At 39.9% G+C, this 57,671-nt stretch carries 51 protein-coding genes (1 of these 51 running past the window's edge); 19 read left to right on the top strand and 32 right to left on the bottom strand.

The genetic code is table 11. The features are described from left to right. Positions 1 to 399: IS3 family transposase (locus MED217_RS19210; RefSeq protein ID WP_009780031.1), on the top strand; the 399-nt coding region annotated here is incomplete at its 5' end. Here MED217_RS19210 and MED217_RS08175 read toward each other — a convergent pair. Genes MED217_RS08175 through MED217_RS08190 form a run of 4 tightly spaced genes read right to left on the bottom strand, consistent with a single transcriptional unit; the run spans position 381 to position 5,556 of the window. Beyond that, the gene (locus MED217_RS08175; protein WP_009780032.1) at positions 381 to 1,547 is read right to left on the bottom strand and encodes a DndE family protein; all 1,167 of its coding nucleotides are present in this window, start codon (positions 1,545 to 1,547) and stop codon (positions 381 to 383) included. The two genes, MED217_RS19210 and MED217_RS08175, sit on opposite strands and share 19 nt — an antisense overlap. Continuing rightward, a complete protein-coding gene (gene dndD / locus MED217_RS08180; RefSeq protein ID WP_009780033.1) occupies positions 1,537 to 3,639 on the bottom strand; it encodes a DNA sulfur modification protein DndD in 2,103 nt (700 codons plus the stop codon). Before dndD ends, MED217_RS08175 begins: the two co-directional genes overlap by 11 nt. Further along, positions 3,636 to 3,818 (bottom strand): DNA modification system-associated small protein, encoded by a 183-nt coding sequence (locus MED217_RS08185; RefSeq protein ID WP_009780034.1) that lies wholly within the window; start codon positions 3,816 to 3,818, stop codon positions 3,636 to 3,638. The genes dndD and MED217_RS08185 overlap by 4 nt, the downstream gene beginning before the upstream one ends. Next, positions 3,799 to 5,556 (bottom strand): helicase associated domain-containing protein, encoded by a 1,758-nt coding sequence (locus MED217_RS08190; protein WP_083777998.1) that lies wholly within the window; start codon positions 5,554 to 5,556, stop codon positions 3,799 to 3,801. Before MED217_RS08190 ends, MED217_RS08185 begins: the two co-directional genes overlap by 20 nt. Before the next feature lie 75 nt (positions 5,557 to 5,631). On the opposite strand from MED217_RS08190, the gene MED217_RS08200 reads away from it, so the two are divergent. Then, a protein-coding gene (locus MED217_RS08200) for an IS3-like element ISLbl2 family transposase (protein ID WP_088124382.1) occupies positions 5,632 to 6,761 on the top strand; the annotation gives its coding sequence in 2 pieces (ribosomal slippage) (positions 5,632 to 5,893 and positions 5,893 to 6,761; 1,131 coding nt in all). Between the two features lie 21 nt (positions 6,762 to 6,782). Here the strand turns inward: MED217_RS08200 and MED217_RS08205 are convergent. From MED217_RS08205 to MED217_RS08210, 3 genes are all read right to left on the bottom strand, one after another. After that, a complete protein-coding gene (locus MED217_RS08205; RefSeq protein WP_009780037.1) occupies positions 6,783 to 7,244 on the bottom strand; it encodes a hypothetical protein in 462 nt (153 codons plus the stop codon). A 2,022-nt stretch (positions 7,245 to 9,266) separates the two neighbouring features. Continuing rightward, positions 9,267 to 9,509 (bottom strand): hypothetical protein, encoded by a 243-nt coding sequence (locus MED217_RS19215; protein WP_154648923.1) that lies wholly within the window; start codon positions 9,507 to 9,509, stop codon positions 9,267 to 9,269. A 35-nt stretch (positions 9,510 to 9,544) separates the two neighbouring features. Then, positions 9,545 to 10,693 (bottom strand): metallophosphoesterase, encoded by a 1,149-nt coding sequence (locus tag MED217_RS08210; RefSeq protein WP_009780038.1) that lies wholly within the window; start codon positions 10,691 to 10,693, stop codon positions 9,545 to 9,547. A 750-nt stretch (positions 10,694 to 11,443) separates the two neighbouring features. On the opposite strand from MED217_RS08210, the gene MED217_RS08215 reads away from it, so the two are divergent. From MED217_RS08215 to MED217_RS08225, 3 genes are read left to right on the top strand one after another with little or no spacing between them, the layout of a single operon-like run. Then, positions 11,444 to 12,247: a 2Fe-2S iron-sulfur cluster-binding protein gene (locus tag MED217_RS08215; protein ID WP_009780039.1), complete on the top strand. Its 804-nt coding sequence runs from the start codon at positions 11,444 to 11,446 to the stop codon at positions 12,245 to 12,247. An 8-nt stretch (positions 12,248 to 12,255) separates the two neighbouring features. Then, positions 12,256 to 13,248, top strand: coding sequence for an FAD binding domain-containing protein (locus tag MED217_RS08220; protein WP_009780040.1), 993 nt, complete (start codon positions 12,256 to 12,258; stop codon positions 13,246 to 13,248). Positions 13,249 to 13,263: 15 nt separating this feature from the next. Continuing rightward, positions 13,264 to 15,408 (top strand): xanthine dehydrogenase family protein molybdopterin-binding subunit, encoded by a 2,145-nt coding sequence (locus tag MED217_RS08225; RefSeq protein ID WP_009780041.1) that lies wholly within the window; start codon positions 13,264 to 13,266, stop codon positions 15,406 to 15,408. A gap of 236 nt (positions 15,409 to 15,644) precedes the next feature. Here the strand turns inward: MED217_RS08225 and MED217_RS08230 are convergent, their stop codons facing one another. Then, on the bottom strand, positions 15,645 to 16,676 hold the full coding sequence (locus tag MED217_RS08230; RefSeq protein WP_009780042.1) for an XdhC family protein: 1,032 nt from the start codon (positions 16,674 to 16,676) through the stop codon (positions 15,645 to 15,647). A 238-nt stretch (positions 16,677 to 16,914) separates the two neighbouring features. Here MED217_RS08230 and MED217_RS08235 point away from each other — a divergent pair, with 238 nt between their 5' ends. The 3 genes from MED217_RS08235 (at position 16,915) to MED217_RS08245 (ending at position 21,078) form a co-directional block, all read left to right on the top strand. Further along, positions 16,915 to 18,756 (top strand): glycoside hydrolase family 15 protein, encoded by a 1,842-nt coding sequence (locus tag MED217_RS08235; protein WP_009780043.1) that lies wholly within the window; start codon positions 16,915 to 16,917, stop codon positions 18,754 to 18,756. Between the two features lie 62 nt (positions 18,757 to 18,818). Then, on the top strand, positions 18,819 to 19,940 hold the full coding sequence (locus tag MED217_RS08240) for a formylglycine-generating enzyme family protein (protein ID WP_009780044.1): 1,122 nt from the start codon (positions 18,819 to 18,821) through the stop codon (positions 19,938 to 19,940). An 88-nt stretch (positions 19,941 to 20,028) separates the two neighbouring features. Then, positions 20,029 to 21,078 (top strand): glycoside hydrolase family 43 protein, encoded by a 1,050-nt coding sequence (locus MED217_RS08245; RefSeq protein ID WP_009780045.1) that lies wholly within the window; start codon positions 20,029 to 20,031, stop codon positions 21,076 to 21,078. A gap of 220 nt (positions 21,079 to 21,298) precedes the next feature. Here MED217_RS08245 and MED217_RS08250 read toward each other — a convergent pair whose 3' ends face one another. The 3 genes from MED217_RS08250 to MED217_RS08260 all read right to left on the bottom strand — a co-directional run bounded on the left by MED217_RS08250 (position 21,299) and on the right by MED217_RS08260 (position 26,215). Further along, positions 21,299 to 23,821: a M14 family zinc carboxypeptidase gene (locus MED217_RS08250; protein ID WP_009780046.1), complete on the bottom strand. Its 2,523-nt coding sequence runs from the start codon at positions 23,819 to 23,821 to the stop codon at positions 21,299 to 21,301. A 194-nt stretch (positions 23,822 to 24,015) separates the two neighbouring features. Further along, positions 24,016 to 24,390 (bottom strand): PUR family DNA/RNA-binding protein, encoded by a 375-nt coding sequence (locus MED217_RS08255; protein WP_009780047.1) that lies wholly within the window; start codon positions 24,388 to 24,390, stop codon positions 24,016 to 24,018. 67 nt (positions 24,391 to 24,457) lie between these two features. Beyond that, complete coding sequence (locus MED217_RS08260) at positions 24,458 to 26,215, bottom strand: ABC transporter ATP-binding protein (RefSeq protein ID WP_040533371.1); 1,758 nt, start codon at positions 26,213 to 26,215, stop codon at positions 24,458 to 24,460. A gap of 238 nt (positions 26,216 to 26,453) precedes the next feature. Here MED217_RS08260 and nusB point away from each other — a divergent pair, with 238 nt between their 5' ends. The 3 genes from nusB (at position 26,454) to yajC (ending at position 28,264) form a co-directional block, all read left to right on the top strand. After that, the gene (nusB, locus tag MED217_RS08265; protein ID WP_154648924.1) at positions 26,454 to 27,401 is read left to right on the top strand and encodes a transcription antitermination factor NusB; all 948 of its coding nucleotides are present in this window, start codon (positions 26,454 to 26,456) and stop codon (positions 27,399 to 27,401) included. A 94-nt stretch (positions 27,402 to 27,495) separates the two neighbouring features. Then, on the top strand, positions 27,496 to 27,960 hold the full coding sequence (locus tag MED217_RS08270) for a DUF1573 domain-containing protein (RefSeq protein ID WP_009780050.1): 465 nt from the start codon (positions 27,496 to 27,498) through the stop codon (positions 27,958 to 27,960). A 10-nt stretch (positions 27,961 to 27,970) separates the two neighbouring features. Continuing rightward, the gene (gene yajC, locus MED217_RS08275; RefSeq protein WP_009780051.1) at positions 27,971 to 28,264 is read left to right on the top strand and encodes a preprotein translocase subunit YajC; all 294 of its coding nucleotides are present in this window, start codon (positions 27,971 to 27,973) and stop codon (positions 28,262 to 28,264) included. A 158-nt stretch (positions 28,265 to 28,422) separates the two neighbouring features. On the opposite strand, the gene MED217_RS08280 is transcribed toward yajC, so the two are convergent. The 5 genes from MED217_RS08280 to MED217_RS08300 form a co-directional block, all read right to left on the bottom strand. Continuing rightward, the gene (locus MED217_RS08280) at positions 28,423 to 29,262 is read right to left on the bottom strand and encodes a ferritin-like domain-containing protein (RefSeq protein WP_009780052.1); all 840 of its coding nucleotides are present in this window, start codon (positions 29,260 to 29,262) and stop codon (positions 28,423 to 28,425) included. A 26-nt stretch (positions 29,263 to 29,288) separates the two neighbouring features. Further along, entirely contained in the window at positions 29,289 to 30,017 is a 729-nt protein-coding gene (locus MED217_RS08285) for a ferritin-like domain-containing protein (protein ID WP_009780053.1), read from the bottom strand. A 316-nt stretch (positions 30,018 to 30,333) separates the two neighbouring features. Next, positions 30,334 to 30,945: a M15 family metallopeptidase gene (locus MED217_RS08290; protein ID WP_009780054.1), complete on the bottom strand. Its 612-nt coding sequence runs from the start codon at positions 30,943 to 30,945 to the stop codon at positions 30,334 to 30,336. 12 nt (positions 30,946 to 30,957) lie between these two features. Then, the gene (locus tag MED217_RS08295) at positions 30,958 to 31,239 is read right to left on the bottom strand and encodes a DUF3817 domain-containing protein (RefSeq protein WP_009780055.1); all 282 of its coding nucleotides are present in this window, start codon (positions 31,237 to 31,239) and stop codon (positions 30,958 to 30,960) included. Beyond that, positions 31,240 to 31,995: a YqaA family protein gene (locus MED217_RS08300; protein ID WP_009780056.1), complete on the bottom strand. Its 756-nt coding sequence runs from the start codon at positions 31,993 to 31,995 to the stop codon at positions 31,240 to 31,242. Here MED217_RS08300 and MED217_RS08305 point away from each other — a divergent pair, their 5' ends adjacent. After that, the gene (locus MED217_RS08305) at positions 31,996 to 32,715 is read left to right on the top strand and encodes an SDR family oxidoreductase (protein ID WP_009780057.1); all 720 of its coding nucleotides are present in this window, start codon (positions 31,996 to 31,998) and stop codon (positions 32,713 to 32,715) included. Between the two features lie 74 nt (positions 32,716 to 32,789). Here MED217_RS08305 and MED217_RS08310 read toward each other — a convergent pair whose 3' ends face one another. After that, positions 32,790 to 33,170 carry a hypothetical protein gene (locus MED217_RS08310; RefSeq protein ID WP_009780058.1) on the bottom strand — a complete coding sequence of 127 codons (381 nt, stop codon included), beginning with the start codon at positions 33,168 to 33,170 and terminating at the stop codon, positions 32,790 to 32,792. 253 nt (positions 33,171 to 33,423) lie between these two features. Between MED217_RS08310 and MED217_RS08315 the strand changes: the two genes are divergently transcribed. From MED217_RS08315 to MED217_RS08335, 5 genes are all read left to right on the top strand, one after another. Then, positions 33,424 to 34,953: a DEAD/DEAH box helicase gene (locus MED217_RS08315; RefSeq protein ID WP_009780059.1), complete on the top strand. Its 1,530-nt coding sequence runs from the start codon at positions 33,424 to 33,426 to the stop codon at positions 34,951 to 34,953. A gap of 10 nt (positions 34,954 to 34,963) precedes the next feature. Further along, complete coding sequence (locus tag MED217_RS08320) at positions 34,964 to 35,680, top strand: DUF2490 domain-containing protein (RefSeq protein WP_040532677.1); 717 nt, start codon at positions 34,964 to 34,966, stop codon at positions 35,678 to 35,680. A 24-nt stretch (positions 35,681 to 35,704) separates the two neighbouring features. Continuing rightward, positions 35,705 to 36,022 (top strand): hypothetical protein, encoded by a 318-nt coding sequence (locus tag MED217_RS08325; protein WP_009780061.1) that lies wholly within the window; start codon positions 35,705 to 35,707, stop codon positions 36,020 to 36,022. A 139-nt stretch (positions 36,023 to 36,161) separates the two neighbouring features. Next, entirely contained in the window at positions 36,162 to 38,570 is a 2,409-nt protein-coding gene (locus MED217_RS08330; RefSeq protein ID WP_009780062.1) for a TonB-dependent receptor, read from the top strand. Positions 38,571 to 38,586: 16 nt separating this feature from the next. Next, entirely contained in the window at positions 38,587 to 39,174 is a 588-nt protein-coding gene (locus MED217_RS08335; protein ID WP_009780063.1) for a hypothetical protein, read from the top strand. Between the two features lie 184 nt (positions 39,175 to 39,358). Here the strand turns inward: MED217_RS08335 and MED217_RS08340 are convergent, their stop codons facing one another. The 3 genes from MED217_RS08340 to MED217_RS08350 all read right to left on the bottom strand — a co-directional run bounded on the left by MED217_RS08340 (position 39,359) and on the right by MED217_RS08350 (position 45,165). Continuing rightward, positions 39,359 to 40,225, bottom strand: a complete 867-nt coding sequence (locus tag MED217_RS08340; protein WP_009780064.1) for a sigma-70 family RNA polymerase sigma factor — start codon at positions 40,223 to 40,225, stop codon at positions 39,359 to 39,361. Between the two features lie 132 nt (positions 40,226 to 40,357). Then, positions 40,358 to 42,859: a transglycosylase domain-containing protein gene (locus MED217_RS08345; RefSeq protein ID WP_009780065.1), complete on the bottom strand. Its 2,502-nt coding sequence runs from the start codon at positions 42,857 to 42,859 to the stop codon at positions 40,358 to 40,360. A 476-nt stretch (positions 42,860 to 43,335) separates the two neighbouring features. After that, on the bottom strand, positions 43,336 to 45,165 hold the full coding sequence (locus MED217_RS08350) for an SLC13 family permease (protein WP_009780066.1): 1,830 nt from the start codon (positions 45,163 to 45,165) through the stop codon (positions 43,336 to 43,338). 180 nt (positions 45,166 to 45,345) lie between these two features. On the opposite strand from MED217_RS08350, the gene MED217_RS08355 reads away from it, so the two are divergent. Both MED217_RS08355 and MED217_RS08360 read left to right on the top strand, forming a co-directional pair. Further along, positions 45,346 to 45,927 (top strand): Crp/Fnr family transcriptional regulator, encoded by a 582-nt coding sequence (locus MED217_RS08355; protein ID WP_009780067.1) that lies wholly within the window; start codon positions 45,346 to 45,348, stop codon positions 45,925 to 45,927. Positions 45,928 to 46,038: 111 nt separating this feature from the next. Continuing rightward, positions 46,039 to 46,782: an SDR family oxidoreductase gene (locus MED217_RS08360; RefSeq protein ID WP_009780068.1), complete on the top strand. Its 744-nt coding sequence runs from the start codon at positions 46,039 to 46,041 to the stop codon at positions 46,780 to 46,782. A gap of 96 nt (positions 46,783 to 46,878) precedes the next feature. Here MED217_RS08360 and MED217_RS08365 read toward each other — a convergent pair whose 3' ends face one another. The 12 genes from MED217_RS08365 to MED217_RS08420 all read right to left on the bottom strand — a co-directional run. Then, positions 46,879 to 47,253 (bottom strand): hypothetical protein, encoded by a 375-nt coding sequence (locus MED217_RS08365; RefSeq protein ID WP_009780069.1) that lies wholly within the window; start codon positions 47,251 to 47,253, stop codon positions 46,879 to 46,881. After that, positions 47,237 to 47,701, bottom strand: coding sequence for a hypothetical protein (locus tag MED217_RS08370; RefSeq protein ID WP_009780070.1), 465 nt, complete (start codon positions 47,699 to 47,701; stop codon positions 47,237 to 47,239). Before MED217_RS08370 ends, MED217_RS08365 begins: the two co-directional genes overlap by 17 nt. Positions 47,702 to 47,833: 132 nt before the next feature. Further along, positions 47,834 to 48,673, bottom strand: a complete 840-nt coding sequence (locus tag MED217_RS08375) for an OmpA/MotB family protein (protein ID WP_009780071.1) — start codon at positions 48,671 to 48,673, stop codon at positions 47,834 to 47,836. 164 nt (positions 48,674 to 48,837) lie between these two features. Next, positions 48,838 to 49,290 (bottom strand): FKBP-type peptidyl-prolyl cis-trans isomerase, encoded by a 453-nt coding sequence (locus tag MED217_RS08380; protein WP_009780072.1) that lies wholly within the window; start codon positions 49,288 to 49,290, stop codon positions 48,838 to 48,840. Between the two features lie 131 nt (positions 49,291 to 49,421). Then, the gene (gene lepB, locus MED217_RS08385; protein WP_009780073.1) at positions 49,422 to 50,993 is read right to left on the bottom strand and encodes a signal peptidase I; all 1,572 of its coding nucleotides are present in this window, start codon (positions 50,991 to 50,993) and stop codon (positions 49,422 to 49,424) included. Positions 50,994 to 51,045: 52 nt separating this feature from the next. After that, entirely contained in the window at positions 51,046 to 51,747 is a 702-nt protein-coding gene (gene dapB, locus MED217_RS08390; protein ID WP_009780074.1) for a 4-hydroxy-tetrahydrodipicolinate reductase, read from the bottom strand. Positions 51,748 to 51,750: 3 nt separating this feature from the next. After that, positions 51,751 to 52,344: a DUF5683 domain-containing protein gene (locus tag MED217_RS08395; protein WP_009780075.1), complete on the bottom strand. Its 594-nt coding sequence runs from the start codon at positions 52,342 to 52,344 to the stop codon at positions 51,751 to 51,753. Beyond that, on the bottom strand, positions 52,334 to 53,239 hold the full coding sequence (locus MED217_RS08400; RefSeq protein WP_009780076.1) for a ParB/RepB/Spo0J family partition protein: 906 nt from the start codon (positions 53,237 to 53,239) through the stop codon (positions 52,334 to 52,336). Before MED217_RS08400 ends, MED217_RS08395 begins: the two co-directional genes overlap by 11 nt. Before the next feature lie 2 nt (positions 53,240 to 53,241). Then, positions 53,242 to 54,009: a ParA family protein gene (locus MED217_RS08405; protein ID WP_009780077.1), complete on the bottom strand. Its 768-nt coding sequence runs from the start codon at positions 54,007 to 54,009 to the stop codon at positions 53,242 to 53,244. A gap of 139 nt (positions 54,010 to 54,148) precedes the next feature. Further along, complete coding sequence (locus MED217_RS08410) at positions 54,149 to 55,030, bottom strand: SDR family oxidoreductase (RefSeq protein ID WP_009780078.1); 882 nt, start codon at positions 55,028 to 55,030, stop codon at positions 54,149 to 54,151. Positions 55,031 to 55,051: 21 nt separating this feature from the next. Beyond that, positions 55,052 to 57,136 carry a methylmalonyl-CoA mutase gene (scpA, locus tag MED217_RS08415; protein ID WP_009780079.1) on the bottom strand — a complete coding sequence of 695 codons (2,085 nt, stop codon included), beginning with the start codon at positions 57,134 to 57,136 and terminating at the stop codon, positions 55,052 to 55,054. Continuing rightward, positions 57,129 to 57,671, bottom strand: partial view of a methylmalonyl-CoA mutase subunit beta gene (locus MED217_RS08420; protein ID WP_009780080.1) — the 3' end only. It continues 819 nt past the right edge of the window; 543 of the gene's 1,362 nt are visible here — the last part of the coding sequence; the start codon falls outside the window, past its right edge — the gene reads right to left on this strand; its stop codon occupies positions 57,129 to 57,131. Before MED217_RS08420 ends, scpA begins: the two co-directional genes overlap by 8 nt.

The raw sequence follows: 57,671 nt of genomic DNA on the forward strand, positions 1-57,671 counted from the left end.
AGTGATACCCTAAATACTGAGGATACTGTTATAAAAGCTTGGCAGATGGCTATTAAAAATACCACACTAACACAACCTTTGATATTCCATTCAGACCAAGGTATCCAATATGCCAGCCAAAGATTTACTAATCTACTTAAAAGCTATAATGACCTGGTAAAACAATCGATGAGTAGAAAAGGTAATTGCTGGGACAATGCCGTAGCTGAATCCTTTTTTAAATCTCTGAAAGTAGAATGGGTATATTGGCATAAATACAAGCTTAAATCACAGGCAGAGTTATCTATCTTTCAGTGGATAGAAACCTGGTACAATACCAGAAGAAGACATTCCTACTTAGGAAACAGAACTATTAAAGAATTTGAAATAGATATGTATAATCAAAAACTAGCAGCATAGTCACTCAACTTAAAGTCCAGTTTTTTGTTGCAAGTCCAGTCAGATAACGCAGGTGGAAGATTAAGATATAAACTTTTATCTAGAATGTTTGGATTATTGGGGTTACAATTAAATATGTTTGTGGACAGATCACGAATGATTGAATATAATGTGTCTTGCCGAATATTGTTTTCCTCATAGTAATTTTCCAATCCCTCAAATAATTCTAAAATAGTAGGATATCCACCATTTTTACTGTCTAATAAATCATTTATTAAAGTAATTAAAATATTCTCTTGACTAACGCCCATTCTAGGAACGAAAGTAGATATTGTATCAACAAAAGCCCTTATGCTAAAAGGTCTCTGTCTTTCGTCAAGATTTATAGATAAAAATGGATTAAATTCAATACCGCCATCATTTACGATATCAACAAACTCACATCTTGTAGCATCCAGAAAAGGTTTTAATTGCTCTGGGTTTCCTTCACCTTTGTAATCGAAAAAGATAAACTTCAGATCATTATTAGTGTTTTTAGAAATTTGATATAATATATCTTTCACTAATTGCGTTTTTCCAGAACCTGCCATCCCAGCAATTGCAATATTTCTATTGTCAAACTCTCTTAAATCATTAATTTTTATAACAACATTATCACCTTCTACTGTTTGGCCTAATTCAAAAGTTAAAAGGTCTTTAAACTCTTTAATATCAATATTTTTTGTAGAAATATTTGTTTTAACAACGTTTTTCCTTAAATCCAATCCACTTTTAACAACTTTTAGAAGTATATCAATGTGGTCACCCTTAGATATGTCAGCTTTCTCAATTTTACTATTCCAAATTTCTAAACCGTGATTTAAGTGAAGTTTAAACAGTTTAATAAATTCATCATCAAATGTGTTTCTGCTATAATGTTGGTCAAGAATAGATTTAAAAATTATTGTATTTGAACCATTTCCTATAACAGTGCCAAAAATTGCTTTATCATCTCTAAATTCTTTACCATCGGAGCTTGGAATAATGTCATTTTCAATGTCAAATATTTTACCTGATAGTAAACTATTCGAAAATGCAATACGAGGAACTATTCCGTCATTTTTAAAATTGTATAAGGTTTTAAGCTTATATAATAATTCGTCATTTTCTTTGCTTATTTTAATTCTCATAACCTTGGAAATAGCCTGTTTTTAAATTTGTATTTGCCCCATCATTAAATAGTAAATAGGATTTAGAAATATTTGCTGAAATGTCTTTATATCGTTTAGGTGTAATCTCACTATTTGTAGAGAATAATACAACTTGTTCAGATAGAGCTGGATAATATTTTTTAGTAATATTATCTCTATGTTCTTCATCAAGCCTTCCAAGAGGCGTATCGATAAATATTGGTAAACTTTGTATTGATTCTTTCAAGATTGCTTTTATTAAGCAAGAAATATAAATTTGTTTTTCTCCAGAAGATAAACTCTCTTTTCTAATTTCATTATCGTCTTGGTCTAAAAGGGTTATTTTCATTCCTTGGCCAGATGCTAAAATGGTAACTTTTACATCTTCAATAAATTTGCTGCTATTTTCTTCGCTACCAAGTTTGTGCATTAATATTTTTAGCTCGCTTAAAATTGTTTTTTCAAGACTGTCTTTGTGTTTGTTTTTCTGTTCTTCGAGAAATAAATTTAAAATGTCAATGTACTTCTGACTTTCTTTAATTTTAATTTTGTTTTGGGCATTAACATCAACCTTTTTAACTAATACAGACAATTGTTGATTCAATCTTATTATGTCACCTTTAAGTTTGTTTATTTGCTGATTATTCTCTCCAATTTTTCTGTTATTCTCTGTGATATTATAATCTGCTGTTTCTTTTTTTGATGAATAGTCTAAAATCAACTCATCTTCCAAATCAGCATCAACCTTGCTTAAAGTTTTGTTTAATTCTGAAAGTTTGATTCTTGTTTTGTTGAATTCTTCAATTGTAGTTTCGAATAAGTCTTTTGATTGAGAACTTACAAGATTAATTGCATCATAGATTAAGCTTTTTTCAGAATTGTTTAAATCGTGTTCAAATTCTAAATCTTTGTAATCTCCATTAGAGGTAAACAATTCTGAACCTAAATTTTTGGCCTTATCGTAATAGAAAAGCTTGTCCTTGAATGACATAGTAGAATTTTCAGGTTCAGGTGGTTTATTAAAAAGTAGCTCTATAAAATTTTCAATTTTTTCAGAATTTTCTATTGAAGAATTTTGAGATATTGAGTTTTCCTCTTGAATTTCAAGATGTTCGCTTACTTCTTCAAGTTTTCCTGTCAAAATAGCTAACGGAATTATTTCGCTTAATTCATTGAATTTTTCAGATAGTTCAAATTCCTTTGCTGTAAGCTTTTCTATTTCAGATAAAATTGATTCTCTGTCAAATGTCGAATTCCCTTGTTTACTGTGTTGCGATATGAGGTTATCGTATTGTCTTATGGTTTTCTTTAAATCATCAATCTCTTTAAGATTTTCAGCATTTTCTTCTTCAAGCTTTTCAATATCTATTTCAGAGAGTTCAATTGCTTTTTCTTTATCAACTATTTGTTCTTGTAAGTTTTTTGTCGCTCCTTCTTTCTTCAATGTATTAATGTAAAACTCTATATCCTCAATTAGAGTGTCATATGTATCAAGACCTAATATTTTACCTAATGCATCATTTATAAAACTACCTTCTTCCTTAATAGATAAATTTGCAATTTCAGAGATTTTTTCTGCATCAAAAAACACAAATTTTGCAGCATCGATTGGGATTATATAATCATTGATGACATTAATCTTATCAGCTTCATCATCAAAGATTTCCATATTTGAATTAGTATCTGAAATAGAAAGTGTTTCGTTCATACTAGTAACATTAAATGTTCTGGTTATGATAACACTATCAGAGTTTGAATTTAGTTTATTCAATTCTGGTAATTCTATTTCTGAAACTTCTATACTAACTGAAAATGTATCCTTATTTTCTTTTTTTGCTGTCCAATTTATAGACTGTTGCATAAAAGATGAATAGTTTTTTTCTTTTTGAATTTCCTTTTTAAAGTTATCATCAATTTGAGAAATTTTCTCGCCATAAAGACACCAAACTATGGATAATAAGAGGTTTGTTTTACCATAACCATTTCTACCTCCAATAACTACAATATTTCGGTCGGTATCAGTTGTTAAATCAATATTTACAGCATTGTAATATTGTCTAAAATTGTTGATTTTTATATTTGAGAACTTCATTTTATCGCTTTTTCAATAACATCATTAATTTTTTGCTGATGGTAATTATTTCTTTTCAGCAACTTCTTTGTTTTAACTGAATCCAATAAAGTTTCAATAGATTCAAAACTGACTTCTTTATCATTACAAATCTCTTTGAGTCTTTGGTTTTGCAATAGTTTAGTTTCTTTTATTTTCATATTTTATATTTTGAAGAAGTTTAGCAACTTCAATAAATTTATTTTCTTCTTTGCTGCCAAGTTCATTTTTATCAAATAGCTTTCTCTGTTTGTAAAAGAATTGATATAAATTTTCTTCACCATCTTTATTTGCTGAAGGCAGTCGACGATTATTTGAAACAAATGAGATTAATTCTTGATATTTCTCATTTGAGTTCAATCTTCGTCTACCGTTTACGCTTGGGTATTTTACTAATAAACTGTTTAGTTTTTCTAGTTTGTTTTTAGCAAGTTTTCCCTTGTTTTGCTTACTTTTTTGAACACAAAGCCAACGGTATAGTTTTATTTCCTTTTGAGGCACTCCATTTGAAAATGGTAGCCTTTTTTCTGTTAAGACGAAATTTTGAAGCATTTCAAACCTTTCTTCCCAAGTTTTTTTGTCGGTTTTCTGGACTTCCGATATTTTCTTAAAGTCAGATTCATATTTTTTTGTTGTTAATCCTATATGCGAACCTTTAAAAAAGATGTACAATCCAGATTCATCAAGTTTCAAATTTTGAAGTATGCTATATTGATTTGATTTTGGACGATATTTTAAAACATGTTCTGTTATGTCTGAAATATGTTTCGGTACAGAATATTGCATTAAATATTCTTCAGCAATATCTCGTATTGTACCTCCTTTGAAATTGTCCAATTCACTTTCCCATTTTTTCAAACCAAATACACTTTTTCTACCAATTGGCACAAAACCATTTTTACGTTTCATTGAAACTCTGATTTTTACTTCTTCTGTGTCATAGTTAGGATGCAGTTCTATTACCTTTTCAAAAATCTCTTTAACCTTTGAAGGTTTTCCTAAATGTTCAAGTGCTTCAAAAGCATATTCGTGTGCTTGTCGAGTAGTGTTTCTTTTGAAATTTATGTTTTCTTCTAAATCAAGATAAATTTCAAATTCTTCATTAATTATTTTCTCACAGATTGGGAACAACAACTCTAGAAAATCAATATAGTTGTTCAATAGAAACTTTGATAAATAGCTTTTGAAATTAAAGGAATAAGATTCTTCAATTCTATCGCTTAACCTCTTTGAAATATCATTAGTAAAAGAAGTGAAATCAAATTCCAAGGATAATTCTTTTTTTATTAAATAGAAGTTATTCCAATTGTGTCTGTTGCGTGAATTAAAATATTTTGGTTGTAATACATCTTCATAATTCCCTACTAAAGAAAAACTATCTTTTAAATATGCGGAAAGTATGAAAGTGATAAATTCTCTAGAAAAATTTGTGTTATTTGATTGGTTGATTTTATTTAAAATATCTGTGTCTATTTCAATATACATTGATTCAACATCTATGCTATATTTTTGAAATAAATCGTCATTGAAATTAGAAATAAAGAGTAATTTATTAAATAAACTTTCTAAACCTATTTTCCTTATCTGTCTCACTCTTTCTCTTGAAAGATCAACTTGTTCAGCTATCTCATCAAGCGTAAGTTCTTTTTGATTATTGAATAACTTCAACGCCCGCTTAACAATTACTGTTTGAGTTTCATCAAAAAATGCGTTTTGATTAAAGAGAAAGTCTGTAAGTTGAAAAATTGATTCTGACTCTAATATTTCTCTAGGAACTAATGGAATGTCGAAAGTTCGTTGTATTAAAAATCTATTTTTTAATGCAATTAAATAGTTCTCATCTCTTGTCTGGCTTACCTCAAGTATGACTTTTTTGATTGTACTAATATAATCGCTAATTTCTTTAGTAGACCTTGTAAGCTTCCCTTCAAACCGAACTGTTTAGAAGTGTAATAATTCTTAATTTTAAACAGTATGAGACGAAGCAAATTCACACCTACACAGATTGCAAAAATTTTAAAGGAGTTCGACAACGGTAAGAGTGTTGAAGAAATTAGCCGCGAATACGGTGTCAGTACCTCTACCTTTTATAAATGGCGTTCTAAATACGCTGGTATGAGCAGCAAAGAACTTAAGCGTATTAAGGAGCTCGAAGCTGAAAACGCCCGTCTAAAGCAGATGTATGCCTCTTTAGCACTAGACCACCAAATGGCAAAAGAGATTATTGAAAAAAAGCTCTAAAGCCCTGCCGTAAACGCACCATAGCTAAAGAACTTATCCGCTACGGCATCAGTAGGGCGTGCCGAGTGCTTAATATGAGTAAAAGTGTTTACTATTATAAGCCATTACCCAAGGATGATACTCCTATAGAGAAGGCTCTTAGAGACAAAGCAGAAGAACATTCAGAAGAGGGTTTCTGGAAAGCCTACTGGCGTATCCGTAACGAAGGAAAGCCTTGGAATCATAAGCGGGTACACAGGGTGTATGTATCTTTAGGGCTTCCTTTAAGAAGAAAAGCAAAGAAGCGCCTGCCCGCGCGTATACAGGAGCCTTTGGAGATTCCTGAAGAATTGAATGATACTTGGAGTATTGATTTCGTAAGCGATGTCCTAGAAAACAAGAGACGTTTTAGATCTTTTAACGTAATAGACGATTTTAATCGAGAGGCACTACATATTGAAGTAGACTTTTCATTGACTAGTAATCGGGTAGTCTGGGTACTCAATCACCTAATCAACCGACGGGGCAAGCCAAACAGGATCAGGATGGACAATGGTCCTGAATTCATAGCAAACCTAACTGCTGAATGGAGTAAAATGCATGAAATTGAATTTAAATACATACAACCAGGCAAACCTACTCAAAATGCTTTTGTAGAACGCTTTAATGGCTCCTATCGCAGAGGTGTCCTAGATAAATATATCTTTGAAAACATTGATCAGGTAAGGGAACAAACTCAAATATGGATGGAAGATTACAATAAATATCGTCCCCATGACTCACTGGGCAAAATAGCACCAGTGCAATACGCAAAACTCCATTCTCTTGGGGCTAGCCCCAAGAGAATGAAAAACAATAATTTTAAACCAGTTTTGGAAGATTAAGCAGTTCTAGTCTGGGGAAGCTTACAACCTTTCTCCAACATTTTTGATTTTATCAATTTCAAATGACCTTAAAATCAATATTCGGTTTGCAAAATTTTTTATTTTCAGGTCACCTCCAAGAAAAGATTTAATGGCATTTTTACTCCTAACTTTTAAACCTTCTGTATTTACAATAATGTAACTATTTATTACATTTCTTTGAACCCGGGTGAGATCAGCAATTATTTCTTTGAAACTATCGTTTTTTGCTTCTGAATTATCTTTATTTAAATTTTCCTGTTCTGGTGACTCACTCAGATATCTAACACAAATACCTATAAGCTCCATATTAGACTTTCTTCCACAATTTTGCAGTTTTTCAAATGATCTATTTTTTAAATAGTAATCTTTAATCTCACTTATTGTGTTTAAATCATTCGATTTACAGACATTATAGGTTCTAACGCTTATTTTTTTATTATTGTGGATTTCGTCAATAGTCATTACCTTGAAAATCAATTTTTTAATGTAATATCTTAAATGTTATTAATATAGATTTACTTTTACCAGCTGTTTCAAATAATACATGCTTTGGCTAAAAACAGTCCTTGTGATTTTTCAGTTTTAGCTTTTCTTTATAGAAAAAAAATTAGGCTTTTTTGGGAGGGTTCAGCTAGATTAACATTAATATATTCACTAAAATACACTATTACCCGGTTATACTTCAGGATATTAGTGCTTTTTATTAGTTTCAACAATATCGGCATAAATCTCCAACCTTATTTACGGGATTCTGTAAATCCTATAAAAGGCGCATTCTTCGGGTCAGGGTGCAGTGTGGGTCGTATTTGGTTCGGTAAACTCCCATTTTTTAAGAACAGGGTGCTTTAAGACTCCCAACCTGCCGCTTGTCGATGCGAGGCATACCCGAAGGAGACCCGAACAAGACCCGAACGAGACCCCTACCAAACCCCCGGAAATTTCGAATTTATGTGTAATGGTGTGCGAACTTGTGCAGGAGTGTGCAACACCGTGCAAGCCTATGCAGGGTAATTTGGATTTTTGTAAGGGGTTTCGGGTTAAAGGTTGTGAAGGGGGGAGGTTTTATAAGATTGCGTTGATTTCCTAGTGTTGAATGGAGTGGTATTAGGTTTTATTCATGTTCTGTTCATTTTCTTTACTCGCGTGATCCTTATTTCACGGGAGCTCGTGAATCTCCTAACGTCGATTTGCCTCGTTTAAAGAAAACGAACCAAAAGAAACGACGCCTTTTGGATAGGTATTTTTTGCTATCGCAAAAACCGCAAGCGCATCCCTAAATTTCTTCCAAGGCTTCAGAAATTCTTAACGGGATGCCCTTGCTATACTGACCAAAAGGGAACTAAACCCTTCGGGTATGGATATTTATTACAGAAAACCGAAAACCACAAACCGCAAACAGCAAACTGAAGACTGCTACTGCCGACATAATCCAGAGCTTCCTGCAGCTATTCTGAACCAAGGGAATTTTGGATTCGTGTAACCCGTCGGGTATGAAAATGCTCAGTCATCTCGACGTTAGGAGAGATCACACAACAAGCTAACTCCCTTCTCTCCCGAAGTTTCGGGAGGAGAAGGGCTGGGGATGAGGGCTTTTGATGAAGGGCGCACCAGATGCGATTTCTCGACTGCGCTCGAAATGACAAATGCGCTCAAAAACTGCTTTTTCATGTAACCCTTCGGGTATGGATATTTATTACAGAAAACGGTAAACTGAAGACTGAAAACTGCTACTGCCGACTTTATCCAGAGCTTCTCGCAGCTATTCTGAAACAAGGGAATTTTGAATTCGTGTAACCCTTCGGGTATGAAAATGCTCAGTCATCTCGACGTTAGGAGAGATCACACAACAAGCTAGCTCCCTTCTCTTCCGAAGTTTCGGGAGGAGAAGGGCTGGGGATGAGGGCTTTTGATGAAGTGCGCACCAGATGCGATTTCTCGACTGCGCTCGAAATGACAAATGCGCTCAAAAACTGCTTTTTCGTGTAACCCTTAGGGTATGCGTATTCAATACTGCAAACAGAAAACCACAAACCGCAAACCGCAAACCGCAAACTGCTACTACCGACTTAATCCAGAGCTTCCTGCAGCTATTCTGAACCAAGGGATTTTGAATTTGTGTAACCCTTCGGGTATGAAAATGCTCAGTCATCTCGACGTTAGGAGAGATCACACAACAAGCTAACTCCCTTCTCTCCCGAAGCTTCGGGAGGAGAAGGGCTGGAGATGAGGGCTTTTGATGAAGTGCGCACCAGATGCGATTTCTCGACTGCGCTCGAAATGACAAATGCGCTCAAAAACTGCTTTTTCGTGTAACCCTCAGGATATGCGTATTCAATACTGCAAACAGAAAACCGCAAACCATAAACTGAAGACTGAAAACTACTATTACCGACTTAATCCAAAGCTTCCCGCAGCTATTCTGAACCAAGGGAATTTTGGATTCGTGTAATCCGTCGGGTATGAAAATGCTCAGTCATCTCGACGTTAGGAGAGATCACACAACAAGCTAACTCCCTTCTCTCCCGAAGTTTCGGTAGGAGAAGGGCTGGGGATGAGGGCTTTTGATAAAGTGCGTACCAGATGCGATTTCTCGACTGCGCTCGAAATGACAAATGCGCTCAAAAACTGCTTTTTCGTGTAACCCTCAGGATATGCGTATTCAATACTGCAAACAGAAAACCACAAACCATAAACCGCAAACAGCAAACTGAAGACTGCCACTGCCAACTGCTACTGCCAACTGCTCACTGTTTTTCTCCGGTTCAATAGGCTTTCATTAAAAAGCGGGTGGTGTTTTGATCATTGATGGCGTGGAATCCGGAGGCGTTGTATAGGAGGCCGTACACGTGTTGGTTTTCAGCATGCTTAAGGTCTATGCCAATGACCTGATCGGTGTATAAGGTTTGTACCTGATCAAAAACGCTATGACCTATAATGATCTTCGTGCTGTCAAATGCATCCAAAATACGACTGACTTCTTCCGCAGTGAGGGATTCGTTGGCCAGTCCGCGATACCATAAAGGGCCTTCTGTACGTAAGAGCAAGCGTTCTTGTTTTGTCTGGTCGTTCGGGGTTTTATCAAGCCCTTCGCGTATACCAGAATTGATCTGTTCCAAGCGAAGCCCTGCTGCAACCAACTGCGGACTCACACCACCGTGTACAAAGAGGTAGTCCCCGATCTTTACGATGCTGTTCTTGCTGCGCAACCAGCGGCCCAGTGCGGTATCTGGGGTATACCATTGGGAGTAGTCGATCTTTAGAAAGTCGGCTTTTTTAAAATAACTGCCGTGCACGTATTTATACATTCGGGCATCGTAAGCGCCCATCAGGTTCATAGTCTCGTGATTGCCTAAGATAAAATGCAGCTTGCCGCCTGCGCGTGCTGCTTCCTGTTCCAGTTTGTAGATGAGCCACAGGCATTCATTCACCTGTGTGCCGCGGTCAAAAAAATCACCCAGTAAGACCAAATGCCCTGTTCCATACTGCCAGGCCAGGTCTTGGTCTACAACACCTGTACCTTTTAAAAAGCGCACAAGACCTTCAAAATTTCCCTCAATGTCAGAGAGGCAAAGCAAGCGCTCGGGTAGGGCGTAGGTGTCTTGTGCTGGAGCAAAAGAATCTTTTAGACGCACCTTAAACGAATTTTCGGGAGTGTTTACTTTGAGGACCAGGCTATCGTTCCCGGGGTAGCTATGTTGCTTTTTAATAAAGGTGTTTTGTTCGTTTGCAATGCTAACGACATGGATACTTTCGTTTTGATAAAAAACAAGCGGCGGTTCTGTATGTAGGTTGTATGCTTTTTTGCTGTAGTGGGGCGTTTTGAGTTTCCATCCGGGAGCCAACGGAATCACGTAGATCACTCCAAAAAAGCCAAGGCTTACCGCAATCACCAGATAACCGATGTACGCCAAACAAGCATATTTAACTATTCGAAACAGATGGTTTTTGATAGGTCGCATACCAGGAAGACGAAACAGCAGGGGTTTTGTTACGATTTGATAATTAGTGGGTTGTGGTTATTTGTGATTAAAGGGTTTGAAAGTGGTTTAGTGTTGAATTGAGTGTATTAACTTTTAATCGTGTTCCTTACTTTTCTTTGCTTGTCCAAAGAAAAGTAACAAAAGAAAAGACCCTTTTTCTTAGGTATTTTTCGCCTTATGGGCGAAAACCGCAAGAAGGCTCCTAAATTTTCTCCAAGGCTTCAAAAATTCTTAACGGAGCCTTCTCGCTATACTGAAGAAAAAGAATAAAAACTCTACGGGTATGGATATTTAATATAGTAAACTGCAAACTGAAGACTGCTACTGCCGACTGTCCCCTCGTCTTTTCTCTTTTGTCCAATGCTAACATTTCAAGTCTAAAATCTTTAGTCTACCTACAACAAACAACAAACAACAAACAGTAAACAGTAAACCGAAAACTGAAGACTGAAAACTGCTACTGCCGACTGCTACTGCCAACTGTTGATCCGTCTCTGAATAAAGTTTATGAATTCATAGGGAAGTTCTTAAGAGAGATTTAGGATTCACGGGGCTTTCCGTGGTTTGAGATTGGGTAACTTGACAGCACAGGTGTTATGCTGTATTTCGGTTTGTCGGGTTTTAACACACAAAAGGGCAGACGTAGCGGTAAACACAAACAAAAAACTTCAATACTACATCATGAAAACAAGTAAGCATCAGCAACCGCTTCAGGAACAGCAACTCACTGAGGATGAAGCGAAAGTGCTGGACCGTCTGGGGATCTTTGGCGACTCGCGCCGTAAGTTCTTAGGGCAGATCTCAGCCGCCAGTATGAGTGTTATGGCCTCGCCGTATTTCTCTTCCGGACTCTTAGCACAAACGACTCCAGACACCTTAAAAGACGATCTGGATGCGCTTTTAAACGAAGTAGAGGTTAAGCTTCACGTTAACGGAAATGTTAAACCTTTAACATTAGATTCACGTACTTCGTTGCTTGACGCCCTGCGCGAACACCTACACCTCACCGGAACGAAAAAAGGATGCGACCACGGGCAGTGTGGTGCATGCACTGTAATCATTGATGGGAAACGAAAACTTTCTTGCTTGACCCTTGCCGCTACTTGTAAAGACAAAAAGATTACGACGGTTGAAGGCCTTGCCGATGGCGCAGGCTTGCACCCGATGCAGGAAGCCTTTTTAAAACACGACGGCTTTCAATGCGGGTATTGCACCCCGGGACAATTGTGTTCGTCTGTAGCTTTATTAGACGAAGCTAAAAACGGCGAAGCCAGCTATGTTACAGAAGATTTTACACAGGTCGCTCAAAACCTTGACCTTTCTGAAGAAGAGATCAGAGAGCGTATGTCGGGTAATATTTGCCGCTGTGGCGCATACAACAATATTGTACAGGCTGTAAAAGAAGTACAATCGGGTGTTGAAGAACAACCCAAATGGCGCTTCGCGAGTGTAGACGAACTTAAAGCAGCAGGCGATAACCAATAAAACCAATTATGAGACCATTTAACTATATAGCAGCCAAAACACGGCAAGAAGCCCTGACGGCGATACAAGAACGGGAAGAAGCTAAATACCTGGGCGGAGGAACCAACCTCGTTGACCTGATGAAGGAAGATGTAGAACGCCCCGAACACCTTATTGAGGTGGCCGATCTGGACAATGATCGCATCACCGCCAATGCCGCCGGTGGATATACGCTGGCTGCGGCAAAGAGCAATTCGGCGACGGCCAATGCTCCGGAGATCCGTAAAAATTATCCGCTACTGTCTATGGCGATGCTTTCTGCAGCCACGGCACAAATACGCAATATGGCGACTAACGGTGGAAACCTGTTGCAGCGCACCCGTTGCCCGTATTTCTTTGAAACTTCGATGCCCTGTAACAAGCGCGAACCGGGAAGCGGTTGTGGCGCGCTGGAAGGCGCTAATGCCAAGCACGCCATTTTTGGATGGAGTAAAAGCTGTGTGGCAACCCATCCTTCTGATATGTGTGTGGCGCTGGCGGCACTCGAGGCTACCGTAAGCGTACAAGCCCCTGACGGAAGCGAACGCACTATAGATTTTACCGACTTTCACCGTCTGCCGGGGTCGTCTCCGGAAAAGGACAATACCTTGGAGCCGGGAGAGTTGATCACAGCGATCGATCTGCCCAAACCGCAGTTTACCGAGCATTACCATTATTTGAAAATTCGTGAACGTAGTAGTTACGCCTTTGCCTTGATCTCTGTAGCAGCAGGGCTGAAAATACGTGGAGGAATCATCACCGATGCCGGTCTGGCAATGGGAGGTGTAGCCCACAAACCGTGGAAGCTTACCAGTGCAGAAGCCTACCTGATCGGGAAAAAACCAAGTACAACTCACTTTGAGGAAGCAGCACGTCTGGCATTAGAAGATGCTCAAACGCTCGCCTACAATGCATACAAAGTACCTATGGGAAGCAAAGCCATCGTGCGTGCTTTGGAACAAGCCTATGCTAAAAAGGCCTAATCAATACACAACATTATGAATTCATATACATCAAAAGGAACCGGAAACCCGATCAACCGTGTGGAAGGAAAACTTAAAGTGACCGGAATGGCAAAATATGCCTCCGAGTTTAACGTCAAGGATCTGGTCTATGCGCAGGGCATCAACAGTACAATCGCCAAAGGACGTATTACTGCGGTAGATACTTCTGAAGCTGAAGCCCAAAAAGGCGTACTGGCCGTGATCACCTTTAAGAATGCTGAAAAACTCGCACAGTACGAGAAAGACTTACATCCCTTATCTACCACCAGTATTCAACCGGTACTACAGAGTAACGAAGTGCATTACTATGGGGAGTATGTAGGAATGGTGGTTGCTGAAACTTTTGAGCAGGCGCAGTATGCAGCCCGACTTGTAAAGTATACCTACGATGAATCCAAACCGGATATTGATTTTCAAGCATCAAAACCTAAAGCCTATAAACCCACGGAGCAGTCAGATTATTCCCGGGGAGATGTCGCTAGCGGACTTGCAGAAGCAGACGTTACCCTTGATGAGACCTACGTTACACCTATTGAGCACCACCATCCCATGGAATTGCATGCGCTTATCGGTTCGTGGAACAACGGTAACGTACAAGCCTATGCGAGTCAACAAATGATAGACAATGCGGCAAAGACGATCGCAGATACCTTTAAGATCGATAAAAAGAACGTACGCGTGATGTCGCCCTATGTAGGGGGTGGCTTTGGTTCTAAGCTTGCAGCAAAACAGCACGTGATCCTTGCCCTGATGGCTTCTAAAGCTGTCGGGCGTCCCGTACAGTTCACCGTAACGCGTACGCAGATGTTTACCAATACCAATTTGCGTCAGCGTAACGAGCAGCGTATACAAATAGGAGCAAAAAAAGACGGCACGCTTACTGCTTTGTCCCACGATACCTTATCGCATACCTCAACTTATGAGCAGTATCAGGAATCTTGTGGTACGGTGAGTAAAATGCTTTACAAAACACCCAACAACAGCGTAACCCACCGCTTGATGCCAATGAATTTACAAACGCCATTTGCGATGCGTGCTCCCGGGGAAGCGACCGGTAGTTTTGCTTTAGAATCGGCGATGGATGAGATGGCATATAAACTGGATATGGATCCTGTGGAATTTCGAATCAAGAACGATACGCAGGTAGACCCAAGTAACGACAAACCCTTTTCTTCCCGTTTGCTGAATGAATGTTTGCGTCTGGGTGCTAAGGAATTTGGTTGGGAGAATCGTCCCAAAACTCCCGGAACAATGTCTGAAGGCAATTGGCTGGTAGGCTACGGGGTAAGCGGTGCCTCGCGTCGTGCTCCGTTTATGAAGACTTCGGCTAAAGTGATTTTAGAATTGAAAGACAATAAGGTGTATGCCACCTTGCAAATGGATGCGACCGATATCGGTACAGGAAGTTATACGATTCTGGCACAGACGGTTTCAGAATATTTAGACATTCCTGTAGCGCAGGTAGATGTAGAACTAGGCGATTCTGAATATCCGGTTACACCCGGTTCCGGAGGATCCTGGGGTGCTGCTTCTTTTGCCAACGGAGCCCGTGCAGCCTGCGAACAGGCGATGAAGGACTTAAAAGTTAAAGCTGGTGCTACAGATGCGACTTCGACGGCTGCGCTGATGCAAGCGAGTAACTTGAATACGCTGGAAGCGGAAGGAACGGCTGAGCCTGATGAAGAATATAAGGCGCACAGCGTGTTTTCGTTTGGTGCCAACTTTACCGAGGTTTGGGTAGATAAAGATACGGGTGTATTTCGCATCAAGCGTATGCTTAATGTGGCCAGCTGCGGAAAGATCCTGAACCCAAAGACCGCTTTTGGTCAGATCATTGGGGGGTGTGCGATGGGAGCCGGGATGGCGATTGCAGAACGCACTGAAGTAGAACCCAACTACGGAAACTTTATTACGCGGTCGTTTGCAGACTACCACGTTCCTGTTAATCTGGATATGGCCAATATTGATGTGATCTACCTTCCTGAAGAGGATAAGATCGCCAACAAAATGGGCATCAAGGGAATTGGCGAACTGGGTATCACCAGTGTTGCGGCTTCTATTGCCAATGCAGTCTTTAACGCAACCGGTAAGCGTATGCGTGAGTTGCCGCTCACCCCTGAGAAAATGATTCTAAAATAAGAAAGCGCGGCGTAACAGCTTCTGCATTATAAATTCAGCGTCCTGTGGTTGATACAACTACAGGACGTTTTTTGTGGGCTGCGCCCAAGGCGATAAATTGCTAAGGTTTGGCTTATGACCAAAAAATCTTCAGTGCAAGTATAACAGGCTTACACTAAAGCAGTTTTAAAGCTTGCGCCCAAGGCTATTATACGCTGAGGTTTGACTTATGTTAGTTTACGCGTGCAGGTCTTAGATCAGGCTTCTTTGTGAATACTTCCCAACTTATCGCGCAAGGAAGGGACGTCGCGTTTGCGGGTAACCGCTAGTAGTTCCGCAAGTACAGACAGTGCAATTTCCTGCGGCGTGATGGCTCCGATATCAATACCTGCCGGTCCGTAAATGCGGTCAAGCACTTCAGCATCCAGATCGGGCTTGTAGTCTATGAGTTCGTTAAACAACTTTTCCCTGCGTTTAGAACTGCCCAAAATCCCAATATACTGTGGCTGTTTATCATAGATGTTCACCAGAAAGTTAAGGTCGGTCGCATAATTGTGATTCATCAATACCACCGCCGATTCTTCGTCGATGACGAGTTGGTGAGCTTCTTCCGGTAACAGATGCAGTACGCTCTTTACTCCGGGGAAATTGGCTTCGGTCTTGGGGTCTTTTGGAGATGCGATCACTGTCACGTCCCAACCCAGTTGTGAAGCCTGAATACCTAATTGCACAGCATCATGTTCCGCACCAAAAAGGAATAACTGAAAAATAGGAGGTAGCTGTTGCTTAAATTCCAAAGTATTTTCGGCAGGAGTGGTTTGCGTTTCTTCCCCGTTCAAAAGGAGGGGAGCTCCCGCTGCAAGCTGCACCTGTGAACCCAAATAGTGATGGGTTGCTTCAATATCGCGGCTGTAATACGCGCAAATTTGTATTGGAGTACGTTGCTCAAAAGCAGTGGTGAGTTGGTTGTACAGCGCTTCGGTAACCACCAAGGGTTCGATCAGGATGTAGAGAATACCTTCACAGCCCAGACGGTATCTGCCGTCGTAGGTCATCATTTTGGGGTTTCCTGTTTCGAAGACCTCCTGCGCCTGAAAAAGCACTTCCTTTTCTACGCAGCCGCCGCTTACCGCTCCGGTCATCGTTCCGTTTGCTGCGATCAACATACGTACGCCCGGTTTGCGGTAGGAGGAGCCGTCAAGAGCGACGACACTCGCCATAACACAAGCCTGTTGCTGTTGGTTATAGGTAAAAGCCGTTGTGATCAGGGTGCGGAATTCGTGCGTCATAAGAAAGGAGTGAATATCAAATGTAGCCTTTTTTGTGCTTTTAGGAAACGCTAAACCCCGATGCAGCCTGCTAAAGTTGTATTAAAGTTGGTTTAAAAAGAACTGTTTTACAGGCAAAAAAGCTTCGAAGGAATCTAAGACTCAAGTTTTACCTTTATTTTAATAAAAAGCCCTGTGTTTATCAGTAATTTTTCAGATTGAGAACACATCCAACTAATTAAAACGTATTAAAAATTCAATGAAAGAGGCAAGCGGTTATCCCGGTATAGAAAGTTATGGTGTAATAGGAAATTGTCAAACCTGTGCGTTGATCCAGCGGGAGGGCAGTATTGATTTTATGAGTTTCCCGGAGTATGATTCCCATTCGGTTTTTGCAGCGCTTCTTGACCAAAATAAAGGAGGAAGTTTTCATACGCGTCCGCAAGCGCCTTATGACAAATGTTTTCAGGAATATATTTTAGATACGGCTGTGCTCACCACACGGTTTTTATCAGAGGCTTACAACGTAGAGTTTACCGATTTTATGCCGATGAAGTCCGACGGAAAACCGGAGCGCAATCAGCTGGTGCGTAAGATCAGCTTGATACGCGGAAGCCTTTCCTTTGATCTGATCCTGAAGGTTTTGATCGATTATGGGAAGGTAGACACGCAAATCGATTACGTAGACGCGCATACGGTAGTTTTTAAGAATGAAGCGCATCCTGAAGGTCTCAAAGTGCGTAGTAGCATTGCTATTGTTGAACAGGAAGCGCTGGTGGAAGAGTTTTGCCTAGAGGAAGGCGAAGATGCCTTTTTTATCATTGAAGCGGCAAAAGAGGAACAGCCTGAAGCTCCTATTGCCGAGCAGTGTGAAGAACTGAATACCAAACTGCATGATACCATTCACTTCTGGCATCAATGGATCAAAACCTGCAAGTATACCGGTGACTTTGCCGAGCATATGAAACGCTCTGCGATCACCTTAAAACTGATGACCAGTGCCAAATATGGTTCTACAGTAGCCGCGCCCACCTACGCCTTGCCCGAGAAGATAGGGGGAGATAAGAATTGGGATTACCGATACGCCTGGGTACGTGACGCCGCTTTTACCATGTATGCTTTTATGCGCTTAGGTTTTATAGAAGAGGCCTCGCATTTTATGAAGTGGATTTATGATCTTATCGATGCCGATATCAATGGAGATGTAGAATTGCAGATTATGTACCGTATTGACGGCAGTCGCGATCTGGAAGAGGAAGAGCTGGATCTTGAAGGCTATAAACGATCACAACCGGTACGTATAGGAAATGCCGCAACGGGGCAGTTGCAGCTGGATGTGTTTGGCGAATTGATGGATACCATCTACCTCTTTGATAAATACGGACAGAACGTGATGTATTCTTTCTGGAGAAATGTAGAGAAACTGATCGATTTTGTATGTAAGAACTGGGAAAACCCCGATCACGGGATCTGGGAGGTACGTGAAGTCAAGCGACACTATCTGTTTTCAAGATTGATGTGTTGGGTAGCTTTAGACAGGGCGATACGACTCGTTCGTAAGCGATCCTTACCAACAGATGTAAGCCAATGGATCGAAAATAGAAACAAGATCTTTCAGGATATTTATGAGAATTTCTGGGATGAAGAATTGCAAAGCTATGTGCACTTCAAAGGTGCCAAAACCGTAGATTCTTCTTTACTGATGATGCCGCTGATGAAGTTTATCAGTCCGTATGACAAGCGCTGGGTCAAAACCATGAAAGTTATCGAAGACCAACTCATTGTCGACGATGTACTGGTGTATCGAAACCTGCACGACAGCATTCCGAATAAAAACGAAGCTGTTGAAGGATCATTTACCATAGGTTCGTTCTGGTATATAGAGTGTTTATCGCGGGGCGGCGAAGTCGAAAAAGCAGAGCGGTATTTTCAGAAGTTGATGAGTTACAGCAACCATCTCAACTTATTTGCAGAAGAGTTGAGTCCGTCTGGCGCCCAATTGGGGAACTTCCCGCAGGGGTTCTCTCACTTGGGACTTATCAGTACTTTATTTTCCATAGACCGCCAAAAAGGGCAAAATACCTTTGTTTTAAAACAATAATGAAACCTTTACCGATGCAAATGAGGAATCAGAATCTTTAAAAACTTGTATTTTTGGTGCCTATGAAAGACATCAAAACAAGCGCTTGTATGGTGCTGGCCACTGCAGTTCTCGTACTTTCCTGTAAAGAGCGGGCAAGCGATAAGATAAAAACTTCGACTACCTCAAAAGAGGTTCAACAAGAAGCGCATCAACTTTTGGTTGTGCAGCCCGATAGTATTGCGACCCCGGAAGGGATGGTATGGGTTTCGGGGATCGAATTTACACAAGGTGCACGACCCGGAGACTCCTTTGCGTTGCCACGGGAAAAACCGGCACATCCGGTAGCAGTAGATGGGTTTTTTATCGATATCACCGAAGTGACCAATGCGCAGTTTAAAGCTTTTGTAGAGGCTACCGGTTATGTAACTCTTGCCGAGCGCCCGGTAGACTGGGAAGAACTGAAAAAGAACGTACCTCCCGGAACACCAAAACCCGCCGATAGTGTATTGCAACCCGGATCACTGATCTTTGACCGCAGTGTGCAAAACGTACGCGACCTTAATGATTACACGCAGTGGTGGGAGTGGAAAATAGGGGCCAACTGGAAACATCCGCAAGGACCGGGAAGTAGTATTGAAGGGAAAGACGATTATCCAGTTGTACACATCAGTTATGAAGACGCCTTAGCCTATTGCAAATGGGCCAAGCGTCGCCTGCCCACCGAAACCGAATGGGAGGCTGCCGCGCACGGACAAATGCCCGGAGGGGTTTACACCTGGGGAGATGATGAAAGCGCACTACCTACCAAAGCCAATACGTGGCAAGGAACTTTTCCTACCAAAAACACCAACGAAGACGGCTTTGCCTATGTGGCTCCCGTGGCTTCATTTGACCCCAACTCCATCGGTATCTATGATTTAACGGGTAATGTGTGGGAGCTTACACAAGACTGGTTTTCTACGCGCTATTATCAGGAGATAGCAGGGAATACAACTGTAAATCCGCAAGGGCCTGCAGCAAGTTATAATCCTGAAAATCCCTATCAGGCCGAGAAAGTGATCAAAGGAGGTTCGTTTTTATGTGACGACTCGTATTGTGCCAGTTATCGTATTTCTGCTCGAATGGGGCAGGCGCCTGATTCTGCAACAGATCATAGCGGTTTTAGGACTGTTGCCGATGTGCACATGCTTCAATCGGAATAAGACTCAAAAAGCCTGTCTACTTTTTAAGAAAAGGATTTCGTATACTTGTAAATTAAATGTGAATTAGACACTTTTAATTTTTCAATCTATGAGATCTATTTATACGTTAAGTTTAGGAGTACTTGCGCTTGTCGCGGTTTCCTGTAAACAAACTCAGGAGTCTGTTGCAAGCGAGGCTTCACAAACTGAGGCGGAAGCCTGTGCAGAAATGCCTTATAACAACCCCATCGTTGGTCAGCGGGCTGATCCCTGGGTGTATAAAGATGCTGACGGGACCTACTATTTTATTGCCACAGCTCCAGAATATGACCGTATTGAGATCAGAAAGTCCAATAGCATTAACGGTCTAGGTACTGCCGAGCCACAGGTAATCTGGACGAAACACGAAACCGGCAAAATGGGGCATCATATCTGGGCTCCTGAGCTTCATAAGATCGATGGGAAATGGTATGTGTATTTTGCTGCCGGTGAAGCAGAGAACGTATGGAATATTAGGATGTTTGTGCTTTCTACCGATGCTGCAGATCCTACCCAAGGCGAATGGGTAGAAGAGGGGCAGATCGCTACAGAGCGCGACTCTTTTTCACTTGATGCCACTACTTTTGAACATCAAGGGAAACGATATCTGATCTGGGCACAGAATGTGCGTGAAGGCGAGAATACTTCATTGGTGATGTCTGAAATGGAAAACCCTACGACCTTGACCGGCCCAGAGATCGTGATCACCGATCCTGAATTTGACTGGGAGCGTATAGGCTATAAAGTAAATGAAGGTCCGGCAGTGCTGAAACGCAATGGAAAGATCTTTGTCACCTATTCTGCGAGTGCTACCGATAAAAACTATGCCGTAGGTTTATTATGGGCAGATGAGAACGCCGACCTGATGGACGAAGCTTCCTGGAACAAATCAGAAACTCCTGTCTTTGCAACGAATGCTGAAGCCAGACGTTTTGGTCCCGGGCATAACTCGTTTACCAAAGCAGAAGATGGTGAAACCGATGTGATGATCTATCATGCCCGTGTTTACGAGAAGATCCGTGGGAACTCTCTATATGACTTTAACAGACATACCCGTGCGCGTATCGTAAAATGGGATGAGCAAGGTTTTCCTGATTTCAGACAAGAACAACGTGACTAAAAACAGCTAGTATAAACCGACATAGAAGAAGTCTTAGACTCTTATAATCTTTGGTAGGTATCCAATAAAAAAATCCCCTCAAGTTTGCTTGAGGGGATTTTTTTATTGGCGCCGCCAAAGGGTTTAATTCTTCGAGGCTTGCCTCGAAATTGAAAATTCGTTACCAAGCAATGCCTCGTGGGTTTGTCCTGAGGTAGTTTACGCTCTGTAAGTGCAGTTTTTACATCTGCTCACTAAAGAAGATTCCGTTCATAAAGAGTTTTGAAGTCCCGTACCAGAAAGCTCTAAAATTGGTATTGTCTGTAAAGATCAATACGTTTCCTCTTCCTGCGCCTTGATGTACAAAAGGGCGTGTTCCTTTGATCGCCTCATAATTGATACTGCTGATGTATCCTGCAGCAAGCGGCTCATCGGTATATTGAACCGGGTTTTTATAACTCGTTTCATCGGCTTCGATAAACAAGGTAGTATCTCTAAACAAACTGATCCTGTTGTTGTCATAACCAAATGCGATAGGATGCGAGCGGTCTAAAGTTGCTGTAAAAATAGCACCACCTATCACTTGTGCGCCGTTAAAATCTCTGCGTTGCTCAAAGCTGATGTTCTTTGCAGGATTTTCGGTACTCACGGTGGTGTAGTCTATAAGTCCTTGTCTTTTGATCCATCGCGCTGCATTCTTAAAACCGATGAGTGTACCGCCATTGCGTACCCAAGCAGCGATCTTATCTCCGGCAGCTTCATCCAGACCACCGCCCCAGCCGCTGGTAGGCATAATGATGGTGGTGTATTTGTTTAGATCACTTCGGTTGAGGTTGCGGGTATCTAATTTGGTAATGCTGATGTCAAAACGCGTGTCTAGCAGGTGCCAGATCTCTCCGGCGTCGTACGAGCTGATTCCGTCGCCTACCAGTAATGCGATCTTTTGAGGTTTCAAGGCTTCAAACTTGCGGCTTCCCAGATCTATTCCGTCAGTAAGTCCAGATTTAATAGGGTCAATAGTGAGGTGTGACTCTTTAGCAACCTTATCTAAGAACTTTTGGAGTTCTTCAGCATTCAGGCTTTGGTTTTGAACGGGGATCATCACCGTACCGTAATCATAGTCAATACCGTCTGCCGTAAAAGGTTGTAAGGCCACTTTAGCGCGTAAGCCTTTGTTTAGAATAGCGTTTAAGGCTTTTGGTGCATAATAATTACCCCAAGGCAACATATAGGCATAGCTGCTTTGAGCAAGGGTAAGCGGCGTAGCCAATTGTACACTGTCTATTTTACTTCCTGCCAGGCTAGCCGGTGCGCTGTCACTAAAATCAAGATTGAACGCCAGTTGAAAACTCCACGCCGAGATATCATAAAACAGACTGTCTTCAAAGCTGGTGCGCTTTTCAAACATTCCTTTTAAAAGGCGGCTGTGTTTTTGGCTTTTAGGAACCACATAACTGCTTTTAGGATCAAAGCTCAGGTCTTTTGTCGAATAGCTTTCGCTTGGCGTATACACGTCGATCTTATGACGTTGTAAGAGTTTTGCAAGGTGCGTAGCGCGTGCAGGATCGTTCTTGCTTCCGAAGATATACGCGTCATTACCCGCTTTATCTCGCGAGTTTGCATAGAAATCCCGCTGATAATCGAGCAGCTTTACACGCATTTCCTGTGCTGCTTCGAGCGTAGAAAGGAAAGCGGTAAACTGATTTCTAATCGTAAACGGAAAGGTAAGTAGGCCATTATCGGTCTCTTGCACGTGGCCGCGCGAGCTGGCTTGCTCAAATAAGATCCCTATACTCCCATTAATATCAGGGAAGGTAGAACCTTTACCGTAATAGAAATCGTCATAATCTTCTTCGGTATAATAGAAAGAGCCTAGTTTATCAAAAGCTGCTGCGTGGTATTTTCCAATTTCAGCAGTGAGTTCCTGATTCAGTTTAGGTGTTAACGGGTGTGTACGGCTTTGAATTCCCGGCTGAAAGAAAAAGGAAGAATTACTTCCCATCTCGTGATGGTCGGTCAAGATGTTGGGATGCCACGCGTGATAGGTTTTGATGCGCGCTTGCGATTCCGGTAATTCGGTTGGAAGCCAGTCGCGGTTAAGGTCAAACCAATAGTGATTGGTACGCCCACCCGGCCAAACCTCGCTATACTCGCGATCTTGAGGATCTGAAGATAGGTTTTGGTTTTTGTTGGTGTTGGCCCAATATGAAAAACGTTGCAAACCATCAGGGTTGAAAGATGGGTCAAATAAAACGACTACATTATCAAGTAGGGCGTCGATTTCCGGTCCTTGGGCAGCAGCCAAGTAATAGGCAGCCAAGAGACCGGCATTAGAACCACTGGGTTCATTACCGTGAATACTCATCCCCTGATAGGTAACGATAGGCATTTGTGCCGTATTTAAGTCTTCTGCGCCACTTTCGGTCAAGGCCTGATGTTCAGCTTTGATCTGCTCAATGTTGGCGTGATTTTCTGGAGAAGTTATGGTGAGTAAAAGTAACGGGCGGCCTTCAAAGGTCGTTCCTCTGCGGTCAATCGTGATTCGGGGAGAAGCGGCAGCCATCTTTTCCATATAGCTTACTAGCTGGTCGTGGCTTACGTGCCATTCTCCGGGCATATAGCCAAGAACTTCCTGAGGTTTAGGAATGTTGGGATCGTAAGAAACATTGTCTGGTAAGTAATAATCAAGTGTGGGATAAGAGACCTGTGCTTGTGTGGTCGTAAAAACTAGACCAACTAGGAATAGGAGTATGCTTTTTTTCATAAATAAAAGAATGACAATTAGGTTTGTTTTTAAAGATATCATTTTTAAACTAAACCGTTTGACTTAGGCCTAAACCCGATCTTCTCAGGCTGCTATTTATTGCGCGGGGAGGGGTGCCGTATTGCAATACCCTAAAAATCGGGATAAAAAAAAGCCGCAAAATTTGCGGCTTATAAATCTAGGTGATCGATTTTTTAAATATCGTCAAAACTTACGTCTGTAAATGCTTTTGCTGATTTTGTTTCCAGAACAGGCTCTTTGTCTTCTTCCTTTACATAATCACTCTGATGACGCTCACTGATCACTTCTTCTCCTTTTTCTTCAAGGATGTACGAGGTCATTTCATTTAAAATCTCAGAGAATCCTTCAAAATCTTCTTTGTAGAGATAGATCTTGTGTTTTTTGTAGTGAAAGGAACCATCGTCATTTGTGAATTTTTTACTCTCGGTGATGGTTAGGTAATAATCTCCTGCACGTGTAGATCGTACATCAAAGAAGTAGGTGCGACGCCCTGCTCTTAACACTTTCGAGAATATCTCATCATTCCCCTTCATTTCATTATTGCTCATAATCTATGTTTAATTAATACGCTTTATGCTTTCAAAAATGGAAAAAAATAAAATGGTGTACAAAATTTTATTCCATTTCTTTTTCGTCAAGTTGTTTACGGTAAAGTTCCTGATAATATCCCGGTTGGGCAATCAATTCATTGTGGGTGCCTCGTTGTATGATCTGGCCTTCTTCAAGAATGATGATCTTATCGGCATTCTTAGCAGAAGAGATACGGTGGCTTACCAAAATGGTCGTTTTGTTTGCCGCAATACGTTTAAGATTGGCTAAGATCTCTTCTTCAGTCTCTGTATCTACGGCTGAAAGGCTATCATCAAATAATAAGATCTGTGGATCTTTGATTATAGCGCGTGCGATAGAAACGCGTTGTTTTTGACCTCCACTAAGAGTGATACCGCGTTCTCCTAAAATAGTATCGTAACCTTTAGAGAAATCAACGATGTTTTTGTGAACCACGGCATTTTTAGCCGCCTGAATCACCTCTTCATCACTTGCCTGATTGTTACCAAACTTGATATTCTCTTTGATACTGTCACTAAACAGGAAGGCCTCTTGAGGTACATAACCTATTGCGGTACGCAAGTCTTTAAGGTTCAACTGGTCTATAGGCGTCTGATCTATTTGAATTGCACCGGTGGTGGTGTCATATAAGCGCCCTATAAGCTCCAGGATGGTCGATTTTCCGGATCCTGTTTTACCAATGATTGCTAAGGTTTCTCCATTTTTAACCTCAAAAGAAACGTCTTTAAGCGCGGTAATGTTAGTGTCATCGTAAGTAAAGCTTACGTTGTCAAACTTGATGCTTCCGGTAACCGGAGTATTTGCTTCGGTTTTATTGACCACCTCAGGCTTTTCCTTAAGAAATTCGTTGATGCGCTTTTGCGAGGCTTCGGCTTGTTGTACGAGCGAAGTGATCCATCCTACCGAGGCTACCGGCCAGGTCAACATATTCACGTAAATAAGAAACTCTACGATCACACCGAGATCAGGGATGCTTCCGTCAATGTATTTTTTACCACCAATATAGATCACCAGCAAGTTACTCACCCCGATCAAAGCGATCATCAAGGGAAAGAAAAACGCCTGAACTTTAACCAGGTCAAGGTTCTTTTCTTTATTGGTTTCGCTTAGTTTTTCAAAATTCTCATAAGTCTGCGGTTCGATCCCATAAGCCTTGATCACGCCAATACCGCTAAAAGATTCCTGAGTATACGTACTCAAATGTGATAAATACTGTTGAACGATCGTACTGCGTTTGTGTATGAGCCGGCTTAGCTGATAGATCGCCACCGAAAGAATAGGCAAGGGGATAAGCACGTACAAAGTTAACTCTGGAGCCGTATACAACATATAGGGGATAACCGTTGCAAAAAGAATAACCGTGGTCACACCATACATAATCGCGGGCCCCAGGTACATACGCACCTTACTTACGTCTTCACTTATACGGTTCATCAAATCTCCCGTACGGTTCTTTTTATAAAAATTGAGCGACAGGTTTTGGTATTGATCATAGACCTCGTTCTTAAGATCGGCCTCCATGTAGCGTGAAACCACGATAAACATTTGGCGCATTAAGAAGGTGAAAAAGGCAGAAAGCAGGGCAGCACCCAAGAGTAAGAAGAGCGTCATCAACAACTGCTGTTTTAGTTGGCTTAAATCACCACCCTCTTTGATATAATTCTCAACATACTTGATCATATCTCCCGAGAACTTGGGCGTTAGGATTGCAAAAATTCTGGCAACCAGTACGATGAAGAAGCCAAGAATAAGCTTCCATTTGTATTTTTTAAAGTATTTATTGAGATGCTGAAGTTCTTTCATAGAATGTTCTACTAGATCTGGGCGTGCGTCCTTTTTTGCTTTAGTATCAAAGCCGCGCAAAGATACACGATTCGGCGTGAAAAGCCACCGATAGATTTTTTAGATAAAAAAGTAATTATGGTTTCTAGAATGTTTTTAAAACGTATTTTTGCATCGATTTTTAAGCCGATTAGGCTTACTGGCTGGTTAGCTTGACTTGAAAATAACCCAAACCAATTAACCAAAGTTCTTTTGAATTATGCTTAACAGAAGGCACATACGCGTGAAAGTAATGCAAGCACTCTACGCCTTACATCAATCAGAAAATCCTGATTTGTTGAAGGAAGAGAAATTTCTAAATGCGAGCACCGCACAAATGTATGATCTGTATCTCATTTTAATAGATCTTCTCGTTGAAATCCACGCTCATGCCAAAGACATTCTAGAGCGTTCTCAGCAAAAAATGCTGGCAACAGAATCTGACAAAAACCCCAACCTTAAATTTGTAAACAACCCTGTTCTGATCAAGCTTTCAGAGAATGAATTGCTTCAGAAAGAACTTAAAAAGGCTAAACTGAACAACTGGCGTTTAGATAGCGAGTATGTGGTGTTGTTATACAACGCGCTGTTAGAAAGCGACTTTTATGCCGATTATATGGCTTCTGCGTCTACAGATTTTAAGCAAGACCGGGATTTTGTGATCGATTTCTTTACAGAAATCGTGGCGCCTAACGATAAGCTGTACGACTATCTTGAAGATTACCGTCTTACTTGGGTAGATGACCTTCCTGTGGTAAACACCACGATCGTTAAGCGTTTAGGAAAACTAAAGCCAAACTCACCTGAGAGTACAATTTTACCAAAGCTTTATAAAGACGAGGAAGACCGTCAATTTGCAAAAGACCTGTTGTTGCGTACGGCGCGCAACGACGAAGAGTATGAGGCCGAAATCTTAGGCAATACGCCTAACTGGGATCAGGATCGTATCGCAGCTTTAGATAAGATCCTTATCAAAATGGCCTTGTGCGAATTTTTAAGATTCTCGTCTATTCCTGTGAAGGTAACCATCAATGAATATCTTGAATTGTCTAAAGAATATTCAACGCCAAAGAGTAGCATTTTTGTAAACGGTGTTCTAGACCGTCTGGTTAAAAAATACAAGAAAGACAACCGACTTAATAAAGCAGGAAGAGGACTTATCGAGTAAAAAATAGCCAAAACAAGCGCTCAAGGCTTGAAAATGCTCTTATTGGGTAATAAATAAAATTGTATTTTTGGAACTCTAAAAAAGTAATAGAATTATGAAAAAAGTATTTTTTGCAGTAGGATTGGTTGCTGCACTTGCATTTACGAGTTGTAAAGACAACGCTTCAGACAAAGTAAAAGGAGAAAATGTAGAGATGGCTGCAACTCGTGATGCAGACGCAACGGTTTTCCCAACTATGGAATTTGAAGAAAAAGCTTACGACTTTGGAAACATCGCTCGTGGTACTGCCGTAGAGCACGTGTTTAAATTCAAAAACACCGGTAAAGCACCATTAGTAATTGTAGATGCTACAAGTACTTGCGGTTGTACCGTACCAAGTTATCCTAAAGATCCTATTCAACCGGGAGAAACAGGAGAGCTTCTTGTAAAATATAATGGTAGTGGCTTAAACGCTGTAACTAAAATCGTTACCGTAAAAGCAAATACCGAAAAAGGATCTGAAACAGTAAAAATTACCGCATTTGTACAGTCTGCTGAAGGACCGGCTGTAAACGGATAAGCTCTTATAAATGGAACAAATAACAAGTTTTTTACCTATTCTTTTGATGATCGCCGTGGTTTATCTATTTATGATACGCCCGCAGATGAAACGTCAAAAGGAAGAGAAAAAATTCGCTGAAGAATTAAAAAGAGGAGATCGTGTGATCACAAAAAGTGGTCTTCACGGCAAGATCTTAGATTTAAACGATACAACCGTGATCTTAGAATCAGGTGCCGGTAAAATGAAGTTTGAGCGCACTGCGCTTTCTTTAGAGCTTACCAAAAAGCTGAATGAACCGGCTAAAGTAGAGAAGAAAAAATAAGATAGATTCTCTTTAAAACAAAAAACACCCGAAGTACTGCTTCGGGTGTTTTTTGTTTAGGGTCGTTCGCTTAATGTGCAGGACTCATCCAAATCTAAAAAAGCTGCTTAACTTTTAAAGTAAAGGAGCTTTTGGTATATATGAAAGAAACTTGATTATTAAGATTCTATAAACAAGCTGGCAATGGTTACCGCTTCGTCACCGGTAAGGATCTCATCGTAAGCCTGTGTAGCAGCATCCATCGTAAACGGACTTCCAGAGCCTAGAGTGGTAACATCTAAACCACCTTGAATAATATTCGCTTCAGTAGTTGCTCCATCATAAACTGCTTGAGTGGCTGCCGGCATTCCTGCACCGCGTTCATTTCCTGTGATCCAACCTTCTAGACCTCTTAATCTTCTGATCTCTGAAGCGTGACGTGCTTCAACAGAATGGATTTGAAGTGCGGCAGTAAGTACGCCTGCACTGCCCATTAAATTGGCTGCCTGACCTTTATATGCACGTACACCGGTATCTTCAAATGCTTGTGCCAGTGCCAATAATTGAGCGTATGCTGTAGCTTGACCTGCTCCGTTTTCATTAAAAGGATCAAAGGTACCGCCAACAGTAAAGTCGAAAGAAGGTTTAGCCACAGGATCTGCGCCTGCGCCTTCAATAGCTGCTGTAAGAAAATCTACGTGTTGCGACTCGTGTTTAGAGATCTGCATATAGATAGCTTCGGCTTTTGCATTGTTTGAGAGTACGCCAGAATCAAGAGCCATAGCATAAAACTCATCTTCAAGATATTCTAAGGTTAAGGCCAAATTGAGTACGCCCACAACATCACCGGTACTTTGCGCCATCGCTTTATTAGAAGCTGTAGCAAGCCCAAACGGAACAGCTGCGAGTGCTGCTTTTTTACCTAAACTTCCCAGTTGGCCAAACATAGCACGTCTGGAAGTCATAGGTTCTTGCATTTTATCTGTAGTAAATTCGTCTAAAAATTTGATTAAATTCATTGTAGTAAGTTTTTAATGGTTAGTAATTACGCTCCCGGATTGTTGTATGTAAACGGTGTTACAAAAAATCCTCCTGCGGCTGAAATGACTTCAGCAGGAGAGGCCGCTAAGTCTAAACCGTTATCGTCTATAATATCATCACCAGCAAAGGCTGTATAGTCTGCGCTACCATTAATGATCGAGCGAATTGCTGCTGCGTGACGTGCTTCTACAGAAACGATTTTCCCTGCAAGCGTCAAATACACTGCAGTTTGAATGTATTGTCCGGCACCGTTATACGCACTTACTCCGGTATCCTCAAGAACTCTTGCTGTTCCTAAGACCGAATCTCTATTTCCAAAGTCAACACTGCTAAAATCAAATTCCAGATCGGCAGTCAATTGTTGTTCCATAGGAACATTTGCACCTATTGCAGCTTTAAAGAATTCACGATGATTTACCTCGTGATTATATAGATCTAAAAGAATAGCTTTTTCATCTGCTGAAGCGCTGGCGTAAAAAGAACCATTCACCACATTGGTATAAAAAGCAGCTTCCAATTGTTCTAATGCATACGCGTAATTTAAAACGCCAACATCACCAGTACCCAGGTCAAAAGTCCCGCCGCCCATCATGTTACCACTATCATCGTCATCACTACAAGAAGCAAGCAACAAACTAGATCCTGCAAGCGCAAGACCGCTTACTTTTAAGAAGTTTCTACGGTTTCTACCCACCGTTTGAGTCTTTACCTCAATTGATTTTTTCTTTTTCATAATTTGAGTTTCTTTGGTTATTAATACTTACAAAGACATACGAGGAAAAAAACTATGCGGTTTTTATTTAAGCCGATTTAACAAGGATTTAATAAAATAATCGAATTGGGATTGCTGTTTATACAGCTTTTTGGTTAAAACATTATCTGTACGCTAAATTGAATTTATTTCTAAACGTGAACGCTAGTGAGCTACTGAAGACGAAGGGTTTAGATCTGAAATGGGTAAGAGTAGTGATAAACGACAAAACTCCGAAAAACAAAATGTCTTTCAGAGTTTGGGTTATTTAAGTTTTTTAGATCGAGATGAATACTGATCAATCACATTCAAAATCAAAATCGATGATCTTGAAGTCGTAGTTCTTTTTATAATTGAAATGCCACCATTCTGTACGGATGGTTTCAAAACCAAAACGAATCATTCCTTCCTGAAGCAATTTTCGATTTTCTAGAACCTTTTGCGGTAAGGACGTATTGTCTATATGAGCTTCTTTACCAAAGTAATCGTGATCTGTTCCCATATCAACCGGTGTACCATCTAGCTTTTCAAGACTGATATCTACTGCTGCTCCGCGATTGTGTACCGATCCTGAAGTATACGGGTTGGCTACATATTGTGGGTTGGGGTATACCGCCCACATTTTCTTTTGCGCACTTACCGGTCTGTAGCAATCAAAAAGAACGATTCGGTAGCCCTTTTCGCAAAAATAATGATTGGCTTCCTTTAGCGCATTGGCGACTTCAGGTCTGAGATAACAGGCTGCACAGTCATAAAAGGCTTCTTCTAGAAAGTTATTGGTACTTGCATACCTGATATCATACGTAAATCTGTCGTTTAGCGTGTCGAGCTTTACCAAAGCTTCTGCTTGTTGTGCGTAAGAGGTAACTCCCAGAAAAACACTTAAGAATAGAACAAACGACTTCATCATAATAATTCGTGTTTAGGCTTTTCCTTTTAAATACTTGCGATCCATCCAGAAGGTGCCAAAGGGAATAATGGAACAGGCTAAGACGATGAGCAAGATTTTAAAGTTCCAATTCAATTCACTTTTTACAAGAATAGCCATCACCACGTATACCAAGAATAAAATTCCGTGCGCCATTCCTATCACCTGATTGGCCTCAGGCATATCAAATATGTATTTTAAAGGCATGGATACAAAGAGAATAAGAAGTAACGAAACACCTTCTAAAATACTGATAATCTGAAATGCTTTAATCATCTAAACCAAATTGAAAATAGCCGCGCCATACACCGCAAAGCGTACAAAGCGTAAAAGGCCAAATAAGAGGTAATTTATAAATGGATATTTTATCATCCCGGCTGCCATACTGCTTATTGCAAAAGGAACCGGAAGTACTGCTCCTACAATAATAAGAAAACCACCCCATTTACGGGCATTTTTAAGATGCTTAGCCATTTTAACTTCGAGATAATCATGTACAGCAGGGATGCGCGTAGAAGCTCTACCCATAAAATAGCTGATGATTCCACCGGTATACGAAAGTACCGCGATAAGCGATAGGTATAAAATAGGATCAGGCATCTTATCGCTCCAGGCGATAAAGATCTCTGGCGGAATAAGTCCGAGAATACTTTCAGAAATAAAGAAAACCGTAAGTACCCAGAATGGAGGGAAGGTATCGGTCATTTTGACCAAAAGCGCATTGATATCGATCACAAAGTAATGAATAGCCAGTAGTGCCGCTACAAATAGGATAACGGGAGTGAGCGCTTTTTTTAAACTTCCTCCAATAAACGAATAGAATCCGGTGAATTTATAGTATTGATGTAAAAGTCGCAGGCGGGACTTTTTCTTGGTTTTGCTGTCGTGACTCATTACTTTTTTTGCAAATATACTTTTTGAAAAACCTGAAGAAAAATTGTTTCTGCTAATATTTTTATAAATAGGCAGATTTAGGAAAATTTTAAAAAAACCTACGCCTGTATTGGGCTCAAGAACCCTTAATTTTAACATATGGAGAAATTTAAAGATAAAGTTGCGCTCATCACCGGGGGCACTAAAGGAATAGGAAGAGGCGTTGCAGAAGCGCTTCTCGAATTAGGTATGAATGTGGCCATTACCAGCCGAACGCTCACCGCAGCAGAAAAGGCAGCCGAGGAACTCAATAAAAAGGGTAAAGGCAAGGCGTTGGGTGTTAAAGCAGATGTGCGCTCGATGGAAAGTCAGGTGCAAGCTGTAGATGCTGTTATTAAAGAATTTGGTCAACTGGATGTGCTTGTGGCCAATGCCGGTCTTGGACATTTTGCAAGTATCGACGAACTTACTGCAGACCAATGGCAAGAAACGATCGAGACTAATTTAACCGGAGTATTTTACAGTGTAAAAGCCAGCTTGAATGAATTGAAAAAAGCGAAGGGGTATATTTTCACGATCTCAAGTCTTGCCGGTACCAACTTCTTTGCAAATGGATCTGCGTATAACGCGAGTAAATTTGGTTTAACGGGATTCACTCAAGCGATTATGCTTGATCTACGTCAGGATGATGTAAAAGTGTCTACGATAATGCCGGGTTCTGTAGCAACTCACTTTAATGGGAATGAGCCTTCAGATAAAGACGCCTGGAAAATACAAAGTGAAGACATAGGTGAATTAGTTGTTGATCTACTTAAAATGAATCCACGTACTTTACCAAGTAAGATAGAAGTACGTCCTTCTAAACCACCTAAGAAATAATATATTTTCAGGTATAAACTAAAAAAATCCGCGGTGAACACTGCGGATTTTTTTAGTTGTACTTGTAACGAAGATTAATGTTCTTCGGCATATTCTTGCATCGCCTCAACATAAGCTCTAAGGTCTAGGCGATTGGTTTTGTTTTCTGGTTCTGCAATTAAATTTAAAAGGTATAACAAACTTTCTGCAGGATCAAACGTACCTTCTTCGGTTTCAAACTCCTCTTCATAACCTTCAACAGGTTCTTCTTCTGGGATGGGAATATCAAAGGTTTGATAGGCTTCAATATGTTCAAAAGTCAAACGAATGGTTTTAGCAAGCAACGGACGTTTTTCTTCAACAGCATAAGGTCTAAGACTTTGTAAATCTTCTACTGCAGTATTGGTGATGATACCGTTGTGCTCAACATCGTCAATGAGCTTATTTATAAGTTTTATCGCTTTTGGATTCTTCAAAATGATGTGTTTAATGTTGACACAAAGGTAACAGATTAGGTATTTTATACGATGATGCTTTGCTAATTTTTTTCAGTTTTAAAATGGGTTCTAGTTACTTTTTATGAGGCTTTTAAAATTACGAGTTGTCCAAAGCAAAATTTCTTAAAACTTTCTGTCAAAATTATCAATCATGTAATTCTGTAGTCAATCTTTCGAGAAGCCCTTAAAATGCCTTATTTTTGCAAAATTCAACCTTAAACAAACTTCACTTTTGAGCGAAAAAGCATCTGCAAAAGATAACGGAAACGGAAAAGAATTATACAGCTATCAATTAAACGATCTTGATAAGATCTTTAATTGTATGGAGGAAGAGTCTGATGACTTCAATCTCCTGTACCAACTTCCGACGGGAGGAGGGAAGACCGTGATCTTTTCTGAAATCGTACGCCGCTATATCAAAGAGAAACAGAAGAAAGTGGTGATCTTGACGCACCGTATCGAATTGTCTTCTCAAACTTCAAAAATGCTTAAAGGCTTTGATGTGCCCAATATGGTCATCAACAGCAAGGTTAAAACCCTTGAAGGAAACGAAGACTATATGTGCTATGTAGCGATGGTTGAAACGCTTAACAACCGTTTGCAAGATGAGCAGATCGATATTAAAGATATAGGACTGGTCATCATTGATGAAGCTCATTACAACTCTTTTAGAAAATTATTCAGCTATTTTAAAGATGCCTTTATTTTAGGCGTTACGGCTACGCCATTGAGTTCGAATGTGAAATTACCCATGAAGGATAATTACCGTAAACTCATCATCGGGGAGAGTATAGGTTCGTTGATCGAAAAAGGCTTTCTAGCCAAAGCGAATATGCACACCTATGATGTAGGTCTCAAGACCTTACAGGTAGGTATCAACGGGGATTATACGGTTAAATCTTCAGAGATCCTTTATACCAATCACAGTATGCAGGAAAAGCTTCTTGCTGCTTATGAAGAGCGTGCTAAGGGTTCTAAAACGCTTATTTTTAATAACGGGATCAACACCTCGCGTTACGTTTATGAAACCTTTAAAGAAGCTGGTTACGACGTAAAACATCTGGACAACACCCACACCAATAAAGAACGAAAAGAAATACTGAAGTGGTTTAAAAATACACCGGATGCCATTCTTACTTCGGTAAGTATTTTGACTACCGGTTTTGATGAGCCATCAGTTGAAACGATCATTTTAAATCGTGCGACGCGCTCCTTAACGCTGTATTTTCAGATGATAGGTCGTGGTTCTCGAGTGCTTCCCAACAAGAAGACTTTTGAAGTGATCGATCTGGGGAATAATATGGCGCGTTTTGGTCTTTGGGATGCTCCAATGGACTGGAACGATATTTTCTTATATCCTGATTTCTATCTTGAGAATTTAGTAAGTGATGAAGAGATTGAACGTAATTTTGAATACGTGATGCCTCCAGAACTTCGCGCGCAATTCAGCAATAGTGAGTCTATAGATTTTGATATCAAAAAGGAATACGAAGATGTTTTTGCAAAAGGCTTAAAGTCGAAAGAAGCGCTAGAGCGTTCTATTGATCAACATGCACGTATCGTTTTTGAAAATACTGAAGATGTTTTTGATGCGCGTATTCTCGCTCGTGAATTGAAGGAAGAAATTCAATACCGTATACGCTTGTATTCGTATTGTATTATGAAGAATACCAAAAATTACAAAGATTGGTTAGAAGAAGATTATATGCGTAAATTGAGACTTAAACTGAGTCAGATGTACGCAAACGTGCCGGCTCAATAAGAGTCAAATCATGCAAATTTCAACAAGAAGATTACGGTTAAGTTTTCTCGTCGTTCTAAGTAGCTTTTTGCTTCAGCAAGAGCTTAAGGCGCAACGCGGAAATCACGAATTGGGCGGTTGGTATATGTATTTCTTTGATACTGATTTTGGCACGAGCAATTTTGGTATTATGGGCGATGTGCAACATCGCAGTTTTAATGTTGCCGGGGATTTCCAGCAGTTGATTCTCAGAGCAGGCTTGTCGTATAAAATAACGAATTCGACGCTTCGGGCTGTTGCGGGATATTCTTATTTCAACACGGGAACCTTTGGGCCTAGCAATGCGCAATTAAGAGAAGATCGTTTTTATCAGGATTTGATTTGGACCAATACGTTCTTTGAGGGGCGTATTGCTCTATTACACAGAATACGCATAGAAGAGCGCTTGATAGAAGATCAGGATTTTAGGTCTCGATACCGGTATTTTCTAAATGCCAAAGTACCTTTAAACACTAAAACCATAGGTCCTAAAACCTTCTTCACCTATGTCGCCGGAGAGTTTTTTATAAATGGTGAGCAAGATATAGGTGACGGGCAAACTGTGAGTTTGTATGATCGCACCTGGTTATTTGGTGGTTTGGGCTATCAAATCAAGAAGGGATTACGTGCAGAGGCGGCTTATATGCGTGAAATAACCAATACACAGACCAAGGGACAATTAATTTTAAGTTTATTTCACACTTTCTAAAAGACATTATATTAATTTAGCAATATGATTTTACAAAGCAATAGATTAAAAGCCGGGCTTAGCGTAATGCTGGTGTTGGCTATTTTTGCTTTTAAGATTGTAGATCTTCACCAATACGTTCACGGTAAAGATTCTGTAAAGGGAACGCATTGTGAATTGTGTTTACTTACCCATAAACAAAAACAAAGTCTTGATTACGACCTGCCTGTAAACTATACGTTTGAGGTTGCTTCAGCTCCTGAAGAATTTAAGGCTCCCCTACAAATTACCCAAGTTAAACTAACCGATAGGTTTTACTTTGGGAACTCTGCAAACAAGGCACCCCCCATATTATCAGTTTAATAAATTCCCAATGCGGAATGTTTAAGAGGTCTTCTAGACCTCGGCTAAAAGGTTTTGCTTTCAGTACTCGTGCTAAGTAAAATACTTTTATTCATTTATCTGATAATCGTCTTCTTACCGAAGACCAATATATTTCAATATGAAATTTTTCAGTTTGGTGTTTGGGCTGCTTTTAAGTTTTCAGCTTCAAGCACAACAATGTGATTTTAAAATAAGTGGTGTTGTAAAGGATTTTCACGATGGTAATGTTTTACCCAATTCCACATTAAGCATAAACGGTTATGATATTTATGCACTAAGTGATTTAGATGGAAAATATGAACTGAGTGGCCTGTGTAAAGGAACTTATGTCGTGACCATCACCCATCCTGAGTGCGAAGTCGCGCAATTTACAGTAGAAGTTACCGACAATGTTCAGCGTGATTTTAAACTAGAACATCACACCGAAGCCTTGAATGCGGTTACTGTTCAGGGAGAAAATACCAATCGAGGTACCGTTTCCGGGACACAAACGCGGCTTGAGTCCGGAGTTCTAGAAAACTACAGCAATGCCAGCTTGGGTGACGCTTTACGCGAGGTTGCCGGAGTTTCTTCTTTAAATACTGGAAGCACCGTAGTAAAACCTGTAATTCAAGGTTTGCACAGTAGTCGGGTTCTTATCATCAACAACGGAACCCGAATGGAAGATCAGGAGTGGGGAGTAGAACACGCTCCAAACCTGGATATCAACGCAGCAGAAAATGTTACGGTGGTTAAAGGGGCAAGTGCCCTGCGTTACGGAGGTGATGCTGTGGGAGGTGTGATCGTTACAAACGCTCCCAAAGCACCAGCAAAAGACACGCTTTACGGTAAAACCATTTTAAGCGGAGCGACAAACGGCCGAAGTCTCGGAGTGACTACCAGCTTGTTAAAGGCTTTCGAAAGTGGCTTTTATGTGCAAGGACAAGGGACTACAAAATACGCTGGAGATCTGGAATCGCCAGATTATGTATTGTCAAATACCGGTTTGAGAGAGCATGATTTCTCAATAGGTTTTGGACTGAATAAATTCACTTACGGTTTTGATGCGTATTATAGTTTCTACAATTCTGAAATAGGGATTTTAAGAGCTAGCCATATTGGTAATTTAAGCGATTTGATTCGTGCCATAAACAGCGGGGCGCCTAATTATGTAAGAGATTTTACCTATGATATCAATGCGCCTAAACAAGATGTCAGCCACCATTTAGCTAAGATTAATTTTTACAAACGCTTTGAAAAAGCAGGTAAATTAAGTCTCGATTATTCGTATCAGCAGAATAACCGTAAAGAATTTGACATTCGGCGCGGTGACGATAGAGATCAGGCTTCGCTTGACTTACAACTTACCACACATACGCTAGCTTCAAACTTTTTATACGATGCTGCATCAAATTTGAAAGCCAACTTTGGTGTTGAAGCTTCTTATCAAGAGAATTTTCCTAATCCTAATACAGGCATTAGAAGACTTATTCCTGATTATGAGATGTACACCGCAGGTGCTTATGCCACTGCAGATCTTGATATCTCTCCCAAATGGCGTATTGACGGAGGTTTTAGATATGATTTTATGCAGATTGATGCACAAAAATATTATTTAACCAGTAGTTGGGAGAACAGAGGCTATGAGTCAGAATTTGGTGATCTCGTGGTTCAGCGATTGGATAATCAGCTTTTGGTAAACCCTGTGTTTGATTATCATAATTTTTCAGGAACCTTAGGAGCACGCTATCGTATCAAATCTAATTGGGATCTAAAATTGAATCTGAGTAGTGCTTCAAGAGCTCCCAATCCTGCAGAACTCTTTAGTGATGGTTTACACCACTCTGCAGCAATAATAGAGTTAGGTGATTTACGCCTTGATCAGGAACAATCGTATAAGGCTAGTTTAGAACTCAACGGGCAGACCGGTGGTCTAACTTTTGGAATCAATCCTTTTTATAACCACATCAGTGATTTTATAATTATGGAGCCTAATGGACTTCAATATACCAATCGTGGAGCATTTCCCGTGTATCAATACGGACAAGTAGACGCCAGACTTTTTGGAGTTGATGTTCGCGCCAATTATACGTTTGATGCTAATTTCAATTTACAAACGGTTTTTGCATACGTAAATGGTCAAGATTTAGATCGCAACCGACCACTTATTGATATGCCGGCACCAAACATCAATACGACTTTTGGGTTTAGAAAAGCAGAATGGAATAATTTAAATATAGGATTGCGTAATCAAACCGTATTAGAACAAACACGTTTTCCTAACAATGATTTTGAGGTAACATACATAAATGACTCAGGTGAACAGACGACAGAGACCGTTGCAGTAAGCCAACCGCCTTCAGGGTACAGCTTATTTCATTTAACGTCGTCAGTTGACTTTGATGTTTTCAAACAATCTACATTGACCCTAGGCTTTTTTGTAGATAATATTTTAAATACAGCCTATCGGGATTACTTAAATCGTCAACGTTATTTTACTGATGATTTAGGACGAAATTTTAGAATTCAATTAAAACTAAACTATTAATACACAACATAAGATTATGAAAAATATAAAATTTATAGCCCTAGCGCTATTAACTACGATCACGCTTGCTTCTTGTTCATCTGATGATGATACAACACCAGAAGTCATCAATGAAGAGGAAGTTATCACAACGATTACGCTTACGCTAGTTCCTGAAACCGGGGAGACGGTAACCCTAGAATCAAGAGATTTAGATGGTGAAGGTCCTAATGAACCTGTGATTACGATTTCTGGTCCTTTACAAGCCGGAATGCTTTACGATGGAAGCATCACTTTAGAAAATGAAACAGAATCTCCTGCTGAGCTTATTAATGAAGAGATTGAAGAAGAAGCAGATGAGCACCAATTTTTCTATCAAGCAGCATCAGGTGTTAATGCAACTTTTGCCTATGCAGATACCGAGAATGATTATATGAACAACGGCGTAGCAAATCCTGTTGGTCTTGAATTTACGTTACAAGCAGGTACTGCGTCTTCAGGAACTATTACGGTTACTCTAAGACATCAGCCAGCTAAAGATGCAGCAGGTGTAAGTGCAGGTGAAATTGCAAATGCAGCCGGAGAAACTGACGTTCAAGAATCTTTTGACATTGTTATTGAGTAAACCTCTATTAAATTATGTATGTACGCATACTACGGAATATGAAAATACGGTCCTTTGATAGGTCGTAGTATGCCTTATATCCACTTCCTCTATAACTTAGGTAAGTTGATAAATATCCTCAATAAAAAAAGCGCTGTAATTAATATTACAGCGCTTTTTTTATTTTCACTTTTAGGAGGTAAATCTATCCAAGATAGGTTTTAAGTACTTTACTTCTTGAAGTATGGCGCAGTCTTCTAATTCCTTTTTCACGAATTTGACGCACACGCTCACGACTTAAGTCAAACATTTCTCCAATTTCTTGAAGGGTGTGAGGCTGCTCACCACCTAAACCATAATTTAATTTGATCACATCAGACTCACGAGGAGAAAGCGTCTCAAGAGCTCTTTCAATCTCAGTTCCTAATGATTCCTGCATTAAATCTGCGTCCGGGTTAGGAGACTCTCCAGATTTTAATACATCATAAAGATTAGAGTCATTTTCACCTTCTTTAAAAGGAGCATCCATAGAAAGGTTACGTCCAGAGTTTTTCATTGCTAATTTTACTTTAGCAACAGTCATGTCTAACTCTTTTGCGATCTCTTCTGCAGATGGCGGGCGCTCTAAGCTTTGTTCCAGATAAGAAAATGCTTTGTTGATTTTACTTATCGTACCAATTTTGTTTAGGGGTAAACGTACGGTTCTTGAATGTTCTGAAATCGCCTGTAAAATAGACTGGCGAATCCACCAAACCGCGTAAGAAATAAATTTAAAACCACGTGTCTCGTCAAAACGCTTTGCAGCTTTTACAAGACCTACATTACCTTCATTGATTAAATCAGGTAATTTAAGACCTTGATTTTGATACTGTTTTGCCACAGAAACCACAAAACGCAAATTAGCCTTTGTCAAACGCTCTAGTGCAACTTGGTCACCTTCGCGAATGCGTTGTGCCAACTCGACCTCCTCATCAGCAGTAATCATATCGAGTTTACTTACATCTTGTAGATAGGTATTTAAAGATTTTGATTCCCGATTGGTTACCTGCTTGGTGATTTTGAGTTGTCTCATATAAAATTTATTTGTTAAAAGTAAATAGGATGTATTATAACATGGATTATTTTAAAATCAAATTAATTCATGCTTTTTATGATAAATTTAGCATTTATGCGCTTTTTTTAAAGTATATGCAATCTGAAACACTTAATCTTCATCATTCTTTTTCTTTCTCTTTAGAAACGAAAAAAATCCTCCGCTAGTATTTTCTTCTTCAGCTTCCTCTTTTTCTTGTGGTAGTGCTTGTTCTTCTGTTCTTAAGACATTACCATCATCATCGAGGTAGACTTTTGTTCTATAATTCTCTTCCTCTCCGTTAAAAATCGATTCAAAAAATCTTCTTACTTGTGACGTACTATCTTTAACGATAGGAGCGCAATCAAGAGCGCTTGCCACTTCAGCAGACGGACTTTTAAATCGTTGTTTTGTTAGCTTGGTATAGGTGGTATCTTTATTTAATTGCTGCATAAATTTAGCATAGATTGGCAAAGCTGAATTTGCTCCTGCACCTAATCCAGTACTGCTAAAGCCTATTCTATAATCATCATTACCTACCCAGCTTACTGCAACCATATAAGGTGTGATACCTACAAACCATCCGTCTTTATTATCTTGAGTGGTTCCTGTTTTACCAGCTATGTCATTATTAAGCTTATACGTGTACCTTAGTCGGGTTGCAGTTCCTTCCCTTACAGTACCTCGCATCATTTCTATCATAGTTTGTCTGGTGACGTTACTCATCACTGCTTTTTCTGGAACTTCCGGAGTGAATTCGGCAACGGTTTTTCCTGTTCGGTCTACGATTTTTGTAATGTAAAAAGGTTTCATCGGTTTTCCTCCGTTCACAAAGGAAGTATATGCCGAAGCCAGATTGCGCATCTTGATCTGTGCTGTTCCTAAGGCGAGCGAGGGAACTTTAGGTAACTTAGTATCAATCCCCATACTTCGAGCTTGATTGATTACTTTTTGAATACCAACATCTATAATAACCTTAACCGCAACCGTATTTATAGAATTGCTTAAGGCCCCTTTAAGCGAGTACGACAGGTCTTCGCCTTCACCACCTGCATTAGCAGGAGACCATTCCTTATTATTAAAATAATAAATCTGTTGGTCGCCATCATAGTAGGTGCAAGGATCCATTCCCTGTTCTAATGCTGTCGTATATACAAAAGGTTTAAACGTAGAACCTACCATACGTTCACTTTGACTCACGTGGTCGTATTTGAAATTTTCAAAGTCAATACCACCGATGTAGGCCAGAACACCTCCGGTTTGTGGATCTAATGCGACAAAACCACAATTAAGTAAAGAGAGATAATGAGACAGGCTGTCTTTTACTGAGATTTGCTGTGTGCGCTCGTCTGTGTTCCAATCAAAGATTTTACGTTTTCTCTTTATATTTAGTGAGTCTTCAATGGCTTCGGGAGAAAGACTGTCTTTAACCAATTTTTGATAATACGGGAGCTTTTCAAGACTTGGTTTTAGAATAGATGAACGTTTCCAAGGCGCATAATTACCATACGCTTTTTCGTATTGCGATTGCAAAGCAGCCATGTGCTCTCGCATTCCGGCTTCTGCATATTCCTGCATTTTTTTATCAAGCGTGGTGTGTATGGTTAACCCATCTTGATATAAATCGTAAGCAGAACCATCGTCTTTCTTGTAGTTTTTAAGAATGTCCTGAGCTTCTTGACGTATAAGCTCTCTAAAATAGGGAGCGATCCCAAGATCGGTATGCTTTTGATAACTCAACATAATCGTGTCACGTTCCATACCGACGGTATCTCGCGGATTCAAATAGTCATAACGTAACATCTGGTTGATCACAACATCGCGTCTTTTTCTAGCGCGATCGGGATAGACTCTTGGGTTATAACTATTATTTGCTTTTAACGTACCTACCAAAATAGCAGCTTCGTTAAGCGTTAAACTTTCGGTATTCTTATTAAAGAATTTTTGACTCGCGCTTTCTATTCCATAGGTATTGTCAGGAAAGGGAACGGTATTCAGATAAAGATTAATGATTTCATCTTTAGTGTATACTTCCTCAACCCGTTGCGCGATGATAAACTCTTTGAATTTTGAGATCACCAAATTAAACGTGCCGGCACCGCGACGCCCGTAGATATTCTTAACCAACTGCTGGGTTATTGTACTTCCTCCACCCGCGGAGTCATCCTGCATGAGCAGTGTTTTGAATAAAACACGCATCAGGCTTACTTTATCTACACCATCGTGTTTGTAAAAACGAGCATCTTCGGTGGCAATGAGTGCATTTTTTAAATGTTCTGGGATTTCGTCAAAACCAATAGGTCTTCGGTCAAAAATGTAATATTTACCAATAACCTTTTCATTTCGGTCTACCAATTGTGTGGCAAGCGATTGTTCTAGATGGCTAAGCTCATATTTAGATGGAAGTGCTCCCCAGACACCCATATAAATACTGAAGAAAAAAAGCGAAAAGGCAAAAAACAAAGTTCCTAATGCCAAAAGGGGATAGCGAACCCATTTTCTTTTTACCGCTGAATGAAACTTTAAAGTGGCAAAACGAAATCCTATTTCGAGATATTTTAAAATCTTGAAAAAGAGCTGAAGCGCTTTACTTTTAAAATCGTTTATGTTCCTATTTTTTAAGGGGTTCCTCATAAAAAAACAAAGGTAATAGTATTTTATGCCTGCGTGGATAGCACTTTAGATTAGTTTAACAACTAAATTTTTTAATTGAAGTGTAACAAAACTGAAATGCGGTCGTCTTACTTATATAACATCAATCAAAGAGTTCTTTTAAATTTTAATACAACACAACTTTTTCCCGGTTTTATCGGGGAAGTGTTTACATAAAAGCTGGCAAAGGTCACCTTCTGGGTGAGTGCTGCGAACTTTAACACGTATTTGATTTAAATTTTTAATCAATCAATCACAAAACGAGCAGTTATCTGATTCTTTTAGATAGCTGCTTTTTTATTGGCACCGCCAAAGAGTAAAATATTCCGAGGCTTGCCTCGAAATTGAACATTCATTTCCAAACAATGCCTCTTGGGCCTGCTTTTGTCGGCAGACAGGCTTGCCATAATGTGGTTTACTGGCATCTGCTAAGGTTGATTACTGAAAGGTGGTTTAGTTTATAATAACGTAGCGAGTAGAAAGGTACCTGCTACACATAAAATGATTGATAGGATACCTCCTAAAATCAAAAAATGCTTGAAGCGATAAATACCAAGATTGTAGATCAATGTATTGGTTTGATATCCCACGGGTGTAAAAAAGCTAAAATTAGCCGCAAACATAACCGCCAGAATAAAAGGTTTAGCAGGTAGGTTGAGTCCGGATGCAACGGAAATTGCAATGGGTGCCATAATCACCGCGGTAGCATTGTTTGAAATACTTCCGCTAAGAATCATGGTGATCAAAAAAAGAGCTCCAAGAATAAACAAGTTATTTCTCCCTTCAAATAGGGCAAGTAAATGTTCAGAAAGCCAGAGGTCTGCACCGCTATTGGTCATTGCCACGCCCAGCGGAATCATACCGGCCAGTAGAAAAAATATCTGCCAATCTACTTTATGATAAATTTTATTCATCTCAAGGCTATTTGTCGCCAAGAGTAATCCAATTCCTGTAAGCGAACTTGCTAGAATACTCAATAAACCTGAAGCAGCCATGGCGATCACGGCTAGTAAAATCGTTGCAGTGATATATTTACGCTTGTTATTTTTGGCTTTAAAAGGTTCGTGCATCTTTAAGATCACAATACCTTCTAGATTTTCCAAAGTATTCAACTCGGTTTGGGTAATCTCTAATAAAATACGATCCCCGGGTTTGATACGTATTTGATTCAGATCTTTACGGATAAGCCGCTCGGTGGTGTTTCTGATGTTTTTCCGTTTTTTTATAGCAATGGGTAAGGCACCTTCCAGTTTAAGTCGTTTTAAATTATTTAGCGTGCTTCCTACAAAAGCAGAACCGGGCAGGACCAGTACTTCAACTAATTGAATTTGGGTTTCTTTAGTCTCTTGCTCACTTTTGTTCTTCTGATCTTTGGAGAAAGTTTCCGTAGTTTGAAGTGCTTTACTAGCGCGTGTTAGGTTTTCTTCTTGAGAGATACGCTCTATATTTTCAAGATCTGCCATCACGACCAATTTATCTTGCTCTGCTAGCGTAATATATCTTCCCGGCGCATTGGTGACCACGTGGTTACGAATGAGTTTGAGTAAGGTTACCTCAGGATCTTTAAAAAGAAACGTATCCTGAATGGCTTTACCCACAAGCGGCGAGTTTGAATTTATGGTGACGGTTGTAATCAGGTTGTTGATCTCGTAATCTACTTCTAAACGTTCTGAAACATTTTTCTTCGGAAGAAATTTTGAAGCAATCGTAACCACAACTATTCCTATTACCAGAAAGATCAAGCCAAACCAGGCAAACTCAAAAAAGCCAAGTTTTTCTACTCCGCGGTTTTGAGCCACAGAATTCACAATGAGGTTGGTTGATGTTCCCATTAAGGTACAGCTTCCGCCAAGAATTCCTGCAAAAGATACCGGTAGTAATAATTTACCTGCGGCTATGCCATAACGTTCTGCAAGCTGAAAAATAATTTTTATAAAAACGATCACTACGGCTGTTGTACTTATAAAAGCACTTATACCGGCAGTTAGAAACATAAATGTAGGAATAAGCAGGAGTAAAGGTAAAATGCTCAAGCGCTGTAAACCGTCGGTAAACCAAGCAATGACGCCGTTATCTTCAAGTGCTACAGCAATGATCATCAAGGCCAAAACGGTTATCGTTGCAGTGTTTGAAAAACCACTTATACCTTCTTCAGGAGTGACTAAACCCAGCAAAATCAAGGATACAATAATGAAAATAGCGATTTTATCTACCGGAAATAATTCGGTGACAAATAAAAAAATGGTGACTCCGAGAATGATAAAAACTTCGAGTATTGCGAGATCCATACGATTAAAATAGAACGCTAAATTTACTAGGAAAGCTTAAAGCTTTTTGCCAAAGTTTATATAAATCGAAGTTGAAGTATTATCCCTATTTTTAAACCTTGTGGTTGTCCTTTGTTATTAAGGGCGCGTATTTTTAGCACCTCAGAAGGGTAGAATACACAAGATAATTTACGAGCAAATATGTTTGATTCTTTACGGAAGCACTTAGAACAGGTTATTGAAATTTCAGATCAGGAATTTGATGAATTTTGCGGTTTGCTTTCTCCGCAAAAATTCAAAAAAAGAGCTATCCTGATCCGTCCCGGCGATTTGGTTCAGTCAGAATTTTATGTGGTCTCCGGTTGTTTGCAAGTAGTTCATACTTCAGAAAACGGAGATGAGTCAATTTTACAATTTGCCATTGAAGATTGGTGGGTGAGTGATTTTGCTGCTTTTTTTAACGGTACACGGGCACGGTTGACGGTAAGCTGTATTGAAGATTCAACGGTGCTGGAATTGAATAAAAACTATCTCGAAGAGCTCTACGGACGAATACCAAAATTTGAACGTTTTTTTAGAATCAAATTAACAGGTGCTTTTGTTGCGCTCTATGAACGCATTCAGAATGGCTTAGAAAAAAACAGTACTGAACGGTATCAGGAATTCTGTGAGACCTATCCCAATATCGAGCAGCGCGTTCCCAACTATAAAATTGCGAGTTATCTTGGTATAAAACCAGAATCATTAAGCCGAATTCGAAGAGAACTTCAGGAGAAAACGTAATTCTTAACAAGGCTTAACAGGCTTTGTATATTCTTAACAGCTAAACCTAACATAGGTCAATGAACTCAAACGGGAAGGCTAAGTAAATTTGTCTAAACTAAAAATTAAATTATGAGTTTAGAGAACAAAACTGTGATCATAACCGGAGCCTCAAGTGGAATAGGAGAGGCGACGGCAAAAAAATTAGCCGGAGCCGGTGCTAAAGTTGTTATTACTGCACGACGTACAGAGCGCTTGAACGAACTTAAAGAAACTATTGAAAAAGATGGCGGGACGGCTCTAGTCGTTACGGCAGATGTAACGAGTAAAGACGATTGGAAGAATATTATTGAAAAAACACACGAGACCTTTGGTAAAGTAGATGTTTTAGTAAACAATGCGGGACTGATGCCACTTTCTTTTGTAGAAAATTTGAAGACAGACGAATGGGACACTATGGTAGATGTAAACATCAAAGGTGTGCTTAATGGTGTTTCTAGTGTAGTGCCAGATATGAAAGAGAATAAATCAGGTCACATTATTAATATTTCATCTGTAGCCGGAAGAAAAATTATGCCTGCCGGATCTGTGTATTGTGCCACCAAATATGCGGTAAGAGCTTTGAGTGAAGGTATACGTCTAGAAATGGGACCAAAATATAATACCAAAGTAACTTCTATAGAACCAGGCTTTGTAGCAACCGAATTGACGCAAACCATTACTGATGATGATGTACAAGATATGTTATCACAGTTTGCCGACTTGAAGACTTTAGAAGCAGAAGATATAGCAAATTCTATACATTACGCCTTAACACAACCAGAGCACAGCAGTGTAAACGAGATCTTGATACGACCAACAAATCAGGATTTATAGAATATTCTCAATCTTATTATATAACCAAAAGGTCTGGCATTGCCAGACCTTTTTTTATTGACGCTGCCAAAGGATATAATAATCCCGGATTAGTTACTAGCAGATAAAGGCAATATTTAAGAGTCCTAATAATCCAAGAATCAGAGCTGTAATCCCAATGATTACTTGATACGGATTTAAAAATCCTGCTGCTTTATTGAAGAAATCTTGTAATGATGGGCTGTTCTGAAAAGTTCCTCCCAACAGTGCCAAGCCGGCAAGAATACCTACAATGTCTCTAAATGTACAGAAGGGTCTAAAGAGAAACCAAATACCTAAAATAAGGCATATGCCTCCAATGACGGCAGAAAAGGGGCGAAGAGCACTTGCAGCTTTAGTGAAGATTTGGGTGCTGCCGTCCCATTTGTCTAGTGTTGTTATTCCTAAAAGAATACCGGCGCAAATGAGTGCCAGTTCATAAAGTATTATCATGATGCTTTTGTGTTAGTTTCTCAAAATCGGTAACAGGATCTAACTTGTCACCTTTACGGATAAAATTAACCGCTTCGAGTAAACTCTCAAAAGAAAAAATTTCTCCTTTATAAAAAAAACGTTCGATAACTAAATTATAAATGGCTGTTTTGCGGTAAGTAACAACAGCAAAAACCTTAAATAGATCACGTTTGTTTAAATAGGCCAACCAATCTTGGGGTTTAATAGAATAATCATGAACGCGATTCGAGATGTAATTCACTTGGCTGCCTTTATTTTTATAAAATTTTTCACCAACCTCAAGCACTTTTTGAGCTTTATCCCACTCAAATAATTCGCCTTCATTAATTTCTGAAATGATAAAGTCATCAAAAAAGTAAAATGACCCAAAATTAAAACGATGTTCTTCTCTTATTAAATGTATTAAATGGGTGTTCTTTACTTTCATAGTCTTCAGCATTTTCTTTTTAAATTATCAAATCTTCAAAGAGATAGAAAATAGTTTAACAGACTTATACGATTAAGTATTAAAAAAAAGCCACCATTCGGTGGCTTTTTACAAGTATTTCTAAATATTATACTAGTCGGTCGAACTTACCATCGATAGGAATTTATCTAAATTAGGTAAGATGACAATTCTTGTACGGCGGTTCTTAGCACGATCTTCTTTAGTGGCATTATCTACAAGTGGTAAGTAACTACTGCGTCCTGCTGCGATCAGTTTAGCAGGATCAACATTATACTTGTCTTGTAACTCTCTAATGATCGCTGTAGAACGCTCTACTGAAAGTTCCCAATTGTCTTTAATGTAAGCACCGGGTTTTACCGTTTGGTCATCCGTATGACCTTCAACCATAACTTTGATTGCAGGTTCTGAATTGATGACATCTGCCAGGCGTTTTAATAAACCGTCTGCTTTATTACTTACACGATAGCTTCCGCTATTGAACAGCAATTTATCAGAAACATTGATCATTACCACAGTCTCATCGATATCGACCTGAATATCTTCATCTTCCCCCACAGAATCATCAAGATTCTTTTTAAGGTTATATGAGATCGCTAGGTTCATCGAATCTTCAAGACTCTTGGCTTGCGCCAATTCGTTTTGATCTACCTTGCTTAAGGTTTCACGCATTTTATCTTTAGTACTTTCAGACATAACAGCAAGATTTTCTACTAAGTCAAGCTTTTGATAGTTGTCATCTCTTAAAGAATTTATTTTGCTGTTGTAGTCAGCAACCCGGTTTTCGATGGCGCTGTATTTTGCTTCTAATTCTTCTTTCTCAACCTGAGTTTTGGTAAGCGAAACCCGCGTGTCGTCATATCTGGTTTCTAATTCGGTGTATTTTTTCTTAGACACACAAGATACAGTAAGTATGGTCGCGCTTAAAAGCGCAACAGTATTCATTTTTTTCATTATTCATAAATTTAGTTAGACCTCTATAACAGGTGCGTCCTAAATTTATTTTTTTCAAAATGCTATAATTCTGTTAAAGCATTTCGTCTAGCCTTATTGATTTGAATGAAAAAAGTCCGTAAACACAGATGTCTACGGACTTTCAAGATTTATTTAAAAAGCTATTATTTGATATCTACAACTTCCAGGTCAAAAATGAGATCCTGTCCTGCAAGTGGGTGATTGGCATCGATCACGATACTTTCATTACGCACTTCAGCTACACGAAGTTGACGCTCACTTCCGTCAGGATTTTTAGCAACTAAGCCCATTCCTACTTGAGGATCAATTTCCTGTGGAAGATCTGCTTTTGGTACTTCTTGAAAAAGATCTTTACGCACTTCGCCGTAGGCTTCTGCTTCTGGGATCGTGATCGTTTTCTTTTCACTAACTCCCATATCAATAAGACCTTTTTCAAAACCGGGAATGATTTGTCCCTGACCTAATTGAAATTCTAAAGGTTGCTTATCTACAGAGCTGTCAAAAATTTGACCATTTGTTAATTTTCCTGTGTAATGCACCTTTACGGTATCGTTATTTTTTACTGTACGTTGTGTATTTTTTTCCTGTGTTTCCATAGTGCGGAAGCTATAAAACAGGCTGTGCAATCCCTAAGCAATTGTGTTAAAATAAAAATTTTTATCAGTATAAAAACAAAAAGCATCAAACCTTTAAAATTTGATGCTTTTACGTGTTATTTGTTTAAATATTAGGATTTTGCTTTCCTGATCTTTATGACTTTTGAGATTACAATATAGCCAACTATGGCAATAATAAAGTAAATAAAGTAAGAAACCGGCTTGCCATCGCCACCAACCGTCGTAAACAAGCGTTCCCAACGAATTTTTTCCATAATACCGGTGCCATTACTGTCCCAACTAAACCAAATAAATACAGGTTTACCTACGATATGATTTTCAGGAACAAAGCCCCAAAAACGACTGTCTTCACTATTATGACGGTTATCACCCATCATCCAGTAATAATCTTGTTTAAATGTGTATTCGGTAAGTGGTTGACCGTTTAAGGCAACTTCAGTTCCATTTACAGTGATCTCGCGTTGTTCTCCCATTTCTTCACCCTCATAAACTTCAATTAGACGTTTATAAAGCGGAAGGTTTTCAACAGTAATTGGCGCTGTAGCTCCAGCTTTAGGAATATAAAAAGAAGCCATCTGATCGCGATTTCCTAAACTAGCATTCCCTTTCGGAAAGATAGAAGCATCTTTTTGACCTGGATCTGCAATTAACCGTTCAAGGGAAGCTACATTTGGATGATTGCGGAAGCGCTCTGCATTTTCAGCAGTAAGCGCCTGAGTATGAAATTGCGTTGAATTATAGAACGAAAGATTAGTTATCTTATATTGATCGTAAAGGTTCTTTGCATTAAATCCGCCACCTTTTGCTGTACCTATATAACTGTATTGTGGTTGTGCACGGCCAGGTAATTCCAGAGGAGCATTGTTTACAAAAACTTTTCCGTCAACGATTTTCAAACTATCCCCAGGTAAACCTACCGCACGTTTTACATAATTCGATTTTTTATCTATGGGTTTATGATAGTATTTTCCGTCATCCAAGCCGTAGAAGCGATTTACCGTATCTACCGGCCAGCTAAACACCACAATGTCGCTGCGCTCAATATCTTGAAACCCCGGAAGTCTAAAGTAGGGGAGTTGGGGTTTGTCTAAATAGGATTTGATCCCTACACCCGGAATGGTGTCATGAACCATCGGGAAACTTACGGTCGTCATTGGCGTACGTGCCCCATAATGAAACTTACTTACAAAAAGAAAATCTCCTATGAGTAGAGTGCGTTCTAATGAACCGGTAGGAATCGTAAAAGGTTGCATCACATAGGTGTGTACAATGGTTGCAGCCACAACTGCAAAAAGAATAGAACTAACCCACTCACCAACAGCACTTTTAGGCACTAATGAGCGCTCTGTTTTATAGGTTACCGGCGCAGCATAATTTAAATAATAGAGGTAGAAGCCCAGCGTGACAATAACAAGTACTGTGTCTGTCGTTGAGTTTTTACCAAAGCTTCTTGCAGTTTCTACCCAAATTACCGGAAACATAATCAGGTTTACGATGGGGATAAAAAGAAGAATGGTCCACCACCAAGGGCGACCAATTATACGCATTAGAATAACCGCATTATATATGGGAACGATAGCTTCCCAAGCCTGACGTCCTGCTTTTTTATATAATTTCCAGGTTCCTAAAAAGTGGATGACCTGAACCAGCAGGAAGAATAAAAACCATTGCATCATTGTCATAGGTTCGTATGTTTTGTTGTATTTGTATGTTTTTCTAGTAAGATGTTACTCATTATGATAAATTGAGTACATCTTTCATACTATAAACACCTGTTTTATCTTTTAACCATTCGGCAGCGATGATTGCACCTAAAGCAAAACCATTGCGGTTATGTGCCTTATGTTCGATAGTGATCTCATCAACTTGACTTTCATATTTTATAGTATGCGTTCCTGGAACTTCACCTTCGCGTTCTGCTTTAATGGTGATTTTGTTCGCTTCTTGCTCATCAAGAATCCAGTCGTTTTTCTCTGAATGCTCCAAAATCCCTTCTGCCAACGTTATTGCGGTTCCGCTAGGGGCATCTAATTTATGAATATGATGTACTTCTGTCATAGCTACATCATAGTCTTTAAGCCCCTGCATCATTTTGGCAAGCTGCTTATTCAGTTCAAAAAAGATGTTTACCCCTACGCTAAAGTTTGAGGCGTAAATAAAAGCCCCTTTATTTTGCTCGCATAGCGAAACCATCTCGTCATACTTATCAAGCCATCCCGTGGTTCCTGAAACTACCGGAATATTCGCTTCAAAACAGGCTGTGATATTTGCTACGGCAGCAGAAGGAATACTAAAATCGATAGCAACTTCGGCACCATTAAAATCATAAGAGTCATCAGCGGCATCGATGGTTTTCACGATCTCGTGACCGCGATCTGTTGCGAGTTGCGCTATAGTTTTTCCCATACGGCCATAACCAAGAAGGGCAATTTTCATAATCTAAAAAGTATAAGTGATACGCATCCCAAACGTGTTTGAGTAGTCAAATTCATTGCGTTGCATAAATGGAGCAAAGCTCAATCGGTCTTCCACTTCATATTGTGAAAGGTGAGCATCTACGTTTGCTTCAAGTATTTGCAATACATACAACCCTGCGGTAATGAGTATCGATAGTTCTTTGTTTCTTCGGTAAAAATCCTGGGCTCTCAACAATTGATCTTCTGTGAATAATTCACGCGTATTCCCATTTTCATCTACTATAGTAAATTCATCCATACGTCCTGCAATACGATCTTTGTATGCGGTACGATATTGTTGAAAGAGGTCGTGATTGTAAACGGCAATTCCTACACCGGTACCAATAGCACCGTATACGATAGGAATTTTCCAGTAATCTTTATTGTAAGCTTGTCCTAATCCCGGAAGCACCGCAGCGTAAAACGCAGCTTTGGCCGGTTTAAGCGCATCATATTCTTGAAAAGCGGCATCTATTTCTTCGGCTTCAATTTGAGGTTGTTCCTCAGATGGCGTTGATTGGCTTAAAGCTATACTGCAGAAAAGGAGGCAAGTAAATAGTATTAATTTATTCGGCACCAGATATTAATTTTTTAAGTCGCTTAAAATCTTCTTCTGAAGAAAACGGAATTATTAGTTTTCCATTGCCTTTTTGAGCAACTTTTACATCTACTTTGGCTCCAAAGTAAGAAGCAAATTCTTTTTTTCCTTCCTGAATGAAGTCAGGAACTTTAGATTTAACCGGAGTTGACTTCCCTGATTTTTTCCCTTCTTTATAATTTTTTACAAGGGCTTCTGTAGCTCTTACCGAAAGTGAATCCTGAAGGATCTTCTCGTATATATCGAGTTGGTCTGAAGTATTTTCAATATTAATCAGCGCACGACCGTGGCCCATAGACAGAAAACCATCACGCATTCCTGTTTGAACGATCGGGTCTAATTTCAACAAACGCAAATAGTTAGCAATCGTAGATCTGTTTTTACCTACACGCTCGCTCATTTGCTCTTGGGTAAGATTGATCTCTTCGATCAAACGCTCGTAAGAAAGTGCAATTTCTATGGGATCAAGATCTTCACGTTGAATGTTTTCAACAAGAGCCATCTCAAGCGACTCTTGATCATTAGCGATACGAATGTATGCCGGGATGGTCTCTAGACCAACTAATTTGGAAGCTCTAAAACGACGCTCTCCAGAAACCAATTGGTATTTACCAAACTCAATTTTACGAACGGTTATGGGTTGAATGACACCCAACTCACGAATGGACGACGCAAGCTCTTTTAAAGCATCTTCATTAAAACTGCTTCGGGGTTGAAACGGGTTTACTTCAATATTGGCAAGTTCTAGCTCTACAATATTGCCTACAACCTTATCTGCGCCTTTATCACCGGCGGTTTTTATATCATTGTCAGGATCTTTCAATAAAGCTGAAAGACCACGACCCAAAGCTTGTTTTTTAACTGCTTTAGCCATCTTTACGCGTCATTTTTAGTAATTATCTCCTGAGCTAAACTTAAGTAATTTGCGGCACCTTTGCTGCCTGCATCGTAATTAATTATGCTTTCACCATAACTTGGTGCTTCACTCAAGCGAACGTTTCTTTGGATAATGGTATCAAAAACCATCTCATCAAAATGCTTTTGTACTTCATCAACCACCTGATTTGAAAGTCTCAAACGAGAATCAAACATCGTTAATAAAAGCCCCTCAATATCTAATTTTTGATTGTGGATTTTCTGAACACTTTTGATCGTGTTCAACAATTTACCAAGACCTTCAAGTGCAAAATATTCACATTGAATAGGTATAATCACAGAGTCTGAAGCGGTAAGTGCATTGAGTGTTAATAATCCCAATGATGGGGCACAATCAATCAAGATGTAGTCATAAGAATCTTTCAAGTGTCTTATGGCACGCGCCATCATATATTCGCGTTGATCCATATCTACCAATTCGATCTCGATAGCTACCAAGTCGATATGTGCAGGAATCAAGTCGAGATTTGGAGACTCGGTCTTCATAATGGTTTCTTCGGCCTTGCTAGAATGTTCCAGCAGCTGATAGGTACCCATCTCGATCGTTTCAACATCTATACCCAATCCCGATGTGGCATTTGCCTGAGGATCTGCATCAATTAAAAGTACTTTTTTCTCAAGCACGCCTAGCGAGGCTGCAAGGTTAACCGATGTTGTAGTCTTGCCTACACCACCTTTTTGATTAGCAATTGCTATAATTTTGCCCATAGAGTATATTGAGGTATTGCACAGCGAAAATACGATTTATAACGGGCAATTAAAATGCTTTTTGTTAACAGGTTTTAATAGTTTTAGGAGAATCACTTTTATAAAACACAGGATTCGAGTTTAAAAATTCTTAAATCCTTTATTTATTGCGCTTTGCTTTAACCATTGCCTCCAATTGATCCCATAATTCTTCTGGAATATCTTGTAATAAATTGAATTGTCCCGCACCTTCAAGCCATTCACCACCATCAATGGTCACAACTTCACCGTTGATGTACGCTGAAAAGTCTGAAACTAAATACGCCGCGAGATTGGCAAGCTCCTGATGTGCTCCAACTCTGCGCAAGGGTACTTTCTTAGACAGATCAAATTTTTCAGCAAGATCTCCCGGAAGAAGCCGTTCCCAAGCACCTTTGGTAGGGAAGGGGCCAGGAGCGATCGCATTAGAACGTATACCGTATTTGGCCCATTCTACCGCTAGTGAGCGTGTCATAGCAAGCACTCCGGCTTTTGCCGTAGCACTGGGAACCACATAAGCAGAACCGGTCCAGGCATAGGTCGTAACGATGTTTAAGATGGTTTTGTTGGTTACCTTTTTATCAATCCAATGCTTACCAAAGGCGAGCGTGCAGTTTTTACTTCCTTTTAAGACGATATCAATAACCACATCAAAAGCGTTGGCAGAAAGTCTTTCAGTTGGAGAAATGAAATTACCTGCGGCATTATTCAACAGCACGTCAACACTACCAAATTGCTCAATTACCGCATCGCGCATCGCGACGACTTGCTCATAATCGCGTACGTCGCATTGCACCGGAAAGCAGGTTCCACAGGTTTCAGCTTCTAAAGCTTCGGCAGTAGTTTTAAGTTTTTCCAAATTTCGCGAAGTAATAGCAACCTGAGCCCCTAACTCCATAAAGTATTTGGTCATTGCTTTTCCCAGACCGCTTCCGCCGCCGGTTACCACAATTGTTTTTCCTTGAAGCGCATCGTCACGCAGCATTTTATTTTTAAAATTCATAGCTTTTATTTTTAGAGGGAATCAATCTTCAAAACTCTGCAGCAAAATCTCTAAAATAGAAATTGCTGCTTCACTTATTTTGGAGCCGGGTCCAAAGACTGCAACTGCTCCTGATTTAAACAGGAACTCATAATCTTTACGCGGAATCACACCGCCCACAATGACCATAATATCGTCGCGGCCTAAGTCTTGAAGGTGTTGAATTACCTGTGGAACCAAAGTTTTATGGCCGCCGGCTAAGGAGGAGATACCAAGAATATGCACATCGTTTTCTACGGCTTGTTTAGCCACCTCTGCCGGAGTTTGAAATAACGGACTGATATCAACGTCAAAACCTACATCTGCATAACTTGTAGCTACTACTTTTGCGCCTCGGTCGTGACCATCCTGACCCATTTTTGCGATCATAATGCGCGGGCGTCTGCCTTCGAGTTTAGCAAACTTATTGGCCAGCTCTTGGGCTTTTAAAAATGTCTGATCCTGTTTTACTTCTTTACTGTACACTCCGCTAAATGATTTTATTTGTGCTTTATAACGGCCAAATACATCTTCGAGCGCTTTTGATATTTCGCCTAAAGTCGCACGTTCTCGTGCCGCTGCAACACTTAAATTTAGCAAATTCCCGTTTCCTGATGTTGCACAAGCTGTTAATTGCTTCAGGGCTTCATCAACTTTTTTCTGATCTCGTTGGGCTTTTAGGTTTGCAAGACGTTCCAATTGTTGCTCACGAACTTTAACATTATCCACCTCAAGAATAGCGAGTTCATCCTCGTGTGCTAAAGCAAATTTATTGACACCAATGATGATGTCTTTTCCGCTATCTATGCGCGCTTGCTTACGTGCTGCCGCTTCTTCAATGCGCTGCTTAGGAATGCCTTTCTCAATAGCTTTGGTCATTCCGCCTAGTTTTTCGATCTCCTCGAGATGTTCCCAGGCTTTATCTGCAATTTCCTTAGTTAGTTTTTCAACATAATGACTGCCGGCCCAAGGATCTACTGTTCGCGTAATTTCGGTTTCTTTTTGAAGGAACAGTTGTGTATTTCGCGCAATGCGTGCAGAAAAATCGGTAGGTAAGGCGATCGCTTCATCTAAGGCGTTTGTATGTAGACTTTGGGTTCCACCAAAAGCAGCCGCGGCAGCTTCAATCGTGGTGCGCGCAACATTATTAAACGGATCTTGCTCTGTAAGCGACCAGCCACTGGTTTGACAATGTGTTCTAAGCGAAAGGGATTTTTGATTCTGAGGATTGAATTGTTTTACAATTTTTGCCCAAAGCATACGGGCAGCACGCATTTTTGCGATTTCCATAAAGTGATTCATTCCTATTCCCCAGAAAAAGGAGAGGCGCGGAGCAAAATCATCGATCTTTAATCCGGCTTCAATTCCTGTGCGGATATATTCGAGACCATCTGCCAAAGTATACGCTAATTCAATATCTGCAGTGGCACCTGCTTCTTGCATATGATAGCCCGAAATCGAAATGCTGTTAAACTTGGGCATATGCTCTGAGGTATATTTAAAAATATCAGAAATGATACGCATAGAAGGGGCTGGCGGATAGATGTACGTATTCCTAACCATAAATTCCTTCAGAATATCATTCTGAATCGTGCCTTGCAATTGTTTGGATTGAACGCCTTGTTCTTCGGCTGCTACGATGTAAAATGCTAAAACAGGAAGTACCGCGCCGTTCATCGTCATCGAAACGCTCATTTTGTCCAGCGGAATCTGATCAAACAATAACTTCATATCTTCCACTGAATCTATTGCCACACCGGCTTTACCCACATCACCTTCTACGCGCTCGTGGTCGCTATCATATCCGCGATGTGTAGCCAGGTCAAAAGCTACGGAAAGCCCTTTTTGGCCGGCTTTTAAATTGCGTCGGTAAAAGGCGTTGCTTTCTTCGGCAGTAGAAAATCCTGCATATTGTCTGATCGTCCAAGGTTTACGCACATACATCGTGCTATACGGGCCACGCAAATACGGCGGAATCCCTGCCGCAAAATCCAAGTGCTCTAAAGTTTCAGTAGAAGTATTCTTTTGAACCGAATCAGATTTGAAAGTATCTTTAATACGGAGATGTTGTATATCCTTTCTACTCATCTTTCAATCTTTTTTGTTCCGCTTGTTCGGCTAAACGTTTTGGAATAATGGGTTCAATCAAAGTTTTACGTGGATTCATTTTTACAAATGGGTACAGTTCGAGTTCTGACTTCATTTTATCCTCGCTATTAATGAACGCATTGGTACCTACCAAAATCTTTTGTTGTTCATCAAAAGCTTTCTGTTCTTTTGCAGCAGAATCCTTTATTTTTTTCTGAATTTTTCCTTGTATAAGTTGGGTTACAAATCCGCCGCCGGCTTCAATTTCTTTGAATAGCGCTAAAGCCTTTTCTGCAAATTGTTTGGTGAGACTCTCGATATAATAAGTTCCGTCTGCAGGATTTTCAATTTGATCAAAGTAACTTTCGTTCTTTAAGACCAAGAGTTGGTTACGCGCGATACGCTGTCCAAATTCATTGGTTTTATGATAAATCGCATCATAAGCGGTATTGCAAATAACATCTGCAGTTCCCAGGATACCACTCATTGCTTCGGTGGTAGTGCGTAGCAGATTGGTATTATAATCATAAAGTGT

It is taken from the genome of Leeuwenhoekiella blandensis MED217 (assembly GCF_000152985.1).
Lineage (GTDB): Bacteria > Bacteroidota > Bacteroidia > Flavobacteriales > Flavobacteriaceae > Leeuwenhoekiella > Leeuwenhoekiella blandensis.

Coding starts and splice junctions, on each gene's coding strand:
- MED217_RS08175 (WP_009780032.1), bottom strand. CDS start 1,547: ATGAGAATTAAAATAAGCAAAGAAAATGACGAATTATTATATAAGCTT.
- dndD (WP_009780033.1), bottom strand. CDS start 3,639: ATGAAGTTCTCAAATATAAAAATCAACAATTTTAGACAATATTACAAT.
- MED217_RS08185 (WP_009780034.1), bottom strand. CDS start 3,818: ATGAAAATAAAAGAAACTAAACTATTGCAAAACCAAAGACTCAAAGAG.
- MED217_RS08205 (WP_009780037.1), bottom strand. CDS start 7,244: ATGACTATTGACGAAATCCACAATAATAAAAAAATAAGCGTTAGAACC.
- MED217_RS08215 (WP_009780039.1), top strand. CDS start 11,444: ATGAAAACAAGTAAGCATCAGCAACCGCTTCAGGAACAGCAACTCACT.
- MED217_RS08220 (WP_009780040.1), top strand. CDS start 12,256: ATGAGACCATTTAACTATATAGCAGCCAAAACACGGCAAGAAGCCCTG.
- MED217_RS08225 (WP_009780041.1), top strand. CDS start 13,264: ATGAATTCATATACATCAAAAGGAACCGGAAACCCGATCAACCGTGTG.
- MED217_RS08230 (WP_009780042.1), bottom strand. CDS start 16,676: ATGACGCACGAATTCCGCACCCTGATCACAACGGCTTTTACCTATAAC.
- MED217_RS08235 (WP_009780043.1), top strand. CDS start 16,915: ATGAAAGAGGCAAGCGGTTATCCCGGTATAGAAAGTTATGGTGTAATA.
- MED217_RS08240 (WP_009780044.1), top strand. CDS start 18,819: ATGAAAGACATCAAAACAAGCGCTTGTATGGTGCTGGCCACTGCAGTT.
- MED217_RS08245 (WP_009780045.1), top strand. CDS start 20,029: ATGAGATCTATTTATACGTTAAGTTTAGGAGTACTTGCGCTTGTCGCG.
- MED217_RS08250 (WP_009780046.1), bottom strand. CDS start 23,821: ATGAAAAAAAGCATACTCCTATTCCTAGTTGGTCTAGTTTTTACGACC.
- MED217_RS08255 (WP_009780047.1), bottom strand. CDS start 24,390: ATGAGCAATAATGAAATGAAGGGGAATGATGAGATATTCTCGAAAGTG.
- MED217_RS08260 (WP_040533371.1), bottom strand. CDS start 26,215: ATGAAAGAACTTCAGCATCTCAATAAATACTTTAAAAAATACAAATGG.
- nusB (WP_154648924.1), top strand. CDS start 26,454: ATGCTTAACAGAAGGCACATACGCGTGAAAGTAATGCAAGCACTCTAC.
- MED217_RS08270 (WP_009780050.1), top strand. CDS start 27,496: ATGAAAAAAGTATTTTTTGCAGTAGGATTGGTTGCTGCACTTGCATTT.
- yajC (WP_009780051.1), top strand. CDS start 27,971: ATGGAACAAATAACAAGTTTTTTACCTATTCTTTTGATGATCGCCGTG.
- MED217_RS08280 (WP_009780052.1), bottom strand. CDS start 29,262: ATGAATTTAATCAAATTTTTAGACGAATTTACTACAGATAAAATGCAA.
- MED217_RS08285 (WP_009780053.1), bottom strand. CDS start 30,017: ATGAAAAAGAAAAAATCAATTGAGGTAAAGACTCAAACGGTGGGTAGA.
- MED217_RS08290 (WP_009780054.1), bottom strand. CDS start 30,945: ATGATGAAGTCGTTTGTTCTATTCTTAAGTGTTTTTCTGGGAGTTACC.
- MED217_RS08295 (WP_009780055.1), bottom strand. CDS start 31,239: ATGATTAAAGCATTTCAGATTATCAGTATTTTAGAAGGTGTTTCGTTA.
- MED217_RS08300 (WP_009780056.1), bottom strand. CDS start 31,995: ATGTTAAAATTAAGGGTTCTTGAGCCCAATACAGGCGTAGGTTTTTTT.
- MED217_RS08305 (WP_009780057.1), top strand. CDS start 31,996: ATGGAGAAATTTAAAGATAAAGTTGCGCTCATCACCGGGGGCACTAAA.
- MED217_RS08320 (WP_040532677.1), top strand. CDS start 34,964: ATGCAAATTTCAACAAGAAGATTACGGTTAAGTTTTCTCGTCGTTCTA.
- MED217_RS08325 (WP_009780061.1), top strand. CDS start 35,705: ATGATTTTACAAAGCAATAGATTAAAAGCCGGGCTTAGCGTAATGCTG.
- MED217_RS08330 (WP_009780062.1), top strand. CDS start 36,162: ATGAAATTTTTCAGTTTGGTGTTTGGGCTGCTTTTAAGTTTTCAGCTT.
- MED217_RS08335 (WP_009780063.1), top strand. CDS start 38,587: ATGAAAAATATAAAATTTATAGCCCTAGCGCTATTAACTACGATCACG.
- MED217_RS08340 (WP_009780064.1), bottom strand. CDS start 40,225: ATGAGACAACTCAAAATCACCAAGCAGGTAACCAATCGGGAATCAAAA.
- MED217_RS08345 (WP_009780065.1), bottom strand. CDS start 42,859: ATGAGGAACCCCTTAAAAAATAGGAACATAAACGATTTTAAAAGTAAA.
- MED217_RS08350 (WP_009780066.1), bottom strand. CDS start 45,165: ATGGATCTCGCAATACTCGAAGTTTTTATCATTCTCGGAGTCACCATT.
- MED217_RS08355 (WP_009780067.1), top strand. CDS start 45,346: ATGTTTGATTCTTTACGGAAGCACTTAGAACAGGTTATTGAAATTTCA.
- MED217_RS08360 (WP_009780068.1), top strand. CDS start 46,039: ATGAGTTTAGAGAACAAAACTGTGATCATAACCGGAGCCTCAAGTGGA.
- MED217_RS08365 (WP_009780069.1), bottom strand. CDS start 47,253: ATGATAATACTTTATGAACTGGCACTCATTTGCGCCGGTATTCTTTTA.
- MED217_RS08370 (WP_009780070.1), bottom strand. CDS start 47,701: ATGAAAGTAAAGAACACCCATTTAATACATTTAATAAGAGAAGAACAT.
- MED217_RS08375 (WP_009780071.1), bottom strand. CDS start 48,673: ATGAAAAAAATGAATACTGTTGCGCTTTTAAGCGCGACCATACTTACT.
- MED217_RS08380 (WP_009780072.1), bottom strand. CDS start 49,290: ATGGAAACACAGGAAAAAAATACACAACGTACAGTAAAAAATAACGAT.
- lepB (WP_009780073.1), bottom strand. CDS start 50,993: ATGACAATGATGCAATGGTTTTTATTCTTCCTGCTGGTTCAGGTCATC.
- dapB (WP_009780074.1), bottom strand. CDS start 51,747: ATGAAAATTGCCCTTCTTGGTTATGGCCGTATGGGAAAAACTATAGCG.
- MED217_RS08400 (WP_009780076.1), bottom strand. CDS start 53,239: ATGGCTAAAGCAGTTAAAAAACAAGCTTTGGGTCGTGGTCTTTCAGCT.
- MED217_RS08405 (WP_009780077.1), bottom strand. CDS start 54,009: ATGGGCAAAATTATAGCAATTGCTAATCAAAAAGGTGGTGTAGGCAAG.
- MED217_RS08410 (WP_009780078.1), bottom strand. CDS start 55,030: ATGAATTTTAAAAATAAAATGCTGCGTGACGATGCGCTTCAAGGAAAA.
- scpA (WP_009780079.1), bottom strand. CDS start 57,136: ATGAGTAGAAAGGATATACAACATCTCCGTATTAAAGATACTTTCAAA.